55 protein-coding genes and 3 tRNA genes (1 of these 58 running past the window's edge) are annotated in these 57671 nt (G+C 52.6%); 44 read left to right on the forward strand and 14 right to left on the reverse strand.

Features of this window, described 5'->3' with window-relative positions; genetic code table 11:
* Positions 1–16: 16 nt before the first annotated feature.
* Together N037_RS05260 and dkgB are read left to right on the forward strand one after the other, a co-directional pair.
* Positions 17–93, forward strand: a tRNA-Asp gene (locus tag N037_RS05260).
* A gap of 160 nt (positions 94–253) precedes the next feature.
* Positions 254–1057: a 2,5-didehydrogluconate reductase DkgB gene (gene dkgB, locus N037_RS05265; RefSeq protein ID WP_032639526.1), complete on the forward strand. Its 804-nt coding sequence runs from the start codon at positions 254–256 to the stop codon at positions 1055–1057.
* Between the two features lie 29 nt (positions 1058–1086).
* On the opposite strand, the gene yafC is transcribed toward dkgB, so the two are convergent.
* Positions 1087–1992, reverse strand: a complete 906-nt coding sequence (gene yafC / locus N037_RS05270; RefSeq protein WP_032639528.1) for a DNA-binding transcriptional regulator YafC — start codon at positions 1990–1992, stop codon at positions 1087–1089.
* 104 nt (positions 1993–2096) lie between these two features.
* Between yafC and N037_RS05275 the strand changes: the two genes are divergently transcribed.
* The 3 genes from N037_RS05275 to N037_RS05285 all read left to right on the forward strand — a co-directional run bounded on the left by N037_RS05275 (position 2097) and on the right by N037_RS05285 (position 5059).
* On the forward strand, positions 2097–3272 hold the full coding sequence (locus N037_RS05275; protein ID WP_032639530.1) for an MFS transporter: 1176 nt from the start codon (positions 2097–2099) through the stop codon (positions 3270–3272).
* 136 nt (positions 3273–3408) lie between these two features.
* Entirely contained in the window at positions 3409–4209 is an 801-nt protein-coding gene (locus tag N037_RS05280; RefSeq protein WP_024909448.1) for an endonuclease/exonuclease/phosphatase family protein, read from the forward strand.
* Positions 4210–4285: 76 nt separating this feature from the next.
* Positions 4286–5059: a class I SAM-dependent methyltransferase gene (locus tag N037_RS05285; protein WP_032639532.1), complete on the forward strand. Its 774-nt coding sequence runs from the start codon at positions 4286–4288 to the stop codon at positions 5057–5059.
* Between the two features lie 52 nt (positions 5060–5111).
* On the opposite strand, the gene mltD is transcribed toward N037_RS05285, so the two are convergent.
* Both mltD and gloB read right to left on the reverse strand, forming a co-directional pair.
* A complete protein-coding gene (gene mltD / locus N037_RS05290; protein WP_023334596.1) occupies positions 5112–6476 on the reverse strand; it encodes a murein transglycosylase D in 1365 nt (454 codons plus the stop codon).
* Between the two features lie 68 nt (positions 6477–6544).
* Positions 6545–7303 carry a hydroxyacylglutathione hydrolase gene (gene gloB, locus N037_RS05295; RefSeq protein ID WP_032639534.1) on the reverse strand — a complete coding sequence of 253 codons (759 nt, stop codon included), beginning with the start codon at positions 7301–7303 and terminating at the stop codon, positions 6545–6547.
* A gap of 32 nt (positions 7304–7335) precedes the next feature.
* Between gloB and N037_RS05300 the strand changes: the two genes are divergently transcribed.
* A complete protein-coding gene (locus N037_RS05300; protein WP_032639536.1) occupies positions 7336–8055 on the forward strand; it encodes a class I SAM-dependent methyltransferase in 720 nt (239 codons plus the stop codon).
* On the opposite strand, the gene rnhA is transcribed toward N037_RS05300, so the two are convergent.
* Positions 8052–8519 (reverse strand): ribonuclease HI, encoded by a 468-nt coding sequence (rnhA, locus tag N037_RS05305; RefSeq protein ID WP_023334599.1) that lies wholly within the window; start codon positions 8517–8519, stop codon positions 8052–8054. The genes N037_RS05300 and rnhA overlap by 4 nt on opposite strands.
* Positions 8520–8583: 64 nt before the next feature.
* Here rnhA and dnaQ point away from each other — a divergent pair, with 64 nt between their 5' ends.
* The 9 genes from dnaQ (at position 8584) to N037_RS05350 (ending at position 17678) form a co-directional block, all read left to right on the forward strand.
* Positions 8584–9315: a DNA polymerase III subunit epsilon gene (gene dnaQ, locus N037_RS05310; protein WP_055726119.1), complete on the forward strand. Its 732-nt coding sequence runs from the start codon at positions 8584–8586 to the stop codon at positions 9313–9315.
* A gap of 132 nt (positions 9316–9447) precedes the next feature.
* Positions 9448–9524: transfer RNA gene (locus N037_RS05315), tRNA-Asp, on the forward strand.
* A 379-nt stretch (positions 9525–9903) separates the two neighbouring features.
* Positions 9904–10623, forward strand: a complete 720-nt coding sequence (locus tag N037_RS05320; protein WP_023334601.1) for a FadR/GntR family transcriptional regulator — start codon at positions 9904–9906, stop codon at positions 10621–10623.
* Positions 10620–11633 carry an ABC transporter ATP-binding protein gene (locus N037_RS05325; RefSeq protein WP_032639539.1) on the forward strand — a complete coding sequence of 338 codons (1014 nt, stop codon included), beginning with the start codon at positions 10620–10622 and terminating at the stop codon, positions 11631–11633. The genes N037_RS05320 and N037_RS05325 overlap by 4 nt, the downstream gene beginning before the upstream one ends.
* On the forward strand, positions 11630–12712 hold the full coding sequence (locus N037_RS05330) for an ABC transporter ATP-binding protein (RefSeq protein WP_032639541.1): 1083 nt from the start codon (positions 11630–11632) through the stop codon (positions 12710–12712). Before N037_RS05325 ends, N037_RS05330 begins: the two co-directional genes overlap by 4 nt.
* Before the next feature lie 2 nt (positions 12713–12714).
* A complete protein-coding gene (locus N037_RS05335) occupies positions 12715–14229 on the forward strand; it encodes an ABC transporter substrate-binding protein (protein WP_072163891.1) in 1515 nt (504 codons plus the stop codon).
* 18 nt (positions 14230–14247) lie between these two features.
* A complete protein-coding gene (locus tag N037_RS05340; RefSeq protein ID WP_008500268.1) occupies positions 14248–15189 on the forward strand; it encodes an ABC transporter permease in 942 nt (313 codons plus the stop codon).
* 2 nt (positions 15190–15191) lie between these two features.
* On the forward strand, positions 15192–16067 hold the full coding sequence (locus N037_RS05345) for an ABC transporter permease (protein WP_032639545.1): 876 nt from the start codon (positions 15192–15194) through the stop codon (positions 16065–16067).
* A gap of 9 nt (positions 16068–16076) precedes the next feature.
* A complete protein-coding gene (locus tag N037_RS05350) occupies positions 16077–17678 on the forward strand; it encodes a gamma-glutamyltransferase family protein (RefSeq protein ID WP_032639547.1) in 1602 nt (533 codons plus the stop codon).
* A 64-nt stretch (positions 17679–17742) separates the two neighbouring features.
* On the opposite strand, the gene N037_RS05355 is transcribed toward N037_RS05350, so the two are convergent.
* Positions 17743–18513, reverse strand: coding sequence for an amidohydrolase (locus N037_RS05355; protein WP_023334607.1), 771 nt, complete (start codon positions 18511–18513; stop codon positions 17743–17745).
* Between the two features lie 482 nt (positions 18514–18995).
* Here N037_RS05355 and N037_RS05360 point away from each other — a divergent pair, with 482 nt between their 5' ends.
* Positions 18996–20783 carry a TIGR04141 family sporadically distributed protein gene (locus tag N037_RS05360; protein ID WP_032639549.1) on the forward strand — a complete coding sequence of 596 codons (1788 nt, stop codon included), beginning with the start codon at positions 18996–18998 and terminating at the stop codon, positions 20781–20783.
* A gap of 95 nt (positions 20784–20878) precedes the next feature.
* Here the strand turns inward: N037_RS05360 and fadE are convergent, their stop codons facing one another.
* Entirely contained in the window at positions 20879–23323 is a 2445-nt protein-coding gene (gene fadE, locus N037_RS05365; protein ID WP_032639551.1) for an acyl-CoA dehydrogenase FadE, read from the reverse strand.
* A gap of 239 nt (positions 23324–23562) precedes the next feature.
* On the opposite strand from fadE, the gene lpcA reads away from it, so the two are divergent.
* On the forward strand, positions 23563–24141 hold the full coding sequence (gene lpcA, locus N037_RS05370; RefSeq protein ID WP_010427884.1) for a D-sedoheptulose 7-phosphate isomerase: 579 nt from the start codon (positions 23563–23565) through the stop codon (positions 24139–24141).
* Positions 24142–24189: 48 nt separating this feature from the next.
* Positions 24190–24957 (forward strand): class II glutamine amidotransferase, encoded by a 768-nt coding sequence (locus N037_RS05375; RefSeq protein ID WP_023310496.1) that lies wholly within the window; start codon positions 24190–24192, stop codon positions 24955–24957.
* Here N037_RS05375 and dpaA read toward each other — a convergent pair.
* Complete coding sequence (gene dpaA / locus N037_RS05380; protein WP_023334609.1) at positions 24928–25668, reverse strand: peptidoglycan meso-diaminopimelic acid protein amidase; 741 nt, start codon at positions 25666–25668, stop codon at positions 24928–24930. The genes N037_RS05375 and dpaA overlap by 30 nt on opposite strands.
* Positions 25669–25966: 298 nt before the next feature.
* Here dpaA and N037_RS05385 point away from each other — a divergent pair, with 298 nt between their 5' ends.
* The 8 genes from N037_RS05385 to dinB all read left to right on the forward strand — a co-directional run bounded on the left by N037_RS05385 (position 25967) and on the right by dinB (position 33172).
* Positions 25967–27310, forward strand: a complete 1344-nt coding sequence (locus N037_RS05385; RefSeq protein WP_032639553.1) for a Na(+)-translocating NADH-quinone reductase subunit A — start codon at positions 25967–25969, stop codon at positions 27308–27310.
* Positions 27311–27312: 2 nt separating this feature from the next.
* A complete protein-coding gene (locus N037_RS05390) occupies positions 27313–28548 on the forward strand; it encodes an NADH:ubiquinone reductase (Na(+)-transporting) subunit B (protein WP_032639555.1) in 1236 nt (411 codons plus the stop codon).
* Positions 28541–29335, forward strand: a complete 795-nt coding sequence (locus N037_RS05395) for a Na(+)-translocating NADH-quinone reductase subunit C (RefSeq protein ID WP_032639557.1) — start codon at positions 28541–28543, stop codon at positions 29333–29335. Before N037_RS05390 ends, N037_RS05395 begins: the two co-directional genes overlap by 8 nt.
* Positions 29328–29966 carry an NADH:ubiquinone reductase (Na(+)-transporting) subunit D gene (locus N037_RS05400; protein WP_014882676.1) on the forward strand — a complete coding sequence of 213 codons (639 nt, stop codon included), beginning with the start codon at positions 29328–29330 and terminating at the stop codon, positions 29964–29966. Before N037_RS05395 ends, N037_RS05400 begins: the two co-directional genes overlap by 8 nt.
* A 6-nt stretch (positions 29967–29972) precedes the next feature.
* Positions 29973–30569 carry an NADH:ubiquinone reductase (Na(+)-transporting) subunit E gene (gene nqrE, locus N037_RS05405; protein ID WP_023334613.1) on the forward strand — a complete coding sequence of 199 codons (597 nt, stop codon included), beginning with the start codon at positions 29973–29975 and terminating at the stop codon, positions 30567–30569.
* A 10-nt stretch (positions 30570–30579) separates the two neighbouring features.
* Positions 30580–31803, forward strand: coding sequence for an NADH:ubiquinone reductase (Na(+)-transporting) subunit F (gene nqrF, locus N037_RS05410; RefSeq protein WP_023334614.1), 1224 nt, complete (start codon positions 30580–30582; stop codon positions 31801–31803).
* Positions 31803–32006 carry a (Na+)-NQR maturation NqrM gene (gene nqrM, locus N037_RS05415; RefSeq protein ID WP_023615899.1) on the forward strand — a complete coding sequence of 68 codons (204 nt, stop codon included), beginning with the start codon at positions 31803–31805 and terminating at the stop codon, positions 32004–32006. The genes nqrF and nqrM overlap by 1 nt, the downstream gene beginning before the upstream one ends.
* A 107-nt stretch (positions 32007–32113) precedes the next feature.
* The gene (gene dinB, locus N037_RS05420; RefSeq protein WP_023334616.1) at positions 32114–33172 is read left to right on the forward strand and encodes a DNA polymerase IV; all 1059 of its coding nucleotides are present in this window, start codon (positions 32114–32116) and stop codon (positions 33170–33172) included.
* A 67-nt stretch (positions 33173–33239) separates the two neighbouring features.
* Here the strand turns inward: dinB and pepD are convergent, their stop codons facing one another.
* Positions 33240–34697, reverse strand: coding sequence for a cytosol nonspecific dipeptidase (pepD, locus tag N037_RS05425; protein WP_032639559.1), 1458 nt, complete (start codon positions 34695–34697; stop codon positions 33240–33242).
* 260 nt (positions 34698–34957) lie between these two features.
* On the opposite strand from pepD, the gene gpt reads away from it, so the two are divergent.
* The 3 genes from gpt (at position 34958) to crl (ending at position 37224) form a co-directional block, all read left to right on the forward strand.
* Positions 34958–35416 (forward strand): xanthine phosphoribosyltransferase, encoded by a 459-nt coding sequence (gene gpt / locus N037_RS05430; protein WP_010427903.1) that lies wholly within the window; start codon positions 34958–34960, stop codon positions 35414–35416.
* A gap of 104 nt (positions 35417–35520) precedes the next feature.
* Positions 35521–36765, forward strand: a complete 1245-nt coding sequence (gene frsA / locus N037_RS05435) for an esterase FrsA (RefSeq protein ID WP_032639562.1) — start codon at positions 35521–35523, stop codon at positions 36763–36765.
* Between the two features lie 57 nt (positions 36766–36822).
* Complete coding sequence (gene crl / locus N037_RS05440) at positions 36823–37224, forward strand: sigma factor-binding protein Crl (protein ID WP_023334619.1); 402 nt, start codon at positions 36823–36825, stop codon at positions 37222–37224.
* Between the two features lie 133 nt (positions 37225–37357).
* Here the strand turns inward: crl and phoE are convergent, their stop codons facing one another.
* Positions 37358–38410 (reverse strand): phosphoporin PhoE, encoded by a 1053-nt coding sequence (gene phoE / locus N037_RS05445; RefSeq protein WP_023334620.1) that lies wholly within the window; start codon positions 38408–38410, stop codon positions 37358–37360.
* Between the two features lie 305 nt (positions 38411–38715).
* Between phoE and proB the strand changes: the two genes are divergently transcribed.
* The 4 genes from proB (at position 38716) to N037_RS05465 (ending at position 42593) form a co-directional block, all read left to right on the forward strand.
* Positions 38716–39819 carry a glutamate 5-kinase gene (gene proB, locus N037_RS05450; protein WP_023334621.1) on the forward strand — a complete coding sequence of 368 codons (1104 nt, stop codon included), beginning with the start codon at positions 38716–38718 and terminating at the stop codon, positions 39817–39819.
* Between the two features lie 10 nt (positions 39820–39829).
* A complete protein-coding gene (gene proA / locus N037_RS05455) occupies positions 39830–41083 on the forward strand; it encodes a glutamate-5-semialdehyde dehydrogenase (RefSeq protein ID WP_032639564.1) in 1254 nt (417 codons plus the stop codon).
* A gap of 111 nt (positions 41084–41194) precedes the next feature.
* Positions 41195–41267: transfer RNA gene (locus N037_RS05460), tRNA-Thr, on the forward strand.
* Between the two features lie 540 nt (positions 41268–41807).
* On the forward strand, positions 41808–42593 hold the full coding sequence (locus N037_RS05465; protein ID WP_023620944.1) for a hypothetical protein: 786 nt from the start codon (positions 41808–41810) through the stop codon (positions 42591–42593).
* A gap of 1061 nt (positions 42594–43654) precedes the next feature.
* Here N037_RS05465 and N037_RS05470 read toward each other — a convergent pair.
* Together N037_RS05470 and N037_RS05475 are read right to left on the reverse strand one after the other, a co-directional pair.
* Positions 43655–44215: a tyrosine-type recombinase/integrase gene (locus N037_RS05470; RefSeq protein ID WP_032639566.1), complete on the reverse strand. Its 561-nt coding sequence runs from the start codon at positions 44213–44215 to the stop codon at positions 43655–43657.
* Between the two features lie 855 nt (positions 44216–45070).
* On the reverse strand, positions 45071–45430 hold the full coding sequence (locus N037_RS05475; RefSeq protein WP_032639568.1) for a hypothetical protein: 360 nt from the start codon (positions 45428–45430) through the stop codon (positions 45071–45073).
* Positions 45431–46201: 771 nt separating this feature from the next.
* Here N037_RS05475 and N037_RS05480 point away from each other — a divergent pair.
* From N037_RS05480 to N037_RS05520, 11 genes are all read left to right on the forward strand, one after another.
* A complete protein-coding gene (locus N037_RS05480; RefSeq protein WP_032639570.1) occupies positions 46202–46630 on the forward strand; it encodes a hypothetical protein in 429 nt (142 codons plus the stop codon).
* Positions 46631–46810: 180 nt separating this feature from the next.
* A complete protein-coding gene (locus N037_RS24785; RefSeq protein ID WP_156369706.1) occupies positions 46811–46987 on the forward strand; it encodes a hypothetical protein in 177 nt (58 codons plus the stop codon).
* Complete coding sequence (locus N037_RS05485; protein WP_072163892.1) at positions 46962–47663, forward strand: hypothetical protein; 702 nt, start codon at positions 46962–46964, stop codon at positions 47661–47663. Before N037_RS24785 ends, N037_RS05485 begins: the two co-directional genes overlap by 26 nt.
* Positions 47648–48124: a hypothetical protein gene (locus N037_RS24790; protein ID WP_156369707.1), complete on the forward strand. Its 477-nt coding sequence runs from the start codon at positions 47648–47650 to the stop codon at positions 48122–48124. The genes N037_RS05485 and N037_RS24790 overlap by 16 nt, the downstream gene beginning before the upstream one ends.
* Positions 48125–48191: 67 nt before the next feature.
* The gene (locus tag N037_RS05495; RefSeq protein WP_050511218.1) at positions 48192–48722 is read left to right on the forward strand and encodes a hypothetical protein; all 531 of its coding nucleotides are present in this window, start codon (positions 48192–48194) and stop codon (positions 48720–48722) included.
* Positions 48722–50872: a hypothetical protein gene (locus N037_RS05500; protein WP_032639574.1), complete on the forward strand. Its 2151-nt coding sequence runs from the start codon at positions 48722–48724 to the stop codon at positions 50870–50872. The genes N037_RS05495 and N037_RS05500 overlap by 1 nt, the downstream gene beginning before the upstream one ends.
* 600 nt (positions 50873–51472) lie before the next feature.
* Complete coding sequence (locus tag N037_RS05505) at positions 51473–51814, forward strand: hypothetical protein (RefSeq protein WP_032639576.1); 342 nt, start codon at positions 51473–51475, stop codon at positions 51812–51814.
* A 15-nt stretch (positions 51815–51829) separates the two neighbouring features.
* Positions 51830–52864, forward strand: coding sequence for a major capsid protein (locus tag N037_RS05510; protein WP_032639578.1), 1035 nt, complete (start codon positions 51830–51832; stop codon positions 52862–52864).
* Between the two features lie 81 nt (positions 52865–52945).
* Positions 52946–53149, forward strand: a complete 204-nt coding sequence (locus N037_RS05515; RefSeq protein WP_032639582.1) for a hypothetical protein — start codon at positions 52946–52948, stop codon at positions 53147–53149.
* A 140-nt stretch (positions 53150–53289) separates the two neighbouring features.
* On the forward strand, positions 53290–53430 hold the full coding sequence (locus N037_RS24795) for a hypothetical protein (protein ID WP_156369708.1): 141 nt from the start codon (positions 53290–53292) through the stop codon (positions 53428–53430).
* 7 nt (positions 53431–53437) lie between these two features.
* On the forward strand, positions 53438–53959 hold the full coding sequence (locus tag N037_RS05520; RefSeq protein WP_032639584.1) for a type II toxin-antitoxin system YafO family toxin: 522 nt from the start codon (positions 53438–53440) through the stop codon (positions 53957–53959).
* 93 nt (positions 53960–54052) lie between these two features.
* On the opposite strand, the gene N037_RS05525 is transcribed toward N037_RS05520, so the two are convergent.
* The 3 genes from N037_RS05525 to N037_RS05535 all read right to left on the reverse strand — a co-directional run.
* Complete coding sequence (locus N037_RS05525) at positions 54053–55270, reverse strand: site-specific integrase (RefSeq protein ID WP_032639586.1); 1218 nt, start codon at positions 55268–55270, stop codon at positions 54053–54055.
* 204 nt (positions 55271–55474) lie between these two features.
* A complete protein-coding gene (catA, locus tag N037_RS05530) occupies positions 55475–56152 on the reverse strand; it encodes a type A chloramphenicol O-acetyltransferase (protein WP_032639588.1) in 678 nt (225 codons plus the stop codon).
* A 62-nt stretch (positions 56153–56214) separates the two neighbouring features.
* Positions 56215–57671, reverse strand: partial view of a putative bifunctional diguanylate cyclase/phosphodiesterase gene (locus tag N037_RS05535; protein WP_032639590.1) — the 3' portion only. 475 nt of this gene lie beyond the right edge of the window; only the last 1457 of its 1932 coding nucleotides appear in the window; its start codon lies off the right edge, out of view — the gene reads right to left on this strand; its stop codon occupies positions 56215–56217.

The following is a 57671-nucleotide window of genomic DNA, read 5'->3' on the forward strand; positions in this document are numbered from 1 at the left end:
AAAAGCAGTCTTCGGTGGAGCGGTAGTTCAGTCGGTTAGAATACCTGCCTGTCACGCAGGGGGTCGCGGGTTCGAGTCCCGTCCGTTCCGCCACTTATTAAAAGCCCTGAGCTCATGCTCAGGGCTTTTTTCTTATCTGACGTTTAATTATTGCGAAATTAGCAAAAATCCTCTGCGTTTTGCGATCTTTTTCTCTATAACAACGCCAGCGATAATCTTCCTCAGTTTACGAACATAATGATTGAGGAATAGTATGACTCTCCCTGCATTTGGTCTGGGCACTTTCCGCCTGAAAGACGACGTTGTTATCGCATCAGTTAAAACCGCACTCGAGCTGGGCTATCGTGCTGTCGATACGGCGCAGATCTATGAAAACGAAGCTGCCGTTGGACAAGCTCTCGAAGAAAGTGGAGTGCCGCGTAATGAGCTGTTTATCACCACGAAAATCTGGATTGAGAATCTCAGCAAAGATAAGCTGATCCCTAGCCTGAAAGAGAGCCTGAAAAAACTGCGTACTGAATATGTAGATCTGACGCTGATCCACTGGCCATCACCGAATGATGCCGTCTCAGTAGAAGAATTCATGCAGGCCCTTCTGGAAGCGAAAAAGCAGGGCTTAACCCGCGAAATAGGGATCTCCAACTTCACCATTCCGCTGATGGAAAAAGCCATTGCTGCTGTTGGTGCAGAAAATATTGCGACCAACCAGATTGAGCTCTCTCCTTACCTGCAAAACCGCAAAGTCGTGGACTGGGCAAAACAGCACGGTATCCACATCACCTCATACATGACGCTGGCCTACGGTAAGGCGCTGAAAGATGAAGTGATTACGCGTATCGCTGAGAAACACAACGCGACTGCCGCGCAGGTCATTCTGGCATGGGCAATGGGTGAAGGTTATGCCGTGATCCCATCTTCAACTAAACGTGAAAACCTGGCCAGCAACCTGTTAGCAACGGATCTTCAGCTGGATGCTGACGATAAAAAAGCGATCGCAGCCCTGGAGTGCAACGATCGTCTGGTCAGCCCGGAAGGTTTAGCCCCAAACTGGGATTAAGTTTAACTTACCCTCTGTAACCAGAACCCTCACACAGCTCCTCCGGGAGCTGTTTTTATATGCTCGCTCAGGAAGTCAATAAAGGCCCGGATGCGCGTGCTTACCGCTCTGTCACTGTAATACACCGCGCTAAAAGGCATCTCTACCGGCAAACGCTTATCTGCCATTAACTCCACAAGCTCACCGCGCGCAATTTCTTTATCAATCATGTAATCCGACAAACAGGCGATGCCATTCCCGGTAAGGCACAGCTGTTTTAGCGTTTCCCCGCTGTTTGACGATAATCCGCAGGTAATTTCATGAAGTTGACCATCATGACAGGCGACAGGCCAGGTATTTAGCGACACCGGCTCCGTAAAGCCCAGGCACAGATGCTGCTTCAATTCTTTTACCGTCTCCGGCTTACCATGCTCAGCAATATAGTCTGGTGAAGCGATTATTTTGCGGTAGCTGGCAAACAGAGGGCGGGCACGCAAGCTTGAATCTGTCAGGGTTCCCGCCCGGATGGCCACATCCACTTTCCGCTCGATGAGGTTGATAAACGTCTCTGAGGAGACCAGCGAGAGCGTCATCTCCGGATAGCGTTCGCGGAATGGTTTGATCAGCGGCATCAGAAAGTGAAGCACCACCGGCGTGGCCGCATCAATGCGCAGCAATCCACGCGGCGTGCTGCGGGTCTCCATAATCTCCGTCTCCGCTGCAGCCATTTCCTGCAGTACCGACTGTACGCGGCGGAAATAACGCTCTCCTTCTTCCGTCAGGCTCAGCTGCCGCGTCGTTCGGTTGAGCAGACTCACCCCCAGCTTCATCTCCAGTTTTTTTACCGAACGGCTGATGGCTGAATTAGCCTGGCCCAGCTGTTCGGCCGCGCGGCTAAAGCTGCCGCTTTCAACGACGGCGACAAAGATTGTCAGCTCTTCCGATGTTGCTTTCATTTTTGCACCACCTGCAAAATTCTATTGAGATTTTGACCATTTTTGTTATTTAAGCACTGGCGCATACTGCCTGTCATCTTAATCCTGATGATAAGGAGTATTTTATGCCACTGGCGCTACTTGCCCTGACGATCAGTGCCTTTGCAATTGGCACGACCGAATTTGTTATCGTGGGTCTGGTTCCCACTATTGCTAACCAGCTTGCGATCTCGCTGCCCTCAGCCGGGCTGTTGGTGTCTATCTACGCCCTGGGCGTCGCCGTCGGTGCGCCAGTCCTGACGGCCCTGACCGGACGTTTCCCACGTAAGCAGCTGTTAGTCGCGCTGATGGTACTGTTCACCGCCGGCAACATTCTGGCCTGGCAGGCACCGGACTACACCACGCTGGTGATTGCCCGTCTGTTGACCGGCCTTGCACACGGCGTGTTCTTCTCGATTGGTTCCACCATAGCAACCAGCCTGGTACCCAAAGAGAAAGCGGCTTCAGCCATTGCGATCATGTTTGGTGGGCTGACCGTCGCTCTCGTTACGGGCGTACCGCTGGGAACGTTTATCGGACAACACTTCGGCTGGCGCGAAACGTTCCTTGCCGTCTCCTTGCTGGGGGTCATCGCCCTGGTGACCAGCCTGCTGCTGGTTCCGTCGAATATTCCAGGCCGGGCGAGCGCCAGCCTGCGCGATCAGCTGAAGGTGCTCACGCATCCGCGTTTGCTGATTATCTACGCGGTTACGGCACTGGGCTATGGCGGCGTATTCACCGCTTTCACCTTCCTGGCGCCGATGATGCAGGACCTGGCGGGCTTCTCACCCAATGCCGTGAGCTGGATTTTGCTGGGATACGGTATTTCCGTAGCCATAGGCAATATCTGGGGCGGCAAGCTGGCAGATAAGCACGGCGCGGTACCGGCGCTGAAGTTCATCTTCGCCGCCCTGGTTGTTCTGCTGATGATTTTCCAGTTCACGGCTTCGATGCACTACGCCGCGCTGGTCACGGTGCTGGTCATGGGGATCTTTGCCTTTGGTAATGTGCCCGGGCTTCAGGTTTATGTTGTACAGAAAGCCGAGCTCTATACGCCAAATGCGGTGGATGTGGCATCGGGTCTGAACATTGCCGCTTTTAATATTGGCATTGCGCTGGGCTCCATCATTGGCGGACAAACCGTAGCACATGTTGGATTAACCCAGACCCCGTGGATTGGCGCGGTGATTGTCCTGGTGGCCTTCCTGCTTATTGGCCTGAGTGGGCGCCTTGATAAACCTGCTCGCGTCGCGCTGGGTTAACATCAGTAAGTGCTTGCTTACAAAACTGGAAAGCGGTTTCTCAGAAATTGCGTTGAAAGTATGACCTAAAGTCCCTATAACATTAGAACCAGTCCGTTTTCCGGGCTGGTTCATGTTACAGAGGCTGTTTCCAAAAGTGCGAAAAAATACCTATGCCATGCGTTATGTTGCCGGAATGCCCGCGGAGAGGATCTTGCCTCCGGGGTCATTTGCGAGCATAAGCCAGGCATTACCCGCCGGCACACCGTTAAGCAGCGATGAGAAAATCCGTGTACTGGTGTGGAATATCTTTAAGCAGCAGCGTGCCGAATGGTTATCGGTACTCAAGAATTTTGGAAAAGATGCCCACCTGGTTCTGCTCCAGGAGGCGCAAACCACCCCTGAGCTGGTAAGGTTTGCCACCACGAACTATCTTGCCGCCGACCAGGTGCCTGCATTTGTTCTGCCACAACATCCCTCAGGTGTGATGACGCTTTCAGCAGCACATCCGGTCTACTGTTGCCCGCTCCGCGAGCGCGAACCTATCCTGCGTCTGGCGAAATCGGCTCTGGTGACGGTCTATCCGCTGCCGGATACCCGAATGTTGATGGTCGTGAATATCCACGCGGTCAATTTCAGTCTGGGCGTGGATGTCTATAGTAAGCAGTTACTCCCGATTGGCGATCAGATTGCCCATCACAGCGGCCCCATCATTATGGCAGGCGATTTCAATGCCTGGAGCCGTCCGCGCATGAATGCGCTGTATCGCTTTGCGCGTGAAATGTCGCTGCGTGAAGTTCGCTTTAGCGATGACCAGCGTAAAAAAGCCTTTGGTCGTCCTCTCGATTTTGTCTTCTATCGTGGTTTGAGCGTGCATGACGCCTCTGTTCTGGTGACGCGCGCCTCCGATCACAATCCTCTACTAGTTGAATTCAGTCCCGGCAAACCTGATAAATAATGGTGTGTCAGGTCTGCCGTGGGGCAGACCTGCGCGGGTGCTGCCCTTTTATTTTTAACCAACAAAGGACAGTACGATGACAACAACACACTCCCATCATGACAACGTAGAAAAACAGTTTGGTTCTCAGGCAAGTGCCTATCTGAGCAGCACCGTGCATGCTTCTGGCCGCGATCTGGTGCGTCTCGGTGAACGTCTGGCGGCGTTCCCGCAGGCGCACGTGCTGGATTTAGGCTGTGGGGCAGGGCATGCCAGCTTTACGGCTGCGCAGCAGGTCGCTCACGTTACCGCGTATGACTTATCCAGCCAGATGCTGGACGTCGTTGCCGAGGCGGCGAAAGCGAAGGGGCTGGACAATATTGATACGCGGCAGGGCTATGCCGAATCCTTACCTTTTGATGATGCGTCGTTTGAGGTAGTTATCAGCCGTTACTCCGCGCACCACTGGCATGATGTCGGCCAGGCATTACGCGAGGTCAGGCGTGTTCTGAAGCCGGGTGGCATCTTCATTATTATGGATGTGATGTCCCCTGGACATCCGGTGCGCAATATCTGGCTGCAGACGGTCGAAGCGCTGCGCGATACCTCGCACGTGCAAAACTACGCCAGCGGAGAGTGGTTGTCATTTATCACTGAAGCGGGGCTGATCGCGCGCGCGTTGATTACAGACCGCTTACCGCTGGAGTTCAGCTCGTGGATCGCGCGTATGCGCACCCCGGAAGCATTAAGCCAGGCGATCAGGCTGTATCAGGAGAGTGCGTCTGCAGAGGTAAAGGCATACTTTGAACTGCAGGATGATGGCTCCTTTACCAGCGATACCATCATGGCTGAAGCGCAAAAAATGGGATAAACAAAAAAGGCACCGAGGGGAATCGGTGCCTTTTTATCTTTCGATCGTGCTATCAGGAGTCTGGCGTAGCGCTGTTCTTCACAAACAGCGTCAGCTGGTCGCCAGGTTTCAGATTGTCAGTATCATTGTTCCAGCGCATCACATCCTTGATGTTTACGCCGTGTCGTTTTGCGATACTGGACAGTGAATCACCCTTGCGCACGCGATAGGTAATGCTATCGCTGTTGCTGGCGAGACGCTGTGCGCTGCTACCTGCACCCACCGTCAGAGTCTGACCCACTTTCAAGCCGGAGCTGCGCAGATTATTCCACTGCTGCAGATCTTTCGCATTCACGCCAAGACGTGACGCAATGCCCGAAAGCGTATCACCTGAACGAACCTTATAGCTGCGGCTGTTAACTGATGATGCATCCGCGATCAGCGTTGACTGAACGGCGGCGATTTCACCAGAAGCTAAAGACTCACGTAACTGCTCAGCATGTTTCTGCGGAACCATTACATACTGCGGGCCACTTGCCCCCAGGGTTGAGCCTTTAACGCCTGCATTAAAGGTTTTCAATTTACTTACCGACATACCCGTCATATCAGCAACCTGTTGAATATCAACCGGATTACTGAGGCGAACACGCGCCAGTGCACGACTTTCGTCTGGTGTTGGCAGTTGTACACCGTAACGCTTGCTGTTCTTGAGAATATCGCTCAATGCCAGCATTTTCGGTACGTAAATCTTAGTTTCCTGTGGCAGTGAGAGCGACCAAAAATCGGTGGATTTACCCCGTGCTTTATTCGCTTTCATTGCCTTCAGTACACGACCTTCGCCACTATTATACGCTGCGACCGTTAACAGCCAGTCGCCGTCAAACATCTTGTTCAAACGTTGCATCATGTCGAGAGCGGCTGTCGTTGAAGCGACAACATCGCGACGCGCATCATAGTTGCGGGTCTGTTTCAGACCATAGTTTCGCCCGGTGCTCGGAATGATCTGCCAAATGCCTGCGGCATTGGCGCCAGACGTCGCGTGTGGGTCAAAAGCGCTCTCCACTATGGGTAGGAGTACCAGCTCCATAGGCATGTTACGTTTCTTAACTTGCCCGGCTATCCAGTACATATACGGCTCTGCCCGTAACGTTACATCGTGGAGATAGCTCTTATTTCTTAAATACTTCTGTTTCTGTTCGCGAATCCGGGTATTTTCCGGAATTCCCATCTTTAGCTCGTCGCCAATAGAGGTCCACAAGTCTTGATCCTGCGCGAAAGATGTCCCATCGTCCATCCAGCGCGCCGAACTTGCAAACTTCCCTGCTTCCCCTTGACCAGCCGCAGAAAGGCTCTGTGCGTGCTGTTGTACGTTGCTGCCGTTCTGCGACTGGCAACCTACAAGCAGGACAGAGGCGAGTAATATCGCTTTTGCCTTCATGTGTGTGTCAATAGTTGCTTAAAAGACGAGCGATGATAACGGCGAAATTTTGAAAAGGCAACCCGCAATTATCTGAAGTTATCTTTCTTTGACCTTAACCATGCAAATCGTTGTTCTGGTTGTTGCAAATTTGTTTCTTGGTTAATTTTATTAATTAAATCAATATCATCTGTTCGTAGAAATAAATTAATTTGGCGCTCGTTTTTCAGAATTACGGGTAGTGTTTTTTGGTTTTTTGCACGTAACTCCTTCACTTTGTGATAATAATCCTGAATCGCTCGATCCTCGGGTAACAGGCTCACAGCAAACTTCATATTTCCTAATGTATACTCATGGGCGCAACAAATAATCGTTTCATCGGGGAGTGCGTTAATCTTCTGTAAAGACTGGTGCATTTGAGCTGGCGTACCTTCAAACAGTCTTCCGCAGCCGCCGGAGAACAGCGTATCGCCGCAAAAAAGATAAGGCTTACTGTAGAAACACAGATGTCCCAAAGTGTGACCTGGTGTAGCAAATACGGAAAACTCCCACTCGCGTATGAGGATAGTTTCGCCTTCTTCGACTACTTGCGTGATTCCCTTATCTTGTGCCTCTGCCGGTCCGTACACTACCAGATGCGGAAAATGGGTGCGCAGTTCAGGCACGCCGCCAGTATGATCGTGATGGTGATGCGTCAACAGAATGGCTTCTGGCTGCCAGCCGTTCTCTTTTATTGCGCGCAGGACAGGGGTCGATTCTCCGGGATCGACAATGACGCATCGACGGTCGTCGTCAACCAAAACCCAGATGTAATTGTCCTGAAAGGCTGGAATACTGATAAGATTCATACATTACCTCTTATAGCGTGGCGGGTGTTTTGATGAAACCGGCAAGGATACCTCAGACTGTCGCAGCACCGGAACGTTGGGCGGAATTGCCCTGGGGTGAATACTATCGCGAAGCGTTAGAACAACAGCTGAAGCCCTGGCTCGCGAAAATGTATGGCTTTCACCTGCTTAAGATTGGCAATCTCAGCGCGGAAATCAATACCGAAAGCTGCGCTATCTCGCATCAGGTCAACGTCTCTCTCGGCGGATCGCCGGTTCAGGTAAAAGCAGACCCGTTGCATCTGCCGTTTGCGGAAAAATCCGTCGATGCGTGTTTGCTCGCCCACACGATGCCCTGGTGCAGCGATCCGCACCGTCTGCTTCGCGAAGCCGATCGCGTGCTGATTGATGACGGCTGGCTGGTACTCAGCGGATTTAATCCGCTAAGCCTGATGGGCCTGCGTAAGCTGGTACCGGTGCTACGCCGGACTCCACCTTACAACAGCCGGATGTTCACCATGATGCGCCAGCTCGACTGGCTTTCGCTGCTGAACTTTGAAGTGCTCTGCTACGGAGGTTTTCAGGTGCTGCCCTGGGCGCGGCAGGGGGGCGTGGTACTGAGCACCCATCTCCCCGCGTTGGGCTGTTTGCAGTTTATCATCGCGCGTAAGCGAACCATTCCCCTTACGCTTAACCCCATGAAGCAGAGCAAGTCGAAATCGCCCATCCGCCAGACCGTGGGTGCCACGCGGCAGTATAAAAAAACCGATTAAACGTCGGGCTGATAGCCCGCATCTTCATGAGCGGGATTGGATGCCGCAGCGCGCGCCAGTTCGTCGCAGCGTTCGTTTTCCGGGTGGCCTGCGTGGCCTTTAACCCACTCCCACTTAATCTGATGCTGGCCCAGCGCAGCATCAAGACGTTTCCAGAGATCGACGTTCTTGACCGGCTTCTTATCGGCGGTTTTCCAGCCGCGTTTTTTCCAGTTATGGATCCACTGGGTGATCCCCTGACGCACGTACTGGCTGTCGGTGCTTAGCACCACGTCACAATGTTCTTTTAACGCCTCCAGCGCCACGATGGCCGCCATCAACTCCATCCGGTTGTTGGTGGTCAGAAAATAGCCTTCGCTAAAAGTTTTTTCGTGCTGGCGATAGCGCATAATCGCGCCGTAGCCGCCGGGTCCTGGGTTACCGAGACAAGATCCATCGGTGAAAATTTCTACCTGTTTACGCATCTCTGGTAGACTTCCTGTATTCGAAACGTTCAGTTAAACGATAAGTCTGACATAAATGACCGCTATGAGCACTGCAATTACTCGCCAGATTGTCCTCGATACCGAAACCACCGGTATGAACCAGATCGGCGCGCACTACGAAGGGCATAAGATCATCGAGATCGGCGCCGTTGAAGTGGTGAACCGTCGTCTTACGGGGAACAACTTCCACGTCTACCTCAAACCCGATCGGCTGGTGGATCCGGAAGCGTTCGGCGTTCACGGGATTGCCGATGAGTTCTTGCTGGATAAGCCGACTTTTGCTGATGTCGCTGACGAGTTCCTGGAATATATCAAGGGCGCCGAGCTTGTCATCCATAACGCATCGTTCGATATCGGCTTTATGGATTATGAGTTCAGCAAGCTAAATCGTGATATCCCGAAGACGAACACCTTCTGTAAGGTGACGGACAGCCTGGCGCTGGCAAGGAAGATGTTTCCCGGCAAGCGTAACAGCCTTGATGCGCTCTGCTCGCGCTACGAGATAGACAATACCAAGCGAACGCTCCACGGGGCGTTGCTCGATGCCCAGATCCTGGCGGATGTCTATCTGACGATGACCGGCGGGCAGACGTCAATGAAGTTCAGTATGGAAAATGAATCCCAGCAGACGCAAGGCGAAGCGGGCATTCAGCGTGTTGTCCGCCAGGCAAGCCGGTTGCGGGTTGTTTTAGCCAGTGATGAAGAGCTTCATAACCACGAATCCCGGCTTGATCTGGTCCAGAAGAAGGGCGGCAGCTGTATGTGGCGCGCCTGAAAAAACGCCTGAATGCCTGTAAAATCATCGTTTGGGCGATTTTTGCAGCAAACGATTCAAAACGTGAGAAAAAGCGTTGACGAGATCGGAGGCGCACCGTAATATGCGCCTCGTTCCCCAAACGGGAACAGTGGAGCGGTAGTTCAGTCGGTTAGAATACCTGCCTGTCACGCAGGGGGTCGCGGGTTCGAGTCCCGTCCGTTCCGCCACTATTCAGAAGGCCTGAATCAGAAATGATTCAGGCCTTCGTCGTTTCAGCATTCTGTAATCCTATCTTCTCACCCATCGTTAACAAAAAGTTAATACATGTGGTGCAATTAATTAACAATTGCACTGTTGTAGTGCGTTATTTGCACTGATATTGTGCATTTCATCACCACTCCTCTCTTCAGACCGCAGTCAGAATGTTTCTTTCTGTAAAAATAATTCACGCAGAATCATTTGGTTATCTCCCGCCTTCCAAAAAATTACCGAACCAATTGCGTATTGGTTTGGTTATTGCTTAATCATTAGCACGATAAGCTTCATTCCATATCAATAACTTATCGTTAATAAAAATAAAGCAATGATGAAAGCGAGCGAACCAATATGGAAAAACCGTCACGGTTTCTGGCAAATTCCAGCACCGCGCTTGAGCAGCTGCGCGGGCTTATCAACCAGCATGAGTCAACACCAGGCATACCGCTGCCCACGGAACGTGAGTTGTCGGACACTCTCGGCGTAGGACGACGTGAAGTGCGTCGTGCGCTGGACGTGCTGGAAGAAGAGGGGCGCATCTGGCGTAAGCAGGGCAAAGGGACCTTTATTGGCCCGGCGGCACCTGTTGAACCGCTGGCCCTTCAGGGATTGGTTCAGCAGACCAACCTTCTGGAAGTGATGGAAGCTCGTCTACAGCTCGAACCCGGCTTAGCCCGGCTTGCGGCACTGCGTGCCACCAGGGAAAACCTCGCGCTCATGCAGCGCATGCTGGAACGCATCGATAAGGTCAGCCCGGATGACCGCGATCTCAACGAACTCTGGGATAGCGCCTTTCACCGGGCGATTGCCGAGGCGGCGGGCAACCGTCTGATGCTCGGCCTGTTTGATGCCATTGATGCCGTGCGGCGTGAACCGGGCTGGCAGCATCTGCGTGAATTAGCCCGCACCCCCGAACGCGTCGACAGCTATAACGACCATCACCATAAGATCATGTCTGCGATTATCCATCGCCAGCCTAATGAAGCCGCGGCCGCCATGCGCGAACACCTGCTCAGCCTGCAAACCGCCCTGATTCAGGCGATCCACCTTGAGGACGACTTCACGCCATGACGACAATACCCTTTGAGGACGCCACGCCCGTACTGCGAGTGCAAAACCTCAACGTTATGTTTGCTGGCTCTCCGGTGAGCGTACTGGACGGAATTTCCCTGACGGTCAAAGCGGGCGAAACGCTGGCGCTGGTGGGGGAGTCGGGCTGCGGGAAAAGTATCACGTCGCTGGCGCTGATGGGCTTGCTGCCCGCCAGCGCGCAGATTGTCAGCGGTGAGATGCAGTTTCGCCGCCACGATCTGCGAAAGCTCTCGCCGCGGGAATATGCCGACCTGCGCGGCAGCGAGCTGGCGATGATTTTCCAGGAGCCGATGACCTCGCTCAATCCGGCATTTACGCTGGGCGATCAGCTTAGCGAAGCGGTGATGCGGCACCAGAACGTCTCGCGCGCAGAGGCGATGAAGGTCGCGCTGCAGATCCTGGAGAAGGTACAGATTCCGGCGGCAGAAATGCGCCTGAAAGCGTATCCCCACCAGCTTTCCGGCGGCATGCGCCAGCGGGTGATGATTGCGATGGCGCTGATTAACCACCCCAAACTGCTGATTGCTGATGAACCCACCACCGCGCTCGACGTCACCATCCAGGCGCAAATCCTTGCCTTGCTCAACACCTTAAAAGAGGAAACCGGCACGGCGGTGCTGATGATCACCCACGATTTAGGCGTGGTGGCCGAAGTCGCCCAGCAGGTCGCCGTGATGTATGCCGGGCAGGTGGTGGAGCAGGGGAGCGTGGAGGCGATATTCGCCGACCCGCAGCACCCGTACACCATCGGCCTGATGGGCTCGATTCCTTCTCTTGGCGCACGCAAGGGCCAGCTCTCCACCATTCCCGGGTCGGTCTCGCTCCCGGAATCCATGCCGAAAGGCTGCCGTTTTGCCACCCGCTGTCCGTTTGCGCAGTCGCGCTGCCATGATGAAAAACCGCAGCTCGCTGCGCTCGGGGCGGGCCATCAGGTCGCCTGCTTCCGCGTGCCGCTCGAACAGCACATTGCCCTGGGAGAAATCGCATGACCACGCCCATTCTTGAAGCCCGGGACCTCAGCAAGCTTTTCCCCGGCCCCAAAAAGCTCTTTACTCCGGCACGGTTTGTCACGGCGGTCGATCGCGTTTCGCTTGCCGTGATGCCGGGCGAAACGCTGGCGATCGTCGGCGAGTCCGGTTCCGGGAAATCTACGCTCGGTCGTCTCCTGCTTCGCCTGCTGGCTGCCAGCGAAGGGCGCGTGTTTTACCAGGGGGAGGAGATCACCCACGCCTCCGGTGCCCGCCTGAACCAGCTCCGCCGCGAGCTGCAGATCATCTTTCAGGATCCCTTCGCCTCGCTGAACCCGCGCATGACGGTGGAGCAGATCGTCGGTGAGCCGCTGTGGCTGCATCAGAACATGAAAAAAGCGGATCGCCAGTACCGCGTTGCCGAGCTGCTTAAAACCGTTGGCCTGCCTGCCGCCTGGGCCGGGCGCTATCCGCACGAGTTTTCCGGCGGGCAGCGCCAGCGTATCGGCATTGCGCGCGCGCTGGCCTCGGGACCGAAGCTGCTGCTGGGGGATGAGCCGGTCTCCGCGCTGGACGTGTCCGTTCAGGCGCAGGTGGTCAACCTGCTTGAGAGCCTGAAGCATCAGCTTGGGCTGACGATGGTGATTGTCGCCCACGGTCTGGCGGTGATCCGCCATATGAGCGACCGCGTGGCGGTCATGTATCTCGGGCAAATCGTCGAGCTTGCCACCGTGGATGAGATTTTTGACGCGCCGCTGCACCCTTATACCCAGGCGCTGATCGCGTCTGCACCGCAGATGCAGCCGGGCGTTGAGCGCGATGCGCCGCTGCTGCAAGGGGATCTGCCCAACCCGGCCAGCCCGCCGTCCGGCTGCCGTTTCCACACCCGCTGCCCGTACGTTACCGATGAATGCCGCCAGGTCGAGCCGATCAATCAGGTGCTCGACGGCGGACGTCAGGTTGCCTGCCACCGCTGGCAGGAGATCAACCGCGATCGCAGCGTTATCCAGATCGCACCGCCATCCGCCGCTTTCCTGCGCCGCCGCGCGCTGTTTGAACACGCGGCCACTCACTCGTCCCTTCCTTCAAGGAACTCATGATAATGACAATGCGTAATTCTCTTTTGACCGTACTGGGAAGTGTTATGTTGCTTGGCGCGGCGCTGCCCGCCCATTCTGAAAGCGTGCTGCGAATCGGCCTGGGCGCTGACCCGGACATGCTCGACCCGCACCTGGCGCGCACCTACTATGGCCGTTTCGTCTTTGCCTCTCTGTGCGACAGGCTGGTGGACGTGGATGAAAACCTGAAGGTTGTCCCCGGTCTGGCTAAAGACTGGGCGTGGAGCGAGGACGGTAAAACCCTGACGCTCAATCTGCGAGACGGGGTCACCTTCCACGACGGTGAGAAATTCGATGCCGCCGCCGCAAAATACAACCTCGACCGCGCCCTGACCCTGAAAGGCTCCCTGCGTAAGAGCGAGATCTCCTCCGTTGAATCGGTAGAGGTCACCGGCCCGATGCAGATTGCTCTACACCTGAAAACGCCCGATGCCGCGCTGCTGATGCAGCTTACCGACCGCGCGGGCGCAATGATGGCCCCCGAGGCGGCGAAAAAGCCTGACTTTGCCGCCCATCCGGTCTGTTCCGGCCCGTATAAATTCGACAGCCGCGTGTCCCAGGACCGCATCGTTCTGACCCGTTTCGACAACTACTGGAACAAAAACGCCTACCACTTCGAAAAAATCATCTATCTGCCGATCCCGGATGCCTCCGTGCGCCTCGCGAACCTGCGCGCGGGCGATCTCGACCTGACCGAAGGCATCGCCGCCAGCGACGTTAAAACCGTCGAAGCCGACAGCAAGCTGGCGCTGGCGAAGGTGACCGGTCTGGGCTATCAGGGCATCACCTTCAACATCAACAACGGCAAGGTGCCGGCGAACGATCCGTTCAAGGACGCTCGCGTGCGCGAGGCGTTTTCTCAGGCCATTGACCGCGATGCCTTAAACCAGGTGGTCTTCGAAGGGCTCTACACTCCGGCAAACCAGGCGTTTTCACCGGTCAGCCCGTATCACGTTAACCTGCCGGTCCCGCCGCGCGATGTCGACAAAGCGAAAGCCTTGCTGAAAGCCGCAGGCGTCACCGCGCCGCTGACCGTCAACCTGCTGGTGCCGAACAACCCGACCTCGCAGCAGGTGGGCCAGGTACTGCAGGCGATGGTGGCTGAGGCCGGATTTAACCTGAACCTGCAGATGACCGAATTCGCCACGCTGCTCGATCGTCAGCAGAGCGGCGACTACCAGCTGAGCTTCTCAGGCTGGTCGGGACGCCCGGATCCGGACGGCAGCATCTACGGCTTTATCAACAGCAAAGGCACCCTGAACGACGGCCGCTACAGCAACGCGCAGGTCGATGAGTGGCTGACCCAGGCGCGCCAGAGCACCGACCAGGCCGCCCGCCAGCCGCTGTATGACAAGGTGGTGAAGCAGCTCCAGACCGACATGCCGATTGCCTACCTCTACTTCGAGCCGCGCATTTTCGGCCTGAACAAAAGCGTGCAGGGCTTTAAGCCTTACCCGGACGGCATCGTGCGTCTGGCGGGTTTGACGCTGGCGAAATAAACGTCCTGAGGAGAACCCATGCTGGAACTGATTTGCAAACGCCTGCTGCTGGCCGTCCCGACGCTATTGCTGGTGAGCATGATGGTGTTCGGACTGCAAAAGCTGCTGCCCGGCGACCCGCTGATCGCCATGGCCGGGGAGGAGCGCGATCCGGCGGTCATCGCCCAATTGCGTGCGGAGCTGAACCTCGATGCGCCGATCCCCGTGCAGTATTTCCACTGGCTGACGCGCGCGCTGCAGGGCGATCTGGGCGTCTCCTTACGCACGCACGAACCGGTGACGCAGCTGATCGCCAGCAAGCTGCCGGTCACGCTGGAGCTGTCCCTGCTGGCGATGATCATCGCGCTGGTGTTTGGCATCAGCATGGGGATCCTCGCGGCGGTGAACAAAAACAGCTGGGTCGATCACGGGGCGAACTTCGTGGCGATCTCGGGGATCTCGATCCCGCACTTCTGGCTGGGCATCCTGCTGATTCTGGTCTTTTCTGTAAACCTGCAGTGGCTGCCCGCGTCCGGCTACGTGCCGTTCAGTGAAGATCCGCTTCAGAACCTGCGCACGCTGCTGTTGCCCGCGTCCGTGCTCGGAACCGGCCTCGCGGCAACGCTGATGCGCCACACCCGCGCGTCGATGATTGCGGTCCTGAAGGCGGATTACATCCGCACCGCGCGGGCGAAAGGGCTGCTGCCGAAAGCGGTGATCTTAAAGCACGCGTTTCGCAACGCGCTGGTGCCGGTGATCACCCTCACCACGCTGCTGTTCGGCGAACTGCTGGGCGGCGCGGTGCTGACCGAGCAGGTTTTCACCATTCCGGGCTTCGGCAAGATGATCGTCGACTCGGTATTCAACCGTGACTACGCGGTGGTGCAGGGCGTGGTGCTGATCGTGGCAATCGGCTTCCTGATGCTCAACCTGCTGGCCGACGTGCTCTACGTCCTTATCAACCCGAAAATGCGAGGTTAACCATGGCGGAACTGACGACGCAAACCGTTACGCCCGCGCTGCCGCGCGCGCAGAATCGGGTGCTTAAGAAATTCCTCGGCAATAAAAGCGCGGTCATTGGCGCGGTGGTGGTGGGGTTCTTTGTGCTGGTGGCGCTGCTGGCACCGTGGATTGCCCCGTTCGATCCGGTTAAAGCCAACTTCCTGGCGGTGCGCAAAGCGCCGTCGGCGATGTACTGGTTCGGCACCGACGAGCTGGGGCGCGACATTTTATCCCGCATTATCTGGGGGGCGCGTACCTCGCTGATGGCGGGCTGTATGTCGGTGGTGATTGCGGTGGTTATCGGCGTGCCGCTGGGGCTGGTGGCGGGCTACTTCCAGAAGATGTGGGACGGCGTGATCTCGCGCTTTATCGAGGCGCTGCTGGCCTGTCCGTTCCTGATCATGGCGATCGCGCTGGGGGCGTTTTTGGGCCCGAGCCTGACCAACGCCATGATCGCCATCGGTCTTTCGGCGATGCCGATCTTCGCCCGCCTGACGCGCGGCCAGGTGATCGCTATTCGCAACGAAGAGTACATCGACGGCGCACGGGCGATTGGCCTGCCGGATCGCTGGATCATCATTAAATACGTCCTGCCGAACGTGATGTCGCCGATCCTCGTGCAGGCCACGCTGGCGATTGCCTCGGCGATTATCGCCGAAGCCAGCCTGTCGTTTTTGGGGCTGGGGCAGCAGCCGCCTAATCCGTCCTGGGGCTCCATGCTCAACACCGCGAAAGGGTTTCTGGAGCAGGCGCCGTGGATGTCCGTTTTCCCCGGCGTGGCGATTTTCCTCGCCGTGCAGGGCTTTAATCTACTCGGCGACGGGCTGCGCGATGCGCTCGATCCGCGCCACGACTAAGGAGTCATGATGACCAAAGCGCTTGATTTTACGTCCGGTTACGCTTCACGACGCCCGCCGATGCTGGGCCATAACGCGGTTGCCACGTCGCAGCCGCTGGCGGCGCAGGCGGGAATGAAGATGCTGCAGCTGGGCGGGAATGCCGTCGATGCAGCCATTGCCACCGCGATGGCGCTGACGGTGGTTGAGCCGACCGGCAACGGGATCGGCAGCGACGCCTTTGCCATCGTCTGGGACGGTGAAACGCTTCACGGCCTCAACGCATCAGGCCGCTCGCCGGCGAGCTGGCATGCGGATCTGTTTGCCGGTAAAACCGCGGTGCCGGAAATCGGCTGGGACGCGGTGACCGTGCCGGGGGCGGTATCCGGCTGGGTCGCCCTGGCGGAACGCTTCGGCACGCTGCCGCTGACCACGCTGGCGCAGCCAGCCATTGACTACGCGCGCAACGGTTTCCCGGTCTCCCCGCTGATTGGCCATCTCTGGCAGCGAGGCTATAGCAAGCTGAAAGATCAGCCGGGCTTCAGCGCCTGCTTCGCGCCGGAAGGCCGCGCCCCGCGCGTGGGGGAAATCTTCCGCAACCCGGCGCAGGCGAACTCGCTGGAGCTGATTGCGAAAACCAACGGCGAAGCCTTTTACCGCGGCGAGCTGGCGCAGAAAATCGCTGCTTTTGCCAAAGAACACGGCGCGCACCTGACGGCTGAGGATCTGGCAAAGCATCGTGTGGACTGGGTAGACTTACTGTCGCGTGACTTCGCGGGCGGCTCGGTGCAGGAGCTGCCGCCAAACGGCCAGGGGATCGCCACGCTGATTGCGCTGGGCATTCTTGAGCAGTGCGGCATTGAGAAGCATCATCCGGATTCCGTGCAGTCCCTGCACCTGTCCATCGAGGCGATGAAGCTGGCGCTGGCGGATCTCGACCGCTACGTGGCGGATGAAGAACACATGGCGTTCGCGGCGCAAGAGCTGCTGAGCGACCCTTATCTGAAGTCGCGCGCGGCGCTTATCGATCACGATAAGGCCTCTGATTTTGTCTACGGTTCCCCGACGCAGAGCGGTACGGTTTACGTCAGCACCGCCGACGCCAGCGGGATGATGGTCTCGTTTATTCAGTCCAACTATATGGGCTTTGGATCAGGCATCGTGGTGCCGGATACCGGGATCAGCCTGCAAAACCGGGGCTGCGGGTTTGTGCTGGATCCCAATCACCCGAACGCGCTGGCGGGCAGCAAGCGCCCGTTCCATACCATCATTCCGGGCTTTGCGATGGACGGCAACGGCCAGCCGCTGATGTCCTTTGGCGTGATGGGCGGCCCGATGCAGGCGCAGGGGCACATGCAGATGGCGCTGCGCATTATGCTGCACGGACAAAACCCGCAGGCAGCGATTGACGCCCCGCGCTGGCGCGTGGTGCAGGGCAGGGAGGTGATTGTTGAATCGACCTTCGATCGCAATACGATTGCCGCGCTGCGCGAGCGCGGGCATCAGATCGTGGTGGAAGATCCGCTTCAGGATTACAACTTTGGCGGGGCGCAGGTGATCTATCGCCTGCCGGAAGGGCACTACGTGGCCGCGACGGAAAGCCGCAAAGACGGGCAGGCGTTGGTGAGTTAATTAACGCCTGATGGCGCTGTGCTTTTGTAGGCCGGGTAAGGCGTAGCCGCCACCCGGCTTTTATTCACCCAATGCTAAACGGATCCGCATCCTGCCACGCCGGAAACTTCTCCCGGTATTCCTTCAGCGCCGTCAACGACAGCTCCGCATCAATGCGCGTCGCCTGGTGGGGCTCGGCGGTGGCAATGATCTCGCCCTGCGGATTCACCACCCGGCTGTCGCCGCGGTAGTGATGCCCGTTGCCGTCCGTTCCCACGCGGTTACAGCCCACCACGTACGCCTGGTTCTCAATCGCCCGCGCCACCAGCAGCGACTGCCAGTGCAGGGAGCGCGGCGCAGGCCAGTTGGCGACATACAGCGCCAGGTCGTAATCGTTGCGGTTGCGCGACCACACCGGGAAGCGCAGGTCGTAACAGACCAGCGGCAAAATACGCCAGCCGCGCCACTCGAACACCAGGCGCTCGTGACCCGCTTCATAATGATGATGCTCATCCGCCATGCGGAACAGGTGGCGTTTATCGTAAAAATGCACTTTCCCTTCCGGCTCCACCAGCAGGAAGCGGTTCACCGGCCCGCGCTCCGTTTGCAGCGCCGCGCTACCCGCGATCAGCGCGTTGGTCTGCTGCGCTTTGGCATGCATCCAGGCGACCACCTCATCCTGCGGCATTGACTGCTGTGCCGCTTCCATGGCGAAGCCGGTCGTGAACATCTCCGGCAGGACAATCACATCACGCCCGGTGATGCCTTCCAGTTGACGATCAAAGTGGCGCAGGTTGGCGGGGCCGTCCATCCACACTAAAGGTTGCTGCAAAATCGAAATCTTCAAACCAGGCACGATACAGACTCCTCAAACGACCACTTTTTGACACTGTAGCACGACATAACCAGAAAATGTGGCAATAAAAAACCCCGCTCAGGGCGGGGTTTGTTTAAGCGAAACGCGTTATGCCGCTTCAGGTTTGCGGTGCTTCTCCGGGAGCTTTACCGGCTGCGTCGCCAGCTCGTTGTAACCTTAAAATATTATTTTATTTATACGTAATTTATTCACTATCATTTGTCATAAATAATAATGAATATTTTGGAGTTAATCATACATGATGCGAATATCAAAATGGGGTAATTTAATATTAATCAATGGCTTAGGTATGCCTATGTGTTTGCACATCAACTAATTAGGTAAAATTATGAAAGCGGTTTCATTTATAAGTGTTTGGTCACATTTTTTTTGTTAATTTTTACAATATATTAGCTATAAACACGATGAGTATAATTACTCAGCACATTATATATCTTATAACGCTAAATAAGAGAACCAGAATGGCTAAAAAAAGAATAGATATAAATATTTATTTATTGAAAGAAAAATGTGGTGGGAAAGAGTTTTGGGATGATAAAGAGTTTATTGCTAAAATATCTGGAGCCGGTTCGTCCTCAAGAAAAATATCGACTCGTAAGCATTTGGTAAATAAAGAGGGGATAGAGGGTGTACTTTATGTTAAAAGTCCTATAAAGAAGACTAGTCCTGAATGGCTTGAATTTATTCAACCTGCATTGGGCGATAAAGTGAACACTAATCAATGGAAAAATCAATCAATTTCAGCATTGTTAGTTATTCAAAAACATTCCAGACAATTTGCTATTGCTTTCGGTCACGGTCGACATTTACTTGAGTCAAGGGTAATTGAGGATAGATTCGGTATTAAGGTTGTGCTTAATAGTGTATTACCAGATAAAATTAGATCCATGGATCGCCAAACTTTTGAAGCATCCCCTAAAATTAGCAGAGTGCAAGCTATCAAAGCTTCATCTGTATCAGATTATTCAATTAATCCTGAGCAAGATTTATTAAGGGCTTTAGTTGGTGATACAAAGGAACCATATGCTGACTTGTTTGGGAAGGTAATTGCAGGAATAGATTCTTTTAAAGCATCTATTCCAACAGAGTTAAATAAGCTTAATGATTTTTTATCATTAATATTGGAGCGCTCAAAGTCTAAAGATTATTTAGATAAAACTATAGATGGACAACCAAGTGAATTTTCTTGGGTTGAAAATTTAACTCCGGTTAAGAATAAGGAGCAAATTGAACAGTTGGAAGCAATACTATGTAAAGAAATTTCATCCGGAGTAAATAAAAATATTTGGTTAGCTATACCAGAAATTCTTGAATGGTCGGGCTTGAGAGGGTTTAAGTATAAGAAAAATATAACAGATGAAGAAATTTATGAAGTATTAGATCTTGAGTTGTTTATAAGTACCTTTGAGAAAGGTTTTTCAATTGAAGCATTAAAAAGAAGAGATGTCTTTGTTGTTTATTCAAATGAAGTGCCGGACAAATCGTTCCCTGCTTATAAATGTCTTTATTGCGAAATTAAGCAGGGTAATGAACTGTTTATATTAAATGGAGGGAGTTGGTATCAGGTTGATAATACTTTCCAGGATATGGTTGAACGATATTACCGTTCTTTGCCAATAAAGAAATTCGAATTACCATTTGTGGAATATCATCATTCTGGTGAAGGCGATTATAATGAATACATATGCAAACAAAAAAATAGTGAATATCATATGTTTGACAGGCAGTTGGTTCAATATGGAGGGAGTTATGACAAAATAGAAGTGTGTGATATTTTTAAAGTAAAGGGTGAAAATTCTGTGGGTGAATTTATCCATGTAAAACGCGGGCGCAGTTCATCATCGTTAAGCCATCTTTTTTCTCAAGGTTATGTGGCTTCTACTTTAATGGTAAGGGAGTCGGGGTTTGTAAGTAAGCTAAATGAACAGCTTTTAACAAAGGATGTTTTGGAGTTCCCTGTCAAATTTGAAGCAAGAGGCTATGACGTTATTTTTGCTATTGTAGATGGAGCGAAGGAAAAAGATCTCGACATTCCATTTTTCAGTAAGGTGACATTGCAAAATATTGGTAAAACTATTTCATCCTATGGTTATGTAGTTAAGTTAATGCATATCCCTGAATCTGCTGAGTATCTTGAGAAGGTTACAGAGAAAAAACGACAAGCTGCAGAGGCAAAAAAAGCTAAGCAAAAGTTACCCAGAAAGCTTAAAGAAAAGAAAGCTCGAGTGGTTAAATCAAAAGCAGCCTGAGCTTTAATTAATTTTTTAAAATATAATGACTAAGCACAAATTCTATTTTTATTAAAAAACCCCGCGCGAGGCGGGGTTTGTACAAGCGAAACGCGTTATGCCGCTTCAGGTTTGCGGTGCTTCTCCGGCAGCTTTACCGGCTGCGTCGCCAGCTCTTCCGGTTCGAAGTCATCAACGTTAATGCTGCGCAGACGGCTCTCTTCGGCTTTCACCAGCAGCGCGGCTTCATCTTTATTGATAATGCCACCGGCCAGCGCCTGTTTTGCCAGTTCGTCCAGACGGGTAAACGGCAGGTTTTTGCCCAGCTGTTTACAGATTTTCTGGTGAATCGGGTCTGCGGCCATCACGTCCAGCAGCGCCTCTTCCAGCAGGCCCACCGGGTTATGCGGCGTTGGAGCCAGATACTGACCACGACCGATACGGGAGCGGGTTGCGCTCGGTACCTGCAGGATCTTCGCCACCTTATGGTCCAGCTTGTCGGACGGCGCCAGGTGGTGACGACCGGTCGGGAAGATCACCGCGCGCAGGGCGCCCGCCACGAAGCGGTTCGGGAAGTTCGCCAGCAGGTCGTCAATCGCCTGTTCAGCCTGATACATCGCATCCTGAACGCCCCAGTGCACCAGCGGCAGATCCGCTTCCTGACGGCCTTCGTCGTCGTAACGCTTCAGGACCGCCGAAGCCAGGAAGATCTGGCTCAGCACATCCCCCAGACGGGCAGAGATACGTTCGCGACGCTTCAGGCTACCGCCCAGCACCGCCATGGAGACGTCAGACAGCAGAGCCAGGTTGGCGCTCAGACGGTTCAGATGCTGGTAATAACGTTTGGTCGCATCGCCGGTCGGCGTCGCGCTGGTAAGACCGCGCGTCAGGCCCAGCCAGAAGCTGCGCACCTTGTTGCTGCCCACGTGACCGATATGTTTGAACAGCAGCTTATCGAAGGCATCCACGTCGTTGTTCTGCGCGGCGGCCATCTCTTCCAGAACGTACGGATGGCAGCGAATTGCGCCCTGGCCGAAGATCATCATGCTGCGGGTCAGGATGTTTGCCCCTTCCACGGTGATGGCAATCGGTGCGCCCTGATAGCCGCGCGCCAGGAAGTTGCCTTCGCCGAGCATAATTCCTTTACCGCCTGCGATATCCATTGCGTCAATGATCGACTGCTGCGCGCGGTGGGTACAGTGGTACTTCACAATCGCGGAAAGCACGGCCGGTTTTTCGCCCAGCATGATGCCGTAGGTAATCAGGGAAGCAGCGGCGTCCATCACGTAGGCGTTGCCCGCGATACGCGCCAGCGGCTCTTCGATACCTTCCATCTTGCCGATGGAGATTTTGAACTGACGGCGGATGTGGGCGTAAGCGCCAATCCCCATCGCCACAGATTTCAGACCACCGGTTGAGTTCGACGGCAGGGTAATGCCGCGGCCCACGGACAGACATTCCACCAGCATACGCCAGCCCTGACCGGCCATTTTCGGACCGCCGATGATGTAGTCAATCGGTACAAAGATGTCCTGACCGCGGGTCGGACCGTTCTGGAACGGCACGTTCAGCGGGAAGTGACGACGACCAATTTCAACGCCTGGGGTAGAGGTTGGGATCAGCGCACAGGTGATGCCCAGATCTTCCTCTCCGCCCAGCAATTTTTCAGGGTCAGAGAGCTTAAAGGCCAGACCCAGCACGGTGGCGATTGGCGCCAGGGTGATATAACGCTTGTTCCAGGTCAGGCGCATGCCCAGTACCTGTTCGCCTTGCCATTCACCCATGCAGACCACGCCGGTATCCGGGATCGCGCCCGCATCGGAGCCTGCTTCCGGGCTGGTCAGCGCGAAGCAAGGGATTTCCTGACCGCGTGCCAGACGCGGCAGGTAGTGATCTTTTTGCTCTTCGGTACCGTAATGCTGCAGCAGTTCGCCCGGGCCTAAAGAGTTAGGCACGCCAACGGTAATGGCCAGGATCCCGGAGACGCCCGCCAGTTTTTGCAGGACGCGAGCCTGAGCGTAAGCGGAGAACTCCAGGCCGCCGTACTCTTTCTTGATGATCATCGCGAAGAAGCGATGTTCTTTCAGATACGCCCACAGCTCTGGCGGCAGGTCGGCCATTTCATGGGTGATGGCAAAGTCGTTGGCCATGCGGCACGCTTCTTCCACCGGGCCGTCAATAAAGGCCTTCTCTTCTGCGGTCAGGCGCGGCTGCGGGTAGTTGTGCAGCTTTTTCCAGTCCGGGTTGCCCTGGAACAGGTCGCCTTCCCACCAGGTGGTGCCCGCATCAATCGCTTCTTTCTCGGTGCGCGACATGGGCGGCATCACTTTGCGGAAGCCTTTGAACACCGGCGCAGAGATCATTGATTTACGCATCGGGGCAAAGTTAAACGGCAGAAGAATAATGGCAAGAGGGACTAAAAGCCAGATATTCCAGAGGCCTGCGACGCCAAGCGCAGCAGTCCAGGCCAGAAGAATCAGGCTGCTCAGGAATAAACTTACGCGGTGATAGAACAGCACACCGAGCAGAACAACGGTTGCGAGAATGCTCAAAATCATCATAAAGAAAAGCTCCCTTGCTTGTAGGAGGTCTGACCACTTGTGATGATATGGTTGTAGTTGATGTAAATTCCTTTAGCAATGTGTTTACAAAATAATTACAACCTGGTTCACATTGTTCGTGTTTTAGCCGGCACAAAAAATCAAAACGCCGGACGTTTCGCAAGGCTTTAGCTTCTCGCTTTTCCCGCTATCCGGTACACTCCACTGTGTTATTTCATCAATACTGAAGGATTATCCTCATGTACCAGGATCTTATTCGTAACGAACTGAACGAAGCGGCGGAAACGCTGGCAAACTTTCTGAAAGATGATGCCAATATTCACGCTATTCAGCGCGCAGCGGTCCTGCTGGCCGACAGCTTCAAAGCCGGTGGCAAAGTGCTCTCCTGCGGTAACGGCGGTTCCCACTGTGACGCCATGCACTTTGCAGAAGAGCTGACCGGACGCTATCGCGAAAACCGCCCGGGCTACCCGGCGATTGCGATTTCCGACGTGAGCCACATCTCCTGCGTAGGCAACGACTTCGGTTACGACCACATCTTCTCCCGCTACGTTGAAGCCGTAGGCCGTGAAGGCGACGTGCTGCTGGGGATCTCTACCTCCGGCAACTCCGGCAACGTGATCAAAGCGATCGCCGCCGCGCGTGAAAAGGGGATGAAAGTCATCACCCTGACCGGTAAAGATGGCGGTAAGATGGACGGTACGGCTGACGTTGAAATCCGCGTTCCGCACTTCGGTTATGCTGACCGTATTCAGGAAATTCACATCAAAGTGATCCACATCCTGATCCAGCTGATCGAAAAAGAGATGGTTAAGTAAGACTTCGCTGGGGGGCACCGGTGCCCCCCGCTGTTGTGGAGGTGTTGTATGTGCGAACTGCTCGGGATGAGCGCCAATGTGCCAACCGATATCTGCTTTAGTTTCACCGGGCTGGTTCAGCGCGGTGGAGGAACCGGGCCGCATAAGGACGGCTGGGGCATCACCTTCTACGAAGGCAAAGGGTGTCGTACGTTCAAAGATCCACAGCCCAGCTTTAACTCGCCGATTGCCAAACTGGTGCAGGACTACCCCATCAAGTCCCGCTCGGTGATCGCCCACATCCGTCAGGCAAACCGCGGCGAAGTGGCGCTGGAAAATACCCATCCGTTTACCCGCGAGCTGTGGGGCCGTAACTGGACCTACGCGCACAACGGGCAGCTTACGGGCTATAAGTCGCTGGAGACGGGCAATTTCCGCCCGGTCGGCGAAACCGACAGCGAAAAAGCCTTCTGCTGGCTGCTGCACAAGCTGACGGAGCGCTATCCCCGCACGCCCGGCAACATGACTGCCGTGTTCAAATACATCGCGACGCTGGCATCTGAACTGCGTGAAAAAGGCGTGTTCAACATGCTGCTCTCAGACGGCCGCTATGTGATGGCGTTCTGCTCGACGAATCTGTTCTGGATCACCCGCCGCGCGCCGTTTGGCGTTGCGACGCTGCTCGATCAGGATGTGGAGATAGACTTTCAGAAGGAGACCACACCGAACGATGTGGTCACTGTTATCGCAACGCAGCCGCTGACGGGCAACGAAACCTGGCAAAAGATTATGCCAGGCGAGTGGGTGCTATTTTGTCTCGGGGACCGTGTAATTTGACGCCAGCTGCGGGTGGACAACTTCGTGGCTCAGCGGTTTGCTGACCACGTAACGGCCATCGACAATAGAGACCACCGGTGGCTTGTGGGTCTGCTCAAAGTAGTCGTAACCTGGCTTCAGCTGTTTCCAGAAATCCGCGTAGTATGAGTACTTGTGACGGGCCATGTTGGCGTCCGTCATGCGGAACGGATAGATGCTGACCTGTACGTTAGGCTGCCCAAAGACCAGCGCGCCCGTCACGAACTGGAAAATCTCATCAATGCCGGAGTCGGTCATCGCGTAACAGCCGATTGACACGCAGGCACCGTGGATCATCAGATATTTACCTTCATAACCGTGTGCACGGTCATAGGCATTCGGGAAGCCGATGTTAATGGCTTTATAGAAGCGGCTGTCAGGCTTGAGCTGGCTGCGCTGAACGTTGTAGAACCCTTCCGGACTTTTGAAATCGCCCTGACGCTGTTTTGGCCCTAGCCCGCCGGAGTAGTTACAAATTTTGTAACTATCAAGCAGCTGATATGTCTCGCCCATTTTCACAAACAGATCGAGAGTGCGTTCTTCCTTGAAGATCTGAATATAAACCGGCGATCCCATTAACTGCTGTTTATATTCTTTGCTGATCGGCGTCGTTGAGCTATTACTGCTGAGCAGCCCGGCAAACGACATGCACGGCATCAGAAGCATCGCAATGAACAATGCGATTTTACGCATACTACTAGTTCCTTGATAAAACCATGACCAACTTGCCAGGACGGCAAAAGAGACCCGAAATCAGATTATTCTGTTAGGAGCGCTCACATTAGCACCGCTATAGATTTTCGCAAGAGCCGGGCGGTGAGTTTACAAATTAGTTTTACTTTATAAACCATCAAAATTGCGATGGCTCCAGGAACTTTGCGCATTAGGTCGCAATTTGGCGCGCGCGACGGCAGATTACCTGCCCGTAGGAAGGGGAAAATGTTACACTTTGCGCCCACTGGATTGTTGTTCATGGAAACCTGCTAACCACATGTTTAAAATAAAAAAAGGACTTGATCTGCCGATTGCAGGCGTGCCAGCGCAGCACGTTTCGACAGGCGCAAGCGTCCGTCATGTCGCCATTTTGGGCGAAGACTACCTGGGTATGCGTCCTTCAATGCTGGTACAGGAGGGCGATCGCGTTATCAAAGGGCAGACGCTCTTTGAGGATAAAAAAAATCCCGGCGTGATGTTCACGGCTCCCGCGAGCGGCACCGTTGTGGCCATCAACCGCGGCGAGCGTCGCGTGCTGCAGTCGGTGGTTATCCGAATAGAGGGCGATGAACAGCGTGAATTTGCCCATTACGATACTGCAGAACTCGCATCGCTGAACCGTGACGCCGTTCAGGATCAGCTCCTGACGTCCGGTTTATGGACCGCGCTTCGTACGCGTCCCTTCAGTAAATCCCCTGTTCCGGGCACGGAGCCGGCCGCGATTTTCGTCACGGCAATGGATACCAACCCGCTCAGCGTGGATCCGCAGCCGGTTATCCTGGCGCAGCGCAAAGCCTTTGATGCCGGACTGACCGTTTTAACCCGCCTCACGTCTGGAAAAGTCCACGTTTGCCAGGCCGGCGGCGGCAAGCTCGGGGGGCATCCGCAGGGGCAGGTCACGTTTAACGAGTTTGCTGGCCCGCATCCGGCGGGTCTGGTCGGGACGCACATCCATTTCCTTGAGCCGGTGAGCCTGAAAAAACAGGTTTGGCATCTTAATTATCAGGACGTCATCGCCATCGGTAAGCTCTTTACTACCGGCGAACTCTGCGCTGAACGGATAATCGCCATCGGCGGGCCGCAGGCTGCAAACCCGCGCCTGGTGAAGACGCTGCTGGGCGCAGACATCAACGAACTGCTGGTAGGGGAAACGAAAGAGGGTGAGAACCGCCTGATTTCCGGTTCGGTCCTCAGCGGACGCCATGCTGTCAATGCGCACGCGTACCTGGGACGCTTCCATTTGCAGGTCAGCATTGTGCAGGAAGGGCGTGAGAAAGAGCTGTTTGGCTGGGTTCTGCCAGGCGCGGAAAAATACTCCGTCACCCGAACCACGCTGGGCCACTTCCTGCGTAATAAGCTGTTTAGCTTCTCAACCAGCACGCACGGCGGCGAGCGCGCCATGGTCCCGATTGGCAACTACGAGCGCGTCATGCCGCTGGATATTCTTCCCACCGTGCTGTTACGCGATCTTCTGGCCGGCGATACCGACGGCGCGCAGGCGCTCGGTTGTCTGGAGCTGGACGAAGAAGATCTGGCGCTCTGTACCTATGTGTGTCCAGGTAAATACGAATATGGACCCGTATTGCGCGAGGTGTTAACCCGCATTGAGCAGGAAGGATAACCATGGGTTTAAAACATCTCTTTGAAAAAATTGAGCCGCACTTTACCGAAGGAAAGCTCAAAAAGTATTACCCGCTGTATGAAGCGACGACCACCATTTTCTACACGCCAGGTCTGGTGACGAAAGGCGCGGCACACGTTCGCGATGCCATCGATCTGAAGCGAATGATGATTCTGGTGTGGTTTGCCGTCTTCCCGGCCATGTTCTGGGGCATGTACAACGTCGGTCTGCAGACCATTCCTGCGCTGCACCATCTGTACGATGCGCAGCAGCTGGCGCAGGTGATTCAGTCTGACTGGCACTATCGTCTGGCGCAGTCGCTGGGCGTCAGCTTTGCGGCTGATGCTGGCTGGGTCAGCATGATGACGCTGGGCGCGGTCTTCTTCCTGCCGATTTACATCACGGTATTTATCGTAGGCGGCTTCTGGGAAGTGCTGTTTGCCATCATCCGTAAACATGAGATCAACGAAGGCTTCTTCGTGACCTCTATTCTGTTCGCCCTGATTGTTCCCCCGACGCTGCCGCTCTGGCAGGCGGCGCTGGGCATCAGTTTCGGCGTAGTGATTGCCAAAGAGATCTTCGGCGGCACCGGGCGTAACTTCCTCAACCCGGCACTGGCGGGGCGCGCCTTCCTGTTCTTTGCTTATCCGGCGCAAATCTCTGGCGACCTGGTGTGGACGGCAGCAGACGGTTTCTCCGGCGCGACGCCGCTTTCACAGTGGGCGGCAGGCGGCGGTGAAACGCTGGTGAACAATGCGACCGGCCAGCCTGTGACCTGGTTGGATGCGTTTATTGGCAACATTCCGGGCTCCATTGGCGAAGTGTCTACCCTGATGATTTTGCTTGGCGGAGCCATCATTCTCTTTGGCCGCGTGGCCTCATGGCGGATCGTCGTGGGCGTGATGATCGGCATGGTGCTGACCGCCACCCTGTTCAACGTTATCGGTTCGACCACCAACCCGATGTTCTCCATGCCGTGGTACTGGCATCTGGTGCTGGGTGGCTTCGCGTTCGGCATGATGTTCATGGCGACGGATCCCGTCTCTGCCTCGTTTACTGACAAAGGTAAATGGAGCTACGGCGTGCTCATTGGCGCGATGTGCGTTCTGATCCGCGTGGTCAACCCGGCGTATCCGGAAGGGATGATGTTGGCCATTCTGTTTGCCAACCTGTTTGCGCCGCTGTTCGATTACCTGGTGGTGCGGGCCAACATTAAGCGGAGGAAGGCGCGTGGCTGAGGTTAAAAATAACGACAGCATCAGCAAAACGCTGCTGGTGGTGCTGGTGCTCTGTCTGGTCTGCTCTATTGTCGTGGCCGGTTCTGCCGTGGGGTTAAAACCCCTGCAGCAAGAGCAACGTGCGCTGGATAAACAGCGCAACATCCTGGCCGTCGCCGGGCTGATGCAGGAAGGCATGACGAAGGACGACGTCGCCGACGTGTTTGCTGAACGCATTACTCCACGGCTGGTGGATTTAAAAACCGGCGAGCTGATGAATAAAGACCCGGCGAAGTATAACCAGGCGCTGGCGCTGAAAGATCCGCAGATGAGCACCGTGCTTGACGCCTCACAGGATCCGGCAGGTATAAAGCGCCGCAGCAACATCGCGGAGATCTACCTGGTACGTGACGAGCAAAAACGCGTACAGGAAGTGGTTTTACCGATTTACGGTAACGGTCTGTGGTCAATGATGTACGCGTTTGTGGCCCTTGATACCGATGGGCGCACCGTAAAAGGAATTACGTATTACGACCAGGGCGAAACGCCGGGGCTGGGTGGCGAAGTTGAGAACCCTAACTGGCGGGCACAGTTTGTCGGCAAGAAAGTGCTCGACGATAACGGTCTGCCTGCGCTGAAGGTGATGAAAGGGGCGGCACGTCCCGGTGACGACTACGCCGTTGACGGGCTTTCCGGCGCTACGCTCACATCAAAAGGCGTGCAGCACAGTTTTGATTTCTGGATGGGCGAGCTGGGCTTTGGTCCTTTCCTGAAAAACGTACGTGAAGGAGCGCTGAACAATGGCTGATACCGGTGAACTGAAAGAAGTTAAAAAGGTGCTCATTGGCCCACTGTTAGCCAATAACCCGATCACGCTCCAGGTGCTGGGCGTCTGTTCCGCTCTGGCGGTAACGACCAAGCTGGAAACGGCGGTGGTGATGACGCTGGCGGTCACGCTGGTCACGGCATTCTCCAGCATGTTTATCTCGATGATCCGCCACCACATTCCCAACAGCGTGAGGATCATCGTACAGATGGCGATCATCGCCTCGCTGGTGATCGTGGTCGATCAGCTGCTGCGCGCCTTCGCCTATGAAACCTCAAAGCAGCTCTCGGTGTTTGTCGGGCTGATCATCACCAACTGTATCGTCATGGGGCGTGCAGAAGCCTACGCCATGAAAATGCCGCCGCTGGCGAGCTTTATGGACGGCATCGGCAACGGCCTTGGCTACGGCGTGATCCTCCTGACCGTTGGGTTCCTGCGCGAGCTGATTGGCAGCGGCAAGCTGTTTGGCATCACGGTGCTGGACACGGTGCAGAACGGCGGCTGGTATCTGCCAAACGGCCTGTTCCTGCTGGCTCCTAGCGCGTTTTTCATTATCGGTTTGTTGATCTGGCTGATTCGTACGCTGAAGCCAGAACAGCAGGAAAAGGAGTAACCGACAATGGCTCATTACCTGAGTTTGTTTGTGCGGGCTGTGTTTGTTGAAAACATGGCGCTCGCGTTTTTCCTCGGCATGTGTACGTTCCTTGCCGTGTCTAAAAAGGTCTCCACGGCATTTGGCCTGGGCGTGGCGGTCACCGTTGTGTTGGGGCTTTCGGTTCCGATTAACAATCTGGTGTACAACTTTGTGCTGCGGGACGGCGCGCTGGTGGAAGGGGTTGATCTCAGCTTCCTGAACTTCATCACCTTTATCGGGGTGATCGCCGCGCTGGTGCAAATACTCGAGATGATCCTCGATAAGTACTTCCCTTCGCTGTACAACGCGCTGGGGATCTTCCTGCCGCTGATCGCGGTGAACTGCGCCATCTTTGGCGGCGTCTCGTTTATGGTTCAGCGTGATTACAACTTCAGTGAATCCGTGGTGTACGGTTTTGGTTCCGGCATCGGCTGGATGCTGGCGATTGTCACCATGGCGGGGATCCGCGAGAAAATGAAATATGCCAACGTGCCTGCGGGTCTGCGCGGCTTAGGGATCACCTTTATCACCACCGGGCTGATGGCGCTGGGCTTTATGTCCTTCTCCGGTGTGCAGCTATAAGGGCTAACAGATGGAAATTATCCTTGGCGTGGTGATGTTCACGCTGATTGTACTGGTGCTGTCAGGGCTGATTCTGGCGGCGCGCGCGAAGCTGGTAAATTCCGGTGACGTGGTGATTGATATTAACGACGAGCCGCAGAACCAGATCCGCACACCTGCGGGGGACAAGCTGCTCAACACGCTCTCCGGCAACGGCATTTTTGTCTCCTCAGCCTGCGGCGGCGGTGGCTCCTGCGGGCAGTGCCGCGTGACGGTAAAAGAGGGCGGTGGCGATATCCTTCCCACCGAGCTGGCGCACATCACAAAGCGTGAGGCAAAAGAGGGCTGCCGTCTGGCCTGCCAGGTCGCGGTGCGTCAAAACATGAAGATCGAGCTGCCGGAAGAGATCTTCGGCGTCAAAAAATGGGAGTGCGAGGTTATCTCTAACGATAACAAAGCCACCTTTATTAAAGAGCTAAAGCTGCGGGTGCCGGAAGGGGAAGATGTTCCGTTCCGCGCCGGGGGATACATTCAGATTGAGTGTCCTGAGCATACCGTGGCGTATGCGGACTTCGACGTGCCGGATGAATACCGCGCCGACTGGGACAAATTCAATCTCTTCCGCTTTGTATCGGAGGTAAAAGAGCCGACGCTTCGCGCCTACTCGATGGCCAACTACCCGGAAGAGAAGGGCATTATCATGCTCAACGTGCGTATCGCCACGCCGCCACCGAATGTGCCGGACGCACCGCCGGGGGTGATGTCGTCATACATCTGGTCTTTGAAGCCGGGAGATAAGGTGACCATCTCCGGTCCGTTTGGGGAGTTCTTCGCGAAAGATACCGATGCGGAAATGGTCTTTATTGGCGGCGGTGCCGGTATGGCCCCGATGCGCTCGCACATCTTTGACCAGCTCAAGCGGCTGGGTAGCCAGCGTAAGATCAGCTTCTGGTACGGGGCGCGCTCGCTGCGCGAGATGTTCTATGATGATGAGTTTGAACAGCTGGCGCGTGAAAACCCGAACTTTACCTTCCACGTTGCGCTTTCCGATCCGCAGCCGGAAGATAACTGGACGGGCTACACGGGGTTCATCCACAACGTGCTGTATGAAAACTACCTCAAGCAGCACCCGGCGCCTGAGGACTGCGAGTTCTATATGTGTGGTCCGCCGATGATGAACGCCGCCGTGATTAAGATGCTGAAAGATCTCGGCGTCGAAGATGAGAACATCATGCTCGATGATTTTGGAGGCTGATGATGCTGACGTTTCTGGCAACCTTTGTGGTTTTTGTGCTTGTCATCTTCGGCATGTCGTTAGGCTGGATCGTTAAGCGGAAAAGCATTCAGGGCAGCTGCGGCGGTATTTCCTCCATTGGGATGGAAAAGGTCTGCGACTGCCCGGAACCGTGCGATGCGCGAAAGAAAAGGATGGCCCGCGAGCAGCAGCGCATTATTTAGTCGTGTAGGTCGGGTAAGGCGAAGCCGCCACCCGACAATTCCCAAGCACACTTCTCAACCCTCATTTATTTACTGTATACTTATCCAGTGATGAGTGAGGGCTTACTATGCGCAAAATAATCCATGTCGATATGGACTGCTTTTTTGCCGCAGTGGAGATGCGTGACAACCCGGCGCTGCGGGATATTCCCATTGCCATTGGCGGCAGCCGCGTTCAGCGTGGTGTCATCAGCACCGCCAACTATCCTGCGCGCAAATTTGGCGTGCGCAGCGCGATGCCGACGGCGATGGCCTTAAAGCTTTGCCCTCATCTCACGCTTCTGCCCGGCCGGTTTGAAGCCTATAAAGAGGCTTCCCTTCATATTCGGGAAATCTTCTCCCGCTATACCTCTCTGATTGAGCCGCTGTCGCTGGACGAAGCCTATCTGGATGTGACCGACAGCGTGCACTGCCACGGCTCCGCCACGCTGATGGCTCAGGAGATCCGCCAGACGATTTTCAACGAGCTGAACCTGACGGCGTCTGCGGGCGTCGCGCCCGTGAAATTCCTCGCCAAAATTGCCTCCGATTTAAATAAGCCCAACGGTCAATACGTCATTACGCCTGACGAGGTGCCTGCGTTTTTGAAAACGCTGCCGCTCGGCAAAATTCCCGGGGTAGGAAAAGTTTCCGCCGCAAAGCTGGAAAGCATGGGGCTACGGACCTGCGAAGACGTGCAGCGAAGCGATCTCGCCATGCTGCTCAAGCGTTTCGGGAAGTTTGGCCGCGTGCTGTGGGAGCGCAGCCAGGGGATTGACGATCGCGATGTGAACAGCGAGCGGCTACGTAAATCCGTCGGCGTTGAGCGCACCCTCATCGAAGATATTCATGACTGGTCCGAATGCGAGACCATTATCACGGAACAGCTTTACCCGGAGCTGGAACGACGCTTAAGCAAGGTGAAGCCGGACCTGCTGATTGCCCGTCAGGGTATCAAATTAAAATTCAACGACTTCCAGCAGACCACGCAGGAACACGTCTGGCCGCGTCTGAATAAGGACGATCTCATTGCGACGGCGAAAAAGGCATGGGAAGAGCGCCGGGGCGGGCGAGGGGTGAGGCTGGTGGGATTGCACGTCACGCTGCTGGATCCGCAGTTAGAGCGACAGCTGGTATTGGGATTGTAAAAAAGCCCGGTGCGCTACGCTTACCGGGCCTACGTTTTTCACCCTCGAGAGGGCTGGGGTGAGGGTATTACTTAACAGGGATCGCTTTCAGCAGCTCAGTCAACAGCGTCCAGTAGTGACCGACGCTTTCGATATGAACCTGCTCATCCGGCGAGTGCGGACCGGTAATGGTTGGCCCGATGGAAACCATATCCATATCCGGATACGGTTTCTTGAACAAACCACATTCCAGGCCGGCGTGGATCACCTGAATGTTCGGGGTGCTGTTGAACAGACGCTGGTAGGTTTCACGCACCAGCGCCATCACCGGAGAACTTGCGTCCGGCTGCCAGCCCGGGTAGCTGCCTTTTGCAGACGTTTTCGCGCCCGCCAGCGTGCCCAGAGATTCCAGCATGCTCACCACGTACTCTTTACCGCTGTCGATCAGCGAACGGATCAGGCAGATGATTTCCGCGCTGTCGTCGCTCATGGTCACCACGCCCACGTTCAGTGAGGTTTCCACCACGCCTTTCGCCACGTCAGAATTGCGGATCACGCCGTTTGGCGTCGCGTTCAGCAGCTGAACGAAGGTGTCACGAGACTGCGCGGTCAGCGCGGCTTTATCCGTAGATACGGATTCCAGCACCACGGTCAGGTTTTTCTCTTTCGCCGACAGTTCGTTTTTCAGGATATCCAGGTATACGCTGGAGAGTTTTTTCAGCTCGTCCGCTTTTGCCGCCGGAACGGCTACGGTGGCGAAGGCTTCACGCGGGATCGCGTTGCGCAGGGTACCGCCGTTGAAGTCCACCAGACGCAGATCAAGCTCGGCCGCGTGGCCTGCCAGGAAGCGCGCCAGCAGCTTGTTGGCGTTACCCAGACCCAGGTGAATATCACCGCCGGAGTGGCCGCCTTTCAGCCCTTTCAGCGTCAGCTTGAAGGTCTGGAAGCCCGCAGGAATTGCTTCACGCGACAGCGGCAGGGTAGAGATGAAATCAATCCCGCCCGCGCAGCCCATGTAGATCTCGCCTTCTTCTTCAGAGTCGGTGTTGATCAGGATGTCCGCCTGCAGCCAGTTCGCCTGCAGACCGAACGCGCCGTCCATGCCCGCTTCTTCAGTCATGGTCAGCAGCACTTCCAGTGGACCGTGCTCAACGCTGTCGTCAGCCAGTACGGCCAGCGCAGAGGCCATACCGATGCCGTTATCCGCGCCCAGCGTGGTGCCGCGTGCTTTCACCCAGTCGCCGTCGATGTAGGGTTGAATCGGGTCTTTGGTGAAGTCGTGAACGGTGTCGTTATTCTTCTGTGGCACCATGTCCAGGTGCGCCTGCAGCACAACCGGTTTACGGTTTTCCATGCCTGCGGTAGCAGGTTTGCGGATCAGAATATTGCCAACCTGGTCACGTTCAGCATGCAGACCTTTTTCCTTCGCCCAGCCCATAATATGTTCGGCAAGCTGTTCTTCATGATAGGAAGGGTGTGGAATGGAACAGATTTTTTCAAAAATATCCCACAGCGGCTGCGGAGATAATTGAGACAGTTCAGACACGATAAGTCTCCTTGTCGAGGCGCTGCAAACAGGGTTGCAGGTCACAGGGTTAGCAGGTTAATAGTTACCACAAGTCAGGCTTGCGAGATGAAACTGAGAATACCACTTTCTCTGCTGGCTGGTAGCATAAAGCATGTAAAAACTCAGGCAGAGGGCGCTAAACACTGGTTTTTAGTGCGTCAGATCTCTATAATCTCGCGCAACCTATTTCCCCCTCGAACACTTTTTAAGCCGTATAAAAACAGGCTGGGACACTTCACATGAGCGAAAAATACGTCGTCACCTGGGACATGTTGCAGATTCACGCACGCAAACTGGCTGCCCGTCTGATGCCTTCCGAACAGTGGAAAGGCATTATTGCCGTCAGCCGTGGCGGTCTGGTACCGGGGGCGCTGCTGGCACGTGAGCTGGGTATTCGTCATGTCGATACCGTTTGCATCTCCAGCTATGACCATGATAACCAGCGTGAGCTGACCGTGCTGAAACGTGCGGAAGGCGACGGTGAAGGTTTCATCGTTATTGATGACCTGGTAGATACCGGCGGTACTGCGGTCGCTATCCGCGAAATGTATCCGAAAGCCCATTTCGTCACTATCTTCGCGAAACCTGCTGGCCGCCCGCTGGTTGACGATTACGTGATTGATATCCCGCAGGATACCTGGATTGAACAGCCGTGGGATATGGGCGTGGTCTTCGTACCGCCTATTTCAGGCCGTTAATACCAGTACGTAACTTTACACGCCCGGCTATGTCGGGCGTTGTTCTTTTTGGCCTGCCACGCGTTACAATAGTCTTCATATGACGTATTCATGGAGGCAACGCAATGACGCAGGCGAATCTCACCGAGACTCTCTTCAAACCCCGTTTCAAACACCCTGAAACGTCGACGCTGGTGCGTCGCTTTAATCCGGGTACCCAGCCTGCCGTCCAGTCCGCGTTAGACGGTAAAAACGTGCCCCACTGGTATCGCATGATTAACCGCCTGATGTGGATCTGGCGCGGTATTGACCCCCGTGAAATCCTGGATGTGCAGGCACGTATCGTGATGAGCGAAGCCGAACGGACCGACAGCGATCTCTACGATACGGTGGTGGGCTACCGTGGCGGAAACTGGATCTACGAGTGGTCTAAACAGGCGATGCTCTGGCAGCAAAAAGCCAGCCAGGAAGAGGATGCCACGCGCAGCGGCAAGCACTGGCTGCATGCGGCTAATCTCTATACCATTGCCGCGTACCCGCATTTAAAAGGGGATGAACTGGCGGAGCAGGCTCAGGCGCTGGCGAATCGCGCTTATGAAGAGGCGGCGCAGCGTTTGCCGGGCCAAATGCGCGAGCTTGAGTTCAGCATTCCAGGCGGCGCACCCGTCACCGGGTTCCTGCATATGCCGGAAGGCGACGGCCCGTTCCCGACCGTACTGATGTGCGGTGGGCTGGATTCGCTGCAGATCGACTATTACAGCCTGTATGAGCGCTACTTCGCACCAAAAGGGATCGCGATGCTGACGCTTGATATGCCCTCAATCGGTTTCTCATCCAAATGGAAACTGACGCAGGATTCGAGCCTGCTGCACCAGCATGCGCTAAAAGCGCTGGAGAACATTCCGTGGGTTGACCACACCCGCGTGGCGGCATTCGGCTTCCGTTTTGGCGCGAACGTCGCGGTGCGTCTGGCTTACCTGGAATCTTCTCGTCTGAAGGCCGTCGCCTGCCTTGGTCCGGTCGTTCACGCCCTGCTCAGCGATCCGGCACGTCTGGGGAGCGTACCTGAAATGTACCTTGATGTGCTGGCCAGCCGTCTTGGCATGCATGATGCATCAGACGAAGCGCTGCGCGTTGAACTCAATCGCTACTCGTTAAAAACGCAAGGGTTGCTGGGACGTCGCTGCCCGACGCCGATGCTGTCGGGGTTCTGGAAAAACGATCCGTTCAGCCCGGAAGAAGAGTCGCGCTTAATCACTTCGTCATCTGCGGATGGCAAATTGCTTGAAGTGCCGTTCAGCCCGGTCTATCAGAATTTCGACAAAGCGCTGAAAGAGATTACGCGCTGGATCGCTCAGAGATTGTGTTAATAGATTGCTAAATTTCGCTGGTTTGGTAAAACAGTGGCTTCACAAAAGGAGATCGCAATGACGTTACCGAGTGGACACCCGAAAAGTAGACTGATTAAGAAGTTTATGGCTCTCGGCCCGTATATTCGAGAAGAGCAGTGTGAAGAAAATCGCTTTTTTTTCGACTGCCTGGCTGTATGCGTCAACGTGAAGCCTGCACCTGAAAAACGTGAATTCTGGGGCTGGTGGATGGAAATGGAAGCAGAGGAAAAACGCTTTACGTATAGCTACCAGTTTGGCCTGTTTAATAAAGACGGCAACTGGCAGGCTACCTCTATTAAAGATCAGGAAGTGATTGACCGCCTGGAATATACGCTAAAAGAGTTCCACGATAAGGCTCGCGCGCTGCTGGCTACTCTGGATCTCAAGTTCGAACCTGCGGATGACTTTTCCAGCGAAGCGGTGAAGCTGACTGCCTGATGGTGTCACAGCGCCGGGTGGCGGCTACGCCTTACCCGGCCTACAAAAACGAACGATCACGTAGGCCCGGTAAGCGTAGCGCCACCGGGCAATAAAAAACCGGCATTAAGCCGGTTTTTTTTATTTCGCATCATCAGAACTGGTAGGTCATGCCCACGGCAACGATGTCATCGCTGCTCACGCCCAGTTTATTTTTGTCGTCAATCTGGTTGATTTTATAATCAACAAAGGTGGACATATTTTTGTTGAAGTAATAGGTCGCGCCAACGTCAATATATTTCACCAGATCTTCGTCACCAATACCCTCGATATCTTTGCCTTTAGACTGGACATAACCCAGGGACGGGCGCAGACCAAAGTCGAACTGATATTGCGCAACAACTTCAAAGTTCTGCGCTTTATTTGCAAAGCCGCCAGAAATTGGCGTCATATTACGGGTTTCTGAATACATCGCTGCCAGATAAATATCGTTCGCGTCATATTTCAGACCGGTAGCCCAGGCTTCGGCTTTCTGACCCTGGCCACGCGCCAGCAGGTTCTGAGCATTGGTGCGGTCAGAGTTGGTGTAGGCGCCGCTGACGGCGAAATCGCTGCCGCCGAAGTCATAGGTCAGAGAGGTACCAAAACCGTCACCATTCTGTTTCTTGGCGTCACGGTTTTCGTTTTTACCCTGGTACTGAAGGGTCATGTCCAGGCCGTCAACCACGCCGAAGAAGTCGGTGTTGCGGTAGGTCGCCAGGCCAGTAGCACGCTTGGTCATGAAGTTATCGGTCTGCGCGGAAGAGTCGCCGCCGAACTCAGGGAACATATCGGTCCATGCTTCGACGTCATACAGGGCACCCAGGTTACGACCGTAATCCAGTGAACCAACGTTTTTCAGCTTCAGGCCCGCAAATGCCAGACGCGTCTTCTGAGAGGAGTCGCTTTCAGCTTTGTTACCTGCAAATTCAGATTCCCAACGGCCATATCCCGTCAGCTGATCGTTAATCTGCGTTTCGCCTTTAAAACCAAAACGAACGTAAGTCTGATCGCCATCTTTAGTGTCATCATCACTTAGGTAGTGCATGGCTTTCACTTTGCCGTACACGTCCAGCTTATTACCATCTTTATTATAAACTTCAGCTGCGTGAACGGATGCAGAAGCCACTACGCCCATAACCATTAATGCCAGAGTGCTCTTTTTCATTTTCGATCCTGTCTTATAAACGCGCTAAAAAAATTCGCTGGACGATAAGCTCATGCTTAAGTCCCGTGAAAAAACAGGAAGGGTTTTATCGTTCTGGAGTGAAACTTTTATGACAAACTAAGAATAATTTTAAAAAACTGTGATTTATTATTTCGGTAATAAAATTGTCAAATTCTCCCGCTACGCTTCCTAATCCCGCGCAACAAAGTGTTTCGCGATGTGCTAAGGCAGTTGGCAACGGGGCTGACTCCTGTTAAAACGTTCGTTCGACATTACTTTCCCTTATCGTTGAACGGCAGAGAATCATGAGTGACAGCCAGACGCTGGTGGTAAAACTCGGTACCAGTGTTTTAACAGGCGGATCGCGCCGCCTAAATCGCGCCCACATTGTTGAGCTTGTACGTCAGTGCGCTCAGCTGCATGCCGCAGGGCATCGTATTGTGATTGTGACCTCCGGGGCGATTGCCGCCGGGCGTGAACACCTGGGTTACCCCGAACTCCCCGCGACGATCGCTTCCAAACAGCTGCTGGCCGCCGTGGGGCAAAGCCGACTCATTCAACTCTGGGAACAGTTGTTCTCCATCTATGGCATCCACGTCGGGCAGATGCTGCTGACGCGTGCGGACATGGAAGACAGAGAGCGCTTCCTGAACGCCCGCGATACTCTGCGCGCGCTGCTGGACAACAACATTGTTCCGGTCATTAACGAGAACGATGCCGTTGCCACCGCTGAAATCAAAGTGGGTGATAACGATAACCTCTCGGCGCTGGCCGCGATTCTGGCCGGAGCCGATAAATTACTGCTTCTGACCGATCAGCAGGGGCTGTTCACCGCCGATCCGCGTTCGAACCCGGAAGCCGAACTGATAAGCGACGTTCACGGCATCGACGATGCGCTGCGTGCGATCGCTGGTGACAGCGTTTCAGGCCTCGGAACGGGCGGTATGGGGACCAAGCTGCAGGCCGCTGACGTCGCATGCCGCGCCGGTATCGACACCATCATTGCGGCGGGCAGCCGCCCAGGCGTGATTGGTGACGTGATGGAAGGCATCTCCGTCGGTACCCGCTTCCACGCCCAGGAATCTCCGCTGGAAAACCGCAAGCGCTGGATATTTGGCGCGCCTCCTGCTGGCGAACTCGTCGTTGATGAAGGGGCAACCGCCGCGATTCTGGAACGAGGAAGTTCATTACTTCCTAAAGGAATTAAAAGCGTGACAGGCAACTTCTCCCGTGGTGAAGTGATCCGTATCCGTAACCTCGAAGGCCGCGACATCGCCCACGGCGTAAGCCGTTATAACAGCGATGCCCTGCGCCGCATCGCGGGTCACCACTCGCAGCAGATCGACGCCATTCTGGGCTATGAATATGGCCCGGTTGCCGTGCATCGCGATGACATGATTATTCGTTAAGGAGCAGAACATGCTGGAACAAATGGGCGCAGCCGCGAAGGCCGCCTCTTACAAACTGGCGCTCCTTTCCAGCCGCGAGAAAAACCGCGTGCTGGAAAAAATCGCTGACTATCTGGAATCACAGTCCCAGGAGATTTTGCTCGCCAACGAGCAGGATTTACTGGAAGCGCGTCGTAACGGTTTGAGCGAAGCGATGCTCGACCGTCTGGCGCTGACGCCGGCACGCCTGAAAGGCATCGCCGACGATGTGCGTCAGGTTTGCAATCTGGCTGACCCGGTAGGGCAGGTCATCGACGGCGGGCTGCTCGATAGCGGTTTACGCCTGGAGCGCCGCCGCGTGCCGCTCGGCGTTATCGGCGTTATTTATGAAGCCCGTCCAAACGTGACGGTGGATGTCGCCTCCCTATGTCTGAAAACCGGTAACGCCGCTATTCTGCGCGGTGGGAAAGAGACATGGCGCACCAATGCCGCGACGGTGAAAGTCATTCAGCAGGCGCTGGAAGAGTGTGGCTTACCCGCGGGTGCCGTACAGGCGATCGAGAGCCCAGACCGCGCGCTGGTCAACGAAATGCTGCGCATGGACAAATACATCGACATGCTGATCCCACGCGGCGGCGCGGGCCTGCACAAGCTATGCCGAGAGCAGTCGACGATTCCGGTGATCACCGGCGGTATCGGCGTGTGCCATATCGTGGTCGACGATAGCGCGGAGATTGAACCGGCGCTGAAGATTATCGTTAACGCGAAAACCCAGCGTCCAAGCACCTGTAACACCGTAGAAACGCTGCTAGTGCATCAGGATATTGCGAATACCTTCCTCCCAGCCCTGAGCAAACAGATGGCCGAGAGCGGCGTGACGCTGCATGCTGATGCAAACGCGCTCGCACTGCTGCAGAATGGCCCGGCTAGCGTTGTTCCCGTCAAAGCGGAGCAGTACGACGACGAGTTCCTGTCACTGGATCTGAACGTGAAAATCGTTGCCGATCTCGACGACGCCATTGCGCACATCCGTGAACACGGCACGCAGCATTCCGACGCGATCCTGACGCGCACCCTGCGCAATGCCGATCGCTTCGTGAACGAGGTGGATTCCTCTGCGGTCTATGTGAATGCCTCAACGCGCTTCACCGACGGCGGCCAGTTCGGCCTCGGCGCTGAGGTGGCGGTCAGCACGCAGAAACTGCACGCGCGCGGTCCGATGGGGCTGGAAGCGCTGACCACGTACAAGTGGATCGGCTTCGGTGACGATACGATTCGTGCGTAAATAATCACAGGTGATGCAAAAGTAGCCGTTTGATTCAAAAGGGCATTGACGCATCACCCGGATAGATCTAACCTTTTGCCCCGTGGTTACACTCGTAACCGGCCTCTCAGGGCCGATATAGCTCAGTTGGTAGAGCAGCGCATTCGTAATGCGAAGGTCGTAGGTTCGACTCCTATTATCGGCACTCACACAACAAAATCCTTTAAAAACAATGACTAAAGGCGATTATCGCTCTCAAGGTACAGTCTTTTTTAAGGGATTCTAGGACCAACAGTTGCCGCTATGGTTAACAGTGGCTATTCAGGGATGTTAGCACGTAGCGGCCTGTAGTTGTAAAGCTCGAACAGGTACAAAGCGTGAACAGTCCACACGAACCGCTATCAACTCGAAGCTGATGACGCTGCCAACGTCTCTAAATCCTCCCGAAACAGATTGATCAGACGCATTTAAGCCCGATGTGTGGCCGTATGAGCCACGTAAACAGGTGAATAGTGGTAAACGTACCTGCACACGACATGCAGGCTCTGCCAGCGCTTCGCTCACGCTCCGAAAGGTACACGAGCACCCTGATAAGGTGTGATCCTTCTGAACACTGATGTAGTCGCCAAACGGCTCCGCTTGTCTCCTTACCACTAACGGGGCTTTATGGCTTCTATTGTCGTTAACAGTCCAATCACTGTACACTCAAGGATAATAGAAGGTCCCATTGAGTGAGAATGCCAGAGTGCTTGAGAAAATTAACGAACAAAGGATTGAGCCTCATAAGGTTACGAAACCCATCCAACTTCTTGCTGCATGGATGGTGGGTTTAGTGGTGACTAACAGCAGTTTTTTGATCGCAGCCTCCCAGATGACAGATCAGAGTTGGGAAAAGGGATTTTTAGTGGTTGCGGCAGTAATCAATGTTCCGCTTTTTCTTTTTGCATTATTTTTACTTCAAACGCGTTTTAGGGCTGAGTTGCAAGAAGATACTTACTATTCTGAATATTTAAGTAAGAAAACTTCAACTCCTATTAAACTGGATAAAAATACTGAGCAGGATGCAAGAATAGAAAGGGTTGAGAGGCTTGTTTCGCAGCTATCTGCACAAAAAATAGAACAAGATAACGTTTTTGCAGAAGGTGAGCTTGATTGGACTGAATGGCCTGTTAGTCTAAATCGCTATCATCCTAATTTTAAAGAAATTAAAGCAGCACTCAAGGCTGCCAAAATACCAATCACATCCTATTTCGGGATGAAGGAAAAACTACCAAGCAGATGGGTTATTTCACTTAGCCGATTTTTACCCATTACCCACAAAACTGCCATTCTCAGGGAACTCATTTCCTTTAAGTTTGATGGATTCCAGCTATGGGAGCCAATGAGGGAAGCTGAAGAAAACGAGGACGTTTATATAGGTAGTTATGGTAGCTCTCCCGTAGCGCCAATAAACAATGACCTCAGAGAACTTCTCATGCAGGATGAAATTGAGGCGTCTGAACTAGACTTTCTTTATGAAATTAACTCATGACAGAGCTACATTTATCAATAACAGTTGTTATTAGATGTTCAGTTTGTAGTAGGTCTGATTTACCTCATCCTGAGTAATATCAAGGTACGTCATAGTGACTGCTGGGCTGCTATGGTGCAGCGATCTTACTGATCGTCTCTATTGGTGTTCCTGCCTCTCACAGCGCACGGCCCCGACAGTTACGGGCATTGTGGCTGCTCTAAACCCGAAAAAGTTGAACTTGTGAAAACGTGGGACCGTTTATCCATTTTAATCCCTTGAAAAGGAAGGGGCATCAAGCCCCTTCATTCAACATTAACCAGCGTGACGGTAGGATTCACGCACACCATCACGATAACCATCAGCAAACGCTGCCTGAGGACTTTTGTGGCGAACGGTTCCCGCCTGGCTATCAGGTAAGGAGGCTAAGTCTACCCAAACCTGCCCCGTGCGAGCCAAGCCAGCGCGGTAACCCTGATCGTAAGCGCAGCCGCAACATTTATGGCGACCCTCACCACCTTGATCGTGAGGTAAGCTAATGAAAAGAGTGTTGTAACGGTGTGATTGTTTACAAATAGTCATGTATTGCTCCTTATGAGCGTCATTTTATGGTTTACATGATCCTCTTTGCCTGGCACAATCAAGCCGTGAAAAATGAAGGCAAGGCTAAGATTCATACGAGTTTGGCGACTCGTATTGGTCATGCTTTGTAAGCCGGGTTCATGCAAATGAATCCGGTTTTTTTACGCCTAAAATTCAGGCGCGGCACTACATGTGGGGGTGGTCAATCAATAGCGGCCCCACATAGTCGATATTCTAGTGATGATTCTTTTCTGCACAAGGGTTGATTTTGACGTTAAATTGAGGTTGTGAAAGGGTAAAAATGCAAAACCCTACACAGCATAAGGCCTGGAAGACATGTCAATGATTAAGAAAAAAAAATCAAAATTTGATCGAGTGCTGATTTCTTCAACGGGAGGGCAGAATTGCGCAACATGATATCGCGCAATCTTTATAAGAATAATGAATGTTGCCAGTGGTTTTGATAGTTGTGTGCAACATATAGTTAACATCAACAGTCCTTAATAGTCGATGGTCTGGAATACTTCTTCAACATCCTTATCCATGATCCCACAATACGCCAGCGTGACCGCCTGCGATGAATGCCCGTACAGCTTCGTGAGCGTCGGTAGACTTACCCCACGTTTTATAGCGTGATAGCCAAGGTTCTTGCGTGGGCTGTGCGCCGCAATGTGCAAATTGAGCATATCTCCGGCTTCTTTGAATTTAGCTGAGACCGTCACCCGGCTGATCGGTTTTCCTTTGGCCCGGTTGCTGTCCACTTCGAACAGGTATTCATGACCAGGATTATCAGCACGGCGTTGTGCTACCAATTCAAGCGCTTTGGCAGTCAGCATGATCGAGCGGATTTTCCCTGTCTTCTGTTCCTTCAGGTTCAACACGTTCCCTTCGATGTGTTTAAAGTCGGTATAACGCAACTTGAGAGCGTCACCAATACGCGCCGCTGTCTGATTCAGGAACACCCACAAATCACCGTAGATAGCGCTGCTGTTATTCTGACGCAGCAGTCTTTCAACCTCTGCGATCTTCTCTTTGTCTCTGACTGGTTCGACCTTCTTCATACAATTCCCCCATCGCTATCTCATTAAGTAAGTTACAAAGAAAATATTGATCATAATATAATCATTGTAAAGGATTTTTTATATGTTATTGCACTCACTCCCGCGCGGTGGGAAACGAAAGTGGGGGCCACTCTTCAGATACATTGTCGGAAAATATCCGGTCTCACTTGGGGATCTGCTGGACAGTCTCTTCAGCGGTTCAATAAAAATGAACCATCATTTTAAAATATCGAAGGTTAGTCCATTGCACACCACACATGCTGGCTCTGCCAGTGAATAATCCTTGCCTGATTCTGCATAAATTCTGCATAAGACAACCCCTTAGGTGTTCATCTACAACACAATTCATAAGAATCAATAGCTTGCTAAATTACACATGTGCATTGTGTAAGTTAGAGGTGAGTTCTTATACCTGCCAGCAGGCCACTACGTCAGCCTCCAACAGGCGAAATTCTCCCGCCCTAACAGGTCACGGATACGTACCCTTCCCACACCAGCGCAAGCAGTCCCACCAATAGTCCCGTATTCTCCACCAGAAGCGCTACAGCGCGTCATCTCCACACAATTGTAAACTGACCTACCCATAGCACAGCGCCCCGCTGAGAAGCTCTGACACGCCCAGAAATGGATGATTTTTCGTAGATTTTGCGAAGAAAATTAATTTTTTCGGTATGGAAGGGCGGATCGGTGATGGTGTTTAGCTACAATATGGCTGGCAGATCTGCCGAGGCCCTGCCACGAATGGCTTCGTTATGTATCCGATACCATAACGATCACCATTCCCCACAGGCGAGCCAGTGACAACAGACAGGATTTTCTATCAATTAACCGCAATTTATGGGTATTTAAATCCTATTATTTCCCGCCAAAAATCCAACCTATGACTGCACCGATCACCGCAGAGCGGGTCTCACCTGCTGCACTTTTGAGGACGTTAATAATGGTATCACCTGAAGTCGGGGCTTTCTGAGTAAGGACGCTTACACCAAGTGGGGTTAACTTGGCAGCGTAGTCCATATCTGTTGAGGAGATTATTTGGATGTAGCCCATATCCCTCAGAGCAAACAGGGTATTACGCAACAACTCACTACGCTCGTCATTCCAGCCCCAATCCGAATAATCAAATTCCGAGTGAGACGGATAGCCCGCAAACAGTTTCACCAGGATTCCAGTTGCCATCTCGTTAAAGCTGTCTTTGCCTTGGACGAATTCCATATTGTTTCCTTTTGTTCACTGATTGAACGAGGTTACTTACTTACCGCTGGAAGTGCCAGCAAGAAGGGATGACGCTGTGCTGTTAATCACTAGGTGAGGGGGTGTCTTCTACCAGAGGGGAGGCCATTGGTAAAGAATCTTAACTAACGTTAGTAAAGATCCTTAACCAGCCATTAGTAAAGAATCTTAACTAACCATTGGTAAAGATACTTAACCGTACTATATCACTTACTAGATCATCTTTAGATCACTGCCTATATCAGTAAAAACATTAAGGTCAAAGACAGATTGAACATGCGTTCAATTGTTGGAGTTGTTAGGTGTTATGTAGACAGGCTTCGCCTGTTTACACTCTGTGTGGAAGACAAGCGCAAGCGCGTCAGTCCAATGTGGATCGAGCACGGCGCAGAGGAGCTTTAAACGCGACGTAACTCCCCCCTTGGAGGGGCGGCGCCCCCCCCTCAACCCTGCGCTCTAACAACATCTCTAGAGTCCTCTATCGCGTTCTGAGCGTCTTTCTCTTATTGTTGGTGACTTTGTACCGTTCCGCTTACAGCGTTGAATCTGAAGCGTCTGAGAGCGTTTTGTGATTACGGGGCTTGACAAAGAAAAAGTATGTGTATAAAGTCGCGGGCTATTGACACAAAACATTTCTATCTCTTCATGCATTAAATGAGTTATCGGTTGACAAAGAAACTAATTTACTATAAAATATATATTATCAAATGAGATGATTTTATGACTAAACAATAACTTAAATAGGAGAGATACATGGGGAAACCTGTTCTGTTCGATTTCTCGAACGCCACTGCCTCAGAGATTGTCGCTGCAATCGATGCAAAAATTACCACAGCTCAAAATCTGCACGCCTTCCGCACTCGTATGGGTGGTGCCAAGAAAGCCGATAAGCTCTATCCAGCTACTCGCGAAGCACTGAACATCATTAAACGCCTGCGTCAGCAAGCGAAAGACGCAAAAATCATCCGGGATATTCTTAAACCGTACTCAGCAGAGTTGGCAAAAGGCCGTGATGTTATGGAAATCATTGAACCAGTGCTGTCTGCCTGGCGTGTCTATTACGCCTCTCATGGCATTGGTTTGATGAATGAGCAGATCCTCCTGTTGAAAATGATTGAGGCGGGCGGTGAACTCGAAGGTATTACCGGAAAACCCATTCCCGAACTGACCACAACCGAATAACCATTCTCTGCTTTACGGTGCGAAGCACTTTACCAGAGGTAAACACCTCCGGTGCTATTAGCTTTACTCCGTTGGCAGCAACGCCACCAAACGAAATCGCCGCAAACACGGCCTTACCCCTGATCGCCACCATGATCGCAGGGGCGTATTTCTACATCTGACGGACAGGAGACAGGATGCATGAATATTTCATTCCCAGATGAGACCTACCGCGCATTGCTTAAAGAGGCTAACCGCCGCGACATGCCAATGGCAAAATTATGTAGTGAATTGCTGCAAACAGCGGCAAAAATCATTGAAAAGAATAAAACAGATAACCAGCGAGGATACAATGACAACCGAGACAGTAGAAACTAATCAGCCAGACGAACAGGACGGCACTTTTGATCGCACTTATACCGATTTTAAGCGACTGACTATCTTAATTTCTAAGAATGGGGTGGAAAAGGTGGGCAAGGGTAAGGATTCCAAACTTGTGCCTGTGCCTGATGGGACCGAGATAATGTTAACTCCGAGCATGAAAGACGTTTACAGCTACCTCTACACCTTCCAGACGAACAAAGACCGCAGAAACTACCCTGAACCAATTTATCCTAATATGGAAATAATCGCGTGGGAAAATGGCATTACTAAACCCACGGCGCAAAAGGCTGTGGATGATTTGATGCGGGCGGGGGTGTTGATTAAGGACCAAATTCAGATTGGGAGCGGGTTTAAGTCCAACAATTACGTTGTGTTGAAACCCTCGAAAGTGGTGGCGCGTGGCGTCACTCCACCGCATCCAAATGCTTCTAAATATTCAACTGCCGAGGAGAGCGGTAAGAATGAACAAAAACGTGCTGTGGTGGAACCTGCCGCGCCTGTTGCTGGAAAACCAGACGGCATACCTGTTGTGGATATTCCTGTCGATGCTGATGTACCTGCCGATGATGATGCGGTGATCGGAGACTTTAGTGATCCTTACCTTGATGCTGAAGTAAAAGAATGGCAGAAACAAAAACATAGTGGAGGATTGAATTGTGTGAACACGTAAGCGTTGAACTGACCGCAGATGAAGAACAAAAGCTATCTCGCCTTTTCTCCATCCTGGAGAAACCGACATATAAATCCCGATCCAAACCTTCCGATCCGGAAACACAACGCAAAGCCCGTTTATTGCTTAATCGTGGATTTTCACCGCATATTGTCGCAAATACACTAGATCTTCCGTTTGCTGAAGTCTGGCGGCTCGCACGTCAAAAACAAGCGGTGACCTGGGCGATGATGACACCGACAGCCCGGACAGAATTTGTCCGTGAAATGTGGTCACATGGGATGCACCCGGAACAGATCCGCAAGCGTTGCGATGGTCTGTCATACGTAAGCCTTCGATATTACCTGCATAACGCCGGGATCACTGACGCTGAAATGTTGGGTTACTACCCAGACGTGTTCGCGAATATCTGCAAGTTGCCGACAGTGAAGAAGAAGCGCACTAAGCGTAAGGCCCGTTAGGGTGAACGTTAACGTTCATCACTTTGTGACCGGATCGCCAATCCAAATAATCCCACATCGGGAGCCAATGAACTTTGAAGCAATCCTTTCTTACCTGCCCGTTGTCTGGCTGGCGTATCGCTGCGTCCGTGATGGGCTGATCCTCTTGCTGCGAAGCAGTGACGTTGCCCGTCATCGCCTTGCGACAAAAATCCTACTTTGGAGACACCATAAAAAAATGACATTGAACTGCATTAAAAATGCTCTGTTTGCCGCTATGCACGGCATGACACCGGAGGAATACGAACTCCAAAAGGCGCGGGACAATCTGAAGAGCGTCACCGATAACTTTCTGGATCAACATCCGGAGTTGCTCAAATCAGCCTCGTCTGACACCCCCACGGATAAACGGGGCGAAGCCCTCTCGCCAATGCGAGACACCTTTGGTGCTGAACAACGGATTAAAAAATCTTTGGGCGCTGATAGCCGTCCGGCGGTAAGTCATACCGCTGACCATATTGATCCTGAAATGCTGGCGAAAGCTAAAGCAGCGGCTGCTGCACTCGCAAAATCCGATCCTGATCGTTACGGCAATATCATCAAGCAGCAGGGGGTGTGATGAGTGGGACCAATAAGATTGTTACCAGCACCGTTAATGAAATCTCCTGGATCACAGACGATGCCTCATATCAAAAAGCCAAAAAGAAGATAATTTCGCTTAAGGCTGCTCATGAGAAACCAGCTAAAGCGCTTGAGAAGGCCCAGAAGCGGACCGCTCAGAGTGAAGGCAAATCAGCACTAGCCGCAGCGAAAGCCCAGACAGCGAAGCTACGCCAGGCTGAACAACTGTCAAAACAGCAGCAGAAACAAGCTCAGATTCAAGCCAAAATGGAACGGGATGCAGTTGCTCATGCCAATAAAATGACCTCATTACAGGCTCGCCAGTTATCTCAGCAGGAGCAGGCAACTCGTCAATCTGCCAGACTAGCGGCCATTTCTGCAAAAGTACAGGCCGCAGCCAGATCACGAGCGATGACCTACAATCCCAACATGCCTGGAGTTCACTCCGATCCATCTCTGGTGGCACGTCAGACTGAAGCAATGAACCGTGGTCACGGCGCTGTTGCTGCTGACATCGCAGCCACCAAAAAGGCGATGGCCCTGGAAGAGAAGCGCCAGCGTGAGAAAGAGGCGGCTTTTAAACGACAAATCACCGCTCACGATACACTCCGCAGCGCAAGCTTGACGATCAGCCATATCGAAGCTGCATCCCTGGCTGACAAAATGAAAGCGGTGCAGGCCATTAAAGAGGCTACTAAGGGGTACGCCGAGCAGCGTTATACCATCGCAGAAATGCGCCATGAACTTGCTAAAGCGACTCTGGAAACCAGACGCCAGGCGCGTATTAACCGCCAGATTGTTAAAGATAAAGCGAAAGCCGAGCGAGCAGGGCGCATCAATGCTCAACGTCTGACCCGTGAACGTAGCGAACGTGGTTATGGTGGCCTCGCTGCTACTGGTGTAATTGCAGGGGGTTCCCTGATTGGCTCAATGGGGGTTGCTCGTGTTGGTCAGACCCTACAGGGGAGCGTTGAGCGCAACCAACAGATGAAAACTCTACAGTCTCAAGGTATTTCACGCCTTGAATATGAAGCGGTGCGTGATGTTGTTGCAAATAAGACCGGCTTTAACATTTCCCCAGATAAAATGTTGGATTTCCAGGCTGGCTATAGAGATAAAGTTGGTCAATTAACCGCCAATGGGATTTGGAAGACCGACAAGAGCGGCAAAGCGACGTTGTCCGGTGGTGGTGAACTAGGCGACCTTATCAATGCCATCGCTGGCAAATCCAATGCAGCGACGGCGAAGCGCGTTATTAAGGAGCTAGACAAGCTCGATTTTAACACCGCAATGGTTTACCTGGCTCAGTTGTCCCGTCAGTTCAAATTTTCTAGTAAGGAAACGGCTGCGTTTGCAGAAAGTATCAACGATGCGAGCAAGGTTTTACCCGCCTTTGTAGACGGTGGTGACGCTGTTCAGAAACGCATGGATGACCTCGCCCGTAATGGTTACGCCCTGTCAGACGCACAACAGGAACAGTTAAACCGTTTGGGGGCTCTCTCTGTTGAATATTCCAGGATCAACGATTCGTTGAGTGATATTTTTAGCTCAGGTTTTGCTGATGGGCTGGGAGAGGTTGGCAAGAACACTTCCAGCTTTAGCAAAGGTATGGCTGGCCTCGTTCCTATTATGGATAGTTTGGGGAAGGCTGTAGGTCAGGCGACTGCTGATATGTTGTTATTTGCCGGACGGGTGGGCCAACGTGTTAACGAGGGTGCGACACTGCCGGATGCAGTCTACAACACCGTTGTGGATGACTCTGCAAATAGCACCGCCGATTGGATTAAGCAGAAGACAGGTTTTGATCCTCGAAGCATCGGTCAAACGCTTAAGCAGATTTACCCGTGGCTGGATAGTTCAGCACCGAGCAATATAGGCTCAGGCACGGCGTACAACGATCCAGCGCTAGCGTTGAATGTTCCTAGCCTGAACTATCTGACACCCCAGCAACCAACGTTCACGGTTCCGACAATTGATAGCATGACGCAGCGACAGCCGATCCCTGTTGCGGTCACTGGCGAAGCTGAGATTAAACTCTCACCGCTTGATATTAACGTGAATGACGGCGCTATTAACGGTTTGATTGATACCAAAATTAACGATAACAACGTCAGGCAGCAGAATATGCTGCTAGGTATAGCTGATTGAAATTATCGTTCCGTCAAAAATGACGCAGCAAATTGGCCCACACGAGAGAGGGCCGTTAAATTCGCCATGTTATTGTTTTTGTTGTTGCAAATGATAATCATTCGTGTTAAAATGATATGTATAGGGTGATGATTTAAATTGTATGTGCGTACAAAAGCCGTTGTCATTCTTTCTCCTTACGAAATATAAAGTGCCTGTGTGAACACCGTGCGGGCCTTTTCTCATACAGCCAATATCCGCACCCTCTCACGGTAAGGTTAGGCCATTGCCGCTGGCTGTATCAGAAAAGCATCGTAGAACGATTAGCAACGTATGTTGCTAACCCGTAAACGGGTGTAGAAGAATTTTCTCCGACCTTGGATCGGGGATTTGCCAAAGCCTTTCATCCTCGGAAGGCCGTCTTGCCAGACGAAAACTGGCATTGAGTGCGGCAGCGAAGATATGAGGTCTCCCGCTGCTGTGCTCATCCATTCTTAAGGCGTGGCCTTACATCCCGCGCTATCTCTGCTTTAAAACCATATTCGAAAGGCTGGCCCTGCTTAGGTGGGTGCTGGCCTTTTGTGTACATAGCTATGTGAAATTTAACAAGGAGTTAACTCTATGAAAATGGGAACAACTGAACGTTCTTACAATGACGCGATCGCGTATGCAATCGATCCGAATTTTGACCGCAAGACTATTACTGTCGATCTGGCTGTAGAAGTCCAGCCGGGTAGTTGCATTACCAGCGCTGGGGCTGCTTATGTCTCTGGTGATGACTGCCTGCTGGTCCTGAGCCACCACAGGGCAGAAGATTCTGCTCATATCATCGTTGCTGATCGCGGTATTTACATCAAACAAGACACCATCGTCGCTGTTATGGGCGCTACCGCTGGCGCTAATGCTATTGCCGCACTCACCAAAACGGGCGCTATCCGTACAAGCGCACCGGACGCAGAATAATAAGGAGAAGACAACATGGGACTATCAACCAATTTCAGTTACGCGGATTACACCAACACCTTTTTGAACATGGATGCAAAGAACACTTTGCTGTCCACGCTTAATGTTTTCAGTGATCGTCAGACTTCTGCAAGTCCGAAGGTGAGCCTCGATATCATTGATGAAGTCGCTCAGAAGGTGGCAAGCTCTGTTAATCGTTACGGCTCTGAGTGGTCCAGCATTCCTAAGCGTAGCGCCAGCAATCACCTGATTGAAGCTCCGCTTTATGCTTTTCAGGACCGTATTACAGCGGCAGACGTGCAACCATATCGCAAACCAGGCTCCGACCTTCAAATGTCTGTAATGGATGCGGTCACTTCTTCTGCTGTCGCAATGCACGATAAGTACATGCGTACTAAAGAGAAAATTTTCGCTGACGCACTCTTCCGAAATACTGTCGAAGCGAATTTCACGGCGCAGAAGCTCATTTCGTGGGAAGATGAGTTTGGATACCAACAAGCAACCGGAACGATCAAAACCAGCGTTAGCTCTGGTGACCCACTTCGCAGCCTCGATGATGCAGTAACCGCTGCTAAAGTGCGCATGGGTGGCCTTGCTGGTCAGCTTGACGGCTTTATCCTGTTTGCAGGTAGCAATGTTTATCGCGGCATTAAGTATCACCCAGACGTGCGCCAGAATGTTCAGTTCGGTGTGCTTGATCGGGATGTTCTGTTTAATAAAGAAGTGCTTCCGGCATTCTCAACATTCATCATTGAAAATGTTCGAGTGGTGGAGGTCACGGATCAGGCACTTTACGGAATTGGTCCGGATGAATCCTTCCTGGTTCCACGCTTTAGCAAACCGCTGTCTTCGGATATTGCTCTGCCCTTCGGGTATGTGGCAACGGCTACCAGCCGCAATCTGGATCTGGCATTTGCTGATCCGGTTGATTTCCGTATCTGGAGCGTACAGGACAAGTTTAAGAACGTTGAGCTATTCGCGGAAAGCTCTATCTTGCCTGTTGTGTACCGTCCAGATTTCACTACACGACTGACGAACGACGCAGCGTAAGACAGCGGATTTTGGGGCTGACCAATTGGCCCCGCCGTGAAGAATGGCCTGAAAAGGCGAGGCAAAGAAGAGGTGATTACTATGAAAATTCAATTTCAGACGAATAACGGTTTCCCATTGCTGACTGTTGCAGACGAGCGCGTTTTAGACTTTCTGAATGTTAGCGCCGTGTGTCGGTTCCTTAAGGTTCCACGCTCCTCGTTCATGATGGACGTTGAGCAATACGGGCTTGAGAAGGCAATCAGTGAAGCTCTGTTGAAGTTAAGAAAGAATAAAAATTGTTAATAATCAATTTGTTAGGTTTTTCTGTCAAAAGAATCATTGTGTTTGTTTTTCGCGCATTTACTTGACACTCTGACGTAGATTGCGTAGTCTGATTCCATAAACAAATAAGTTGCAACTCACCTAATACAAAGGAGGCATGTATGGCACAGCCCGTTAAGCAGAACGCTAAACGTGCCAACACCAGTCGTACAGATATGCTTCGTATGGCTGCAACGGCACGTATGATAAGCGTTAAAGTTTCGGAAATTCCTTCGGCTAAAGAGAAATTTGCAAAGGCATAGGATATCTATGGATTTCAGAAGGGAATTGCAGTCGGAAGAAGAGCAGATAACATTAATTTTTGACGTTGATCCACTATTAGAAGTCCCCGAGAGTGAACTTGGGGGCTTTTTTAGTATTTATGAAGAGTTTATTGATTATAAAACCCAAAGCGCCGATTTAGGTAATATACCTTGCCCAAGTGAAGACAATCAAAAAGACTATGCATCCCTAGTTGATCTTTTTGGAAAGGATAAACCTAATGAGTTCCCTAAGCCCTCAGCAAAAATTTATGGATTACATCATGTCCATATATTTGACGGAAGCAATGATAGGGAATTGACAAGGTGGATTGGGAAATATCAGATTCAACGTGTATGTGATACACTTTTGTTTTACAGCTATTTCCTTCATAAAGAAAAACACTATTTTTACGTGTTGCAGTTTGTAGGCGATCCTGATGGGCACTCCTATCAAAAAGACGTAAAAGAGATGAGTAACCTTATCGACAGGATAAAGCAATATAAAAAATCTATTGAAGATTCCGAGTGATTATTATATTCATCTTGGTGTTGAGAGAACAGCCGTTTTACACGGCTGTTTTTTTTTAATTATTGCAGTTGTTAAAGTGATTTATCGATTTGCTTATGAAACTACTATGCCAAAATTATATGTGACTAATTCAACATACCCCGATAACTCCCTCATCCCCGCGCCAGCGCTGTACGTTCTGAAACTCTCCGTTTTGCCCCGCTCATGGCCCACGATTAGGGCGATCCTGTCTTCTGGTACACCATGCCGATCAAGCTGGCTTATGAACATCCCCCGCAGGCTGTGAAAAACCTTCCGCTCCGTGCCTTTCTCACCCAATGCCTTACGTTTAGCCCTTGTGAATCGCTGTGTATGCCACGTTGAGCGCTTGCCGTCTGCACGTTCTGTTATGCTGGCATGGTAGAACAGAAAACCGTTGTGGTTGTTCTGGATGAGGTCTTTAACGAGAGTCGTCAATCGGCTATGAATTGGAACCAGGCGAGCCGCATTGCGTGTCTTACCCTCCGCCACCTCGAAACACCATACCCCCTCAACGGTTTTGATATTGCTGATTTGCAGAGAGCAGATTTCGTTAAGGCGCATACCGCTATACATTCCCACCATCGCAACAGCTTTCATCTCATTATCCAGCAGCGCGAGCACCTTAGCCAGTTCATCACCAGTAAACGGCTCGTAGCTTTCCCTATCATGGCGCACGTCCAGTTTGTGGCCCGTGAATACATTGGCTTTCGGCGCGTCGTGATAGCGGTTTTGGGCTTGTGCCACTAGTTGGGACAGACAGCCAAGATAATTCGCCAGCGTCTGGCTAGCTTTCTCCTGCTTGGCGCTGTCTAACCAATCGGTGACCATAGTCCTGTTGATTTCCTGCAACTGGAAATCCTTACGCCGGAAATGAGCCGTGAAGACCTCCACCGCCTTAATGTACTTGCTCAGGGTAGACAGCTTGCGCCTGTCACTGTGTTGGACAATAAATTCATCCCGCAGTTGGACAAGGGAGGGACACACACGAGCCGTGGCGAAGTCTATACCATCATTTTGGCTTACATGCTGGTTGATAGAGCGCAGTTCCACCAGGACGCGATCAACACTGTTACGTTGGGGTTTTGGCTTGAGTCGGTCTCTGATAGCAAAAAATTCGTGCATGACTTTGTCACGAATGATTCGGGCTTCCCTGATATCTGCCGTGCCAGTTGTACGCATGAATGCTGTTCGATTCCCAAAAAGGGAACGCATATAAGGTGGAATAGTGACCTTGACGGAGTACACCGACGAGTTTTCTTTAACAAGGTACGCATTAGGCTTGTATTTCATCTTTCCCCCGATCTAATATTCAGGGGCAACTGTGATCAGTTGTGTCAGTTTTGCCTTTCAGGAGCAGCGCATTCGGTTCGAAGAATCAATGACTTGTGAAACACGTCATTGGAATCGAAGGTCGTAGGTTCGACTCCTATTATCGGCACCATCTTTCAAAGTAGCCTTTCGAGTATCAAATAAACAACATTTGTCCCTTGCGCGTCAGAAACTATTTTCCCCTGACAGCCCCGACAAACCATCACACATCTCCTGCAGCTCATTAAACATCCTTGCCACATGGAAACCATCGCACACGGAATGATGTACCTGCACCGCCATAGGCAACAGCACTTTTCCATCCTGCTCGTAGTATTTTCCAAACGTGAACATAGGAGAAAAGAAGTTCTTCATGTGCGCAATGTTCATAGTAAAGTTCGTAAACGTTACCCAGGGAATAGACGATACAAAAAAGACATTTTCCCGAGACTCTTCCTTAGGCCAGTAAGAAAGGTTATTGCCATAGCGGGCAACGTCTTCTGCATACGTATTCTGGAAGTGCTGCATATTGCCGTCGAAGTGGCTCCACAATGACGAAAAGGTCTCTGTTTCATTGTGGAAAATCGTATAGCTTGGATGAATTTCATTCCATACGACAAGCTCATTGTCCTTCATGGCCATACGGAATTCCGGATGCCGGTTCATGATTTTAGAGAGAAGGAAAATAATCGTCGGGTAAAACTTCCAGCCGACCTCTTTAATATGTTTTCGCAGCGCGGTGATGTCGATCAGAACCGTTTGGTTAATTGTACACTCAGCAAATGACTGGAATACTTCAAAATGCTCTTTCCTTGGCCAACGAGATAAATCAACAGGTGTATAGTCCGGGGCTGTTTTTTTCATTTTATAACCTTTGATTATCAATCGCTTAAATAGTCATGGCCAGAAAAGGCCGCGCAACCATTTCAACCGTATCTAATCTTCCTGTCAATCTCAGCCTGTGGTTTTCCGAAAAGGTATCCCTGCACGAGATCGCAGCCAAGCGCCTGAAGACGTTCGAGCTGGGCTTCGGTTTCAACACCTTCTGCAATAACGCTCATATTGAGGCTCTTCGCCATGCCGGTAATCAATTTAACGATATTAAGTGCATCATCCTGTGTGGATATTGGGTTCACGAAGGATTTGTCTATTTTAATTTTATCAAAGTTAAGTTCGCTCAGTCTTGAGAGCGAAGAATACCCTGTTCCGAAATCATCAATAGAAATTTTTACACCCAGCGATCTGAGCTTTTTGAGAATAGTGATCGGCATAGTGCTGTCACTGAAGAGCGAAGACTCTGTGACCTCTAACTCAAGTCGGCTAGCCGGTAGCCCCGTCTCTTTAAGGATGGACTGCACCATGGTGGTAAACGATTTATTACCCAACTGAATAGGTGAGACGTTCACAGAGATCCTTGCCGGAACGGCCCAGGACACCGCTTCCCGGCAGGCAAGCTCAAGCACAATTTTGCCGATCGCATTGATCATCCCCGTTTTTTCAGCGACAGAAATAAAGTAATCAGGTGACAGCATCCCCTTCACCGGGTGTATCCAGCGAATAAGTGCTTCATAGCCGTAAATTTCATTGCTGAAGGAATCGACTATAGGCTGGTAGTAAACAACGAATTCATGGTTATCGAGCGCCAGTGCCATATCATGTTCAAGGGTTCGGCTTTCCTGCAACTTCTGCAGCATCCACTGACGGAAGACTTTTATCTGCTGTGAACCCTCTTTTTTGGCTTCGTAGAGCGCCAGATCGGCAAATTTATAAAGATAATCAGAGCGCCGTTCATTATCAGATAAAACGATACCCACACAGGTGGCGATTTTTATCAGCTGGTTATTAATCGTATAGGGCTGGCTGATATGCTCGCTGATTTCTTTGGCGCGCGAAACGGCTGCTGACTCGGTGAGGCCACTGGACAGAAGGGCGAACTCGTCTCCGCCTAAACGGTAAAATGTATCAGTGGCGCTGCTCATTGCGGTGAGTCGTCTGGATACCTGATTCAACAGCAAGTCACCGGCATCATGGCCATAGGTATCGTTGACCTCTTTGAACCGGTCTAAATCAAATAACATTACCGTGACGGGGATGTGGTTTTTATCGGCCTGAAGATTAATTTTGTTGAGATCGTCCCAGAAGAAAAGGCGGTTTTTCATGCCGGTGAGGGAGTCATGATAAACATCATACTCCAGCTTGGCGTTCTGAATTTGCAGCGTTTCTTTTGATATCTGAAGTTCGTCAGCAAGGCTTTTAACCTGCATGTGCGCTTTGAGAATATTTTTATTCTGGTAGATCATTAAGAAACCAAGAATAAAGCTTAATATTACCAGGAGTAATGAAAGTGCGGAGTAAATATAGTAAAGGATCTGGATTTTATGGT

It is taken from the genome of Enterobacter sp. EGD-HP1 (genome assembly GCF_000733275.2).
Classification (GTDB): Bacteria; Pseudomonadota; Gammaproteobacteria; order Enterobacterales; family Enterobacteriaceae; genus Enterobacter.

Coding starts and splice junctions, on each gene's coding strand:
- N037_RS24795 (WP_156369708.1), top strand. CDS start 53,290: ATGGCACAGCCCGTTAAGCAGAACGCTAAACGTGCCAACACCAGTCGT.
- frsA (WP_032639562.1), top strand. CDS start 35,521: ATGACGCAGGCGAATCTCACCGAGACTCTCTTCAAACCCCGTTTCAAA.
- fadE (WP_032639551.1), bottom strand. CDS start 23,323: ATGATGATTTTGAGCATTCTCGCAACCGTTGTTCTGCTCGGTGTGCTG.
- yafC (WP_032639528.1), bottom strand. CDS start 1,992: ATGAAAGCAACATCGGAAGAGCTGACAATCTTTGTCGCCGTCGTTGAA.
- lpcA (WP_010427884.1), top strand. CDS start 23,563: ATGTACCAGGATCTTATTCGTAACGAACTGAACGAAGCGGCGGAAACG.
- N037_RS05510 (WP_032639578.1), top strand. CDS start 51,830: ATGGGACTATCAACCAATTTCAGTTACGCGGATTACACCAACACCTTT.
- N037_RS05480 (WP_032639570.1), top strand. CDS start 46,202: ATGGGGAAACCTGTTCTGTTCGATTTCTCGAACGCCACTGCCTCAGAG.
- nqrF (WP_023334614.1), top strand. CDS start 30,580: ATGGAAATTATCCTTGGCGTGGTGATGTTCACGCTGATTGTACTGGTG.
- dkgB (WP_032639526.1), top strand. CDS start 254: ATGACTCTCCCTGCATTTGGTCTGGGCACTTTCCGCCTGAAAGACGAC.
- N037_RS05495 (WP_050511218.1), top strand. CDS start 48,192: ATGAACTTTGAAGCAATCCTTTCTTACCTGCCCGTTGTCTGGCTGGCG.
- N037_RS05275 (WP_032639530.1), top strand. CDS start 2,097: ATGCCACTGGCGCTACTTGCCCTGACGATCAGTGCCTTTGCAATTGGC.
- N037_RS05335 (WP_072163891.1), top strand. CDS start 12,715: ATGACAATGCGTAATTCTCTTTTGACCGTACTGGGAAGTGTTATGTTG.
- N037_RS05325 (WP_032639539.1), top strand. CDS start 10,620: ATGACGACAATACCCTTTGAGGACGCCACGCCCGTACTGCGAGTGCAA.
- nqrM (WP_023615899.1), top strand. CDS start 31,803: ATGATGCTGACGTTTCTGGCAACCTTTGTGGTTTTTGTGCTTGTCATC.
- gloB (WP_032639534.1), bottom strand. CDS start 7,303: ATGAATCTTATCAGTATTCCAGCCTTTCAGGACAATTACATCTGGGTT.
- N037_RS05485 (WP_072163892.1), top strand. CDS start 46,962: ATGACAACCGAGACAGTAGAAACTAATCAGCCAGACGAACAGGACGGC.
- dnaQ (WP_055726119.1), top strand. CDS start 8,584: ATGAGCACTGCAATTACTCGCCAGATTGTCCTCGATACCGAAACCACC.
- mltD (WP_023334596.1), bottom strand. CDS start 6,476: ATGAAGGCAAAAGCGATATTACTCGCCTCTGTCCTGCTTGTAGGTTGC.
- proB (WP_023334621.1), top strand. CDS start 38,716: ATGAGTGACAGCCAGACGCTGGTGGTAAAACTCGGTACCAGTGTTTTA.
- nqrE (WP_023334613.1), top strand. CDS start 29,973: ATGGCTCATTACCTGAGTTTGTTTGTGCGGGCTGTGTTTGTTGAAAAC.
- N037_RS05505 (WP_032639576.1), top strand. CDS start 51,473: ATGAAAATGGGAACAACTGAACGTTCTTACAATGACGCGATCGCGTAT.
- N037_RS05385 (WP_032639553.1), top strand. CDS start 25,967: ATGTTTAAAATAAAAAAAGGACTTGATCTGCCGATTGCAGGCGTGCCA.
- N037_RS24785 (WP_156369706.1), top strand. CDS start 46,811: ATGAATATTTCATTCCCAGATGAGACCTACCGCGCATTGCTTAAAGAG.
- N037_RS05500 (WP_032639574.1), top strand. CDS start 48,722: ATGAGTGGGACCAATAAGATTGTTACCAGCACCGTTAATGAAATCTCC.
- catA (WP_032639588.1), bottom strand. CDS start 56,152: ATGAAAAAAACAGCCCCGGACTATACACCTGTTGATTTATCTCGTTGG.
- dpaA (WP_023334609.1), bottom strand. CDS start 25,668: ATGCGTAAAATCGCATTGTTCATTGCGATGCTTCTGATGCCGTGCATG.
- N037_RS05350 (WP_032639547.1), top strand. CDS start 16,077: ATGACCAAAGCGCTTGATTTTACGTCCGGTTACGCTTCACGACGCCCG.
- rnhA (WP_023334599.1), bottom strand. CDS start 8,519: ATGCGTAAACAGGTAGAAATTTTCACCGATGGATCTTGTCTCGGTAAC.
- proA (WP_032639564.1), top strand. CDS start 39,830: ATGCTGGAACAAATGGGCGCAGCCGCGAAGGCCGCCTCTTACAAACTG.
- N037_RS05300 (WP_032639536.1), top strand. CDS start 7,336: ATGAAACCGGCAAGGATACCTCAGACTGTCGCAGCACCGGAACGTTGG.
- N037_RS05515 (WP_032639582.1), top strand. CDS start 52,946: ATGAAAATTCAATTTCAGACGAATAACGGTTTCCCATTGCTGACTGTT.
- N037_RS05375 (WP_023310496.1), top strand. CDS start 24,190: ATGTGCGAACTGCTCGGGATGAGCGCCAATGTGCCAACCGATATCTGC.
- N037_RS05360 (WP_032639549.1), top strand. CDS start 18,996: ATGGCTAAAAAAAGAATAGATATAAATATTTATTTATTGAAAGAAAAA.
- N037_RS05285 (WP_032639532.1), top strand. CDS start 4,286: ATGACAACAACACACTCCCATCATGACAACGTAGAAAAACAGTTTGGT.
- N037_RS05400 (WP_014882676.1), top strand. CDS start 29,328: ATGGCTGATACCGGTGAACTGAAAGAAGTTAAAAAGGTGCTCATTGGC.
- N037_RS05345 (WP_032639545.1), top strand. CDS start 15,192: ATGGCGGAACTGACGACGCAAACCGTTACGCCCGCGCTGCCGCGCGCG.
- N037_RS05320 (WP_023334601.1), top strand. CDS start 9,904: ATGGAAAAACCGTCACGGTTTCTGGCAAATTCCAGCACCGCGCTTGAG.
- phoE (WP_023334620.1), bottom strand. CDS start 38,410: ATGAAAAAGAGCACTCTGGCATTAATGGTTATGGGCGTAGTGGCTTCT.
- N037_RS05525 (WP_032639586.1), bottom strand. CDS start 55,270: ATGAAATACAAGCCTAATGCGTACCTTGTTAAAGAAAACTCGTCGGTG.
- N037_RS05470 (WP_032639566.1), bottom strand. CDS start 44,215: ATGAAGAAGGTCGAACCAGTCAGAGACAAAGAGAAGATCGCAGAGGTT.
- dinB (WP_023334616.1), top strand. CDS start 32,114: ATGCGCAAAATAATCCATGTCGATATGGACTGCTTTTTTGCCGCAGTG.
- crl (WP_023334619.1), top strand. CDS start 36,823: ATGACGTTACCGAGTGGACACCCGAAAAGTAGACTGATTAAGAAGTTT.
- N037_RS05330 (WP_032639541.1), top strand. CDS start 11,630: ATGACCACGCCCATTCTTGAAGCCCGGGACCTCAGCAAGCTTTTCCCC.
- N037_RS05475 (WP_032639568.1), bottom strand. CDS start 45,430: ATGGAATTCGTCCAAGGCAAAGACAGCTTTAACGAGATGGCAACTGGA.
- N037_RS05520 (WP_032639584.1), top strand. CDS start 53,438: ATGGATTTCAGAAGGGAATTGCAGTCGGAAGAAGAGCAGATAACATTA.
- gpt (WP_010427903.1), top strand. CDS start 34,958: ATGAGCGAAAAATACGTCGTCACCTGGGACATGTTGCAGATTCACGCA.
- N037_RS05390 (WP_032639555.1), top strand. CDS start 27,313: ATGGGTTTAAAACATCTCTTTGAAAAAATTGAGCCGCACTTTACCGAA.
- N037_RS05340 (WP_008500268.1), top strand. CDS start 14,248: ATGCTGGAACTGATTTGCAAACGCCTGCTGCTGGCCGTCCCGACGCTA.